This is a genomic window from Algoriphagus sp. 4150, from assembly GCF_031457395.1.
In the GTDB taxonomy this organism is placed as follows: domain Bacteria; phylum Bacteroidota; class Bacteroidia; order Cytophagales; family Cyclobacteriaceae; genus Algoriphagus.
In genome coordinates, this window is record NZ_JAVDWS010000017.1 from 1 (window position 1) to 57,671 (window position 57,671).

Sequence of the window (57,671 nt, forward strand, 5' to 3'; positions counted from 1 at the left end):
TGAAGAAGATCGAAGATTTAAAGTCTAAAACAGCCGAGAAACTGATCAAGGATTTTATCAACAAGGAGGCTGTTCTTCAGACCGATGACAGCACCACTTATGCTAAGTTTGAAGATTTCGTGGATGTCCATGTAACCGAATTGTCCTCTACAAAAGAGGGAAAGTTCAACCTGAAATGGGCCCATACTGCAATCAGCAACCTAAAAAGCGATCTTAGAAAGTACAGAATGATCTCGGAAAGGAAGCTCCAAAACTATATTGACGAGTTTTGCTACAAGCTCAACCGTAGATATTTTGGGGAAAGACTCTTTGACCGACTGATAATTGCGGGAATTCAACCCTACTGGCAAAGTAGCGGATAATCATAAAAAACTATTCGCCTTAGTTTCCATTCCCGTTCTTTTTTCCTGTGGTTCCAATACAACGGATACTTCGGAGAACTTAGACTTCTCTTTCTCCTATACCATCGATACGGTGGAGATACACCCCGGTGATCATCTGATTTATATTTCCGGATACATGAACACTGCAACGATTTCTCCTGACAAGAACGTATTGTATAACCTCAATCCAACTATACCGGAACTGGAAATCATCGATTTGGAAGCTTTAGCATTTCGTGAAGCACTGCCCTTGGAAAAGGAAGGACCGGAAGGAATTGGGATGTATGTTTCGGATTTTGCCGTTTCGGAAAAGGGAGACTTCATTTTCCTTGGCTACCAATCCTTCGTAAAGGCCAGTTCTGATCTGGACCATTACAAAAGCTTTAAGTTTCAGTCTGAAAACCTGAAAGGGGATACCTTAATAGGCAAAGAGGGAATTGATTTTGGTGCCATTTCATCCAGAGACGGAAACTACCTTTTTGCCACCTACTCCGATCAGGAGGTTGGCGGAGCGACTAAGGGACTGGCTATTGTGGATTTACAAACAATGGAACTGACAAAAATCGCCATTCGGGATTTGGAAACACTGAAAGAATTTAACATCAATCAGTATGATGATAAAGGAAACCCGCGCATGAGCACGATAGAAAGGGTCTGGCTTCTGGAAGTAGATGATAAAATCTACCTCACCAATACCGCCAGAAACGAAGCTTTCATCTATGACCTAGAATCAGGTGCTTTGAAAAAGAAGGGGTTTCACGCCGTCCTGACCTCCGATGCTAAAAAAGGCCAATACGCCAAAAATACCACTAGCGCTGAGGAAATGAAGGATGCCTGGGCAGAGAAAAACAAAGAAGTCGAATTTAATAAACTGCTTTTCGACGAAACAAATGGAAAATTCTGGAGAGTCAGTCAGGAATTGGATAGGATGATTGCCGATTCGGTGGTGACCAAAAAGGTTCTGACCATTTTTGACTCGGATCTGAATCAACTCCATGAGCAGGAACTGGACTTCGAGGTAGCGCAGAGCTTGGCCTTTTTCAAAGAAGGCATACTCTATTCCTTTGTCAATCTGGAAGACGAACTGGGTTTCATCCGCATCAAACCAAGCTATGAATAATACTAAACTTTTATTTCCATTTATTCTGGCAATCTCAGCCAGCTGTGCTTCGAAAGAAGGTGGAGAAAATACAGAAGCTGGCTTTATTGATTTCTCTTACGAGATAGACACCGTGATGGTGGATGCGGGAGATCATTTCTTTTTCCTCAACTGGGGTTTGAGTTTATCAGATGTCTCCCCGGATCGGAAATATCTTTACAACCTTAATCCCGACAGCTATTTACTGGAGATAGTGGACTTGGACGGACTCAAATTAAAAAAGACAGTTCAGTTAGAAAAAGAAGGTCCTGATGGAGTTGGGGCTCCTTATTATCGAAAAATTCAGGTATTGGAGAATGGTAACATCTGTTTGTTTGGTCAATTTAAAGTCAACATCGTCTCAGAAGAGGGAAAACTTGTCAATACCATTGACTTTGATCAAATCAAAATTCCAAATTACGATCAAAAAGAGGAAGAGAAAATTGGATGGAACAGTGTACTTTCTGATGAAGGCAAGCTATTCGCAAGTACTCTTGCCAACGTTGATTATAACAAGCCAGCAAAGGGAATTGTAGTGATTGATTTAGCTACAGACTCTATTAATTACATTCCTATGAACTTATTTCATGAGCTTAAGCAATTTGAAATCATTCATCAAGTGGGCAATGCACCTGGCATTTATTCCGGAGAATCAACCTATTTGAGGTTCATTGATGATAATCTGATTATCTCCTCCTCGGCTTATAACGAAGTGTATGATTATGATACCAGTACTGACAGTCTTTCTCACTTCAGTTTTAAAGCAACCCTTACCGAAAACGAAAAAATCCGAAATTTCCCTAATCAGGTGAGCTCAAATAAAGAATGGGCTGATGCTGAGAAAGCAAAAAACGAACAAGTTTCTTTCCAAGCGTTTTTCAAAATACCTGAACAAAATATCTTCTGGAGAGTAAGTACCGACAAAGACCGTATGATTGCGGATTCTGTTGTTCTCAAGCAGGTGGTTACTTTTTTTGATGATGATTATAAGATGCTCAAAGAGCAAGAACTAGAAAATTTTCATAGCTCCAAAAAGCCTTTCTTCAAAGATGGGATGCTGTATAGCTTTATCAATCTAGAGGATGAAATGGCTTTTATCAGACTAAAACCAACAATCACTTATGAATAAATACCTAGCACTTCTTCTAGCTACAGCTATTTTCACTTCCTGTGATAAGTCTTCTGATAAGGTTGAGCAAGCTACATTCTCCATTTCTATAGATACAGTACAAGTCGATTCTAAGGGAGAAATTCTCTTTTTAAACTACTTTTTGGGTATTTCCACTTTGGATCCGTCACAGAAATTTCTCTATAACATGAATATGAGGGAAAACATTCTGGAGAAAATCAACCTAGAAACGTTAAGCCTGGATACATTGATCCAACTCGAAAGGGAAGGGCCAAATGGAATAGGCTCCCCTTCCCCATTCAAAATAATCGCTCTTGAAAATGGAGGTTTTGTGTTTTTCAATGACTATACGCTCCGGTACATGGATGCTAATAGGGAAGTAACTAAGCAAGTCACACTGGCAAGAGAGCCATATATTATAGACCTTCTTCCTTCCGGCAAAAACATAAGTATACAATCCGGTATTTCGAAAGATGGTAGATTCCTGGCGGGGCTTTATGAAAGCTCAGAAATGTTGGAAAAACATGAGGGGATCGTATGGATTGATCTTGAAAAAGAAACAGGGAAATTAATCCCGACACAAGCACTGGATTTCATCACGGAAGGCAATTTATTCTTAGAACTAGACGGGCAAATAAGAGGTGGATTTACCAATGTAGTATTTTTTGAGCCCAACCAGAATAAAATCCTTTTTTCCCCAAGTTCCAGAAACACGCTTATGATCTATGATTTGGCTACAGACTCGCTGATCACCAAAAAATATGACAGCAAATTAACTAGCAATGAGCAAAAACAGGGGAAAACAAAAATTATCACCGACCTCAATGAATTTCACAAGTTGAGAGCGGAAAACATGAAAGACGTCACATTTGGTCCATGGGAATTAGATATTAAATCCGGCTATCGTTGGAGGTTTTCGAAAGAACTGGACAGGGCGATCGGAGAAGATAGTCTGGTCTTCAAAACCGTGTTGACAGCGATAGACCCGAACTTTGAACCACTTGGAGAAGTACAACTCCCGGCAGAATTTGAATTCCCTAATAGTTTCCGAATTCACGATGGGATGATTTATGTCTTTCTGAATATCGACGACGAACTGGCTTTTGTCCGGCTCAAACCCAAGTTTACAAGAGAGTGATTCATTTATCCGCTATGAATCCTCTTAATAAATTGGCTTTCCGGGATTTTGACCCTAATTTTTAGCACATGAAGCTATACTGTATTCTAGGTCTTTTGCTACTACTTGTCTCCTGCGGGCAAAAAACCGTAGAAGTACAGCTTCCTATTGCCAATGTTACTCCAGACTTCAATTACATTTTGGATACTGTGCATATAGATGCGGGAGAAGATAACATCTATCTGGACATGGAGCTTAGCATGTCGGATTATTCCGTAAACGAAGGACTTCTATACAATCTGACTCCCGAAACAGGAAGAGTAGAAGTGATCAATATGGAAAGTCTAAGACTCGACACCGTGATCTACTACCCAATGAGGGGACCAAATAGTGTGAAAAAATATTTCCCCTTCGGGATAAAGAAATCCCTGCTGGGGGATACTTTTTTCAAAGAATACCGGGTGATCCATAAGGTCAATTCCTCCGGAGAGAAAGTAGATTCTTATGAACTTATCAATAGAGGCCTTTCAGGCGACCGCCTCCCCTTCGATACAGAAATAGATGGGCTTGGGGAAATCTCCCATGATGGCTCATACTTGGCAAGCTTCTATGGCAACTTCAAGATCGGCGGTAGTGTGTTGGGAATAGCGAAAGTAAATCTACAGGACAAATCCCTGAAGCTTGTTCCCATTGACTTTTGGGATCAGTTGAAGAAATATACTGTCTCAATAGATTATGACGTGGGTAAAAGAAACAGTTCTCCGGAAATGAGATTCTTGCTATTGAATGGTCCCGACGTAATTCTATCTACCTCAGCGAGCAATGAATTGTGGTATTACGATCATGAAAGCGGGGCGGTGATCCACAAAGAATACCATAGTAGACTCACTGCAAATCAGAAATCCGGCAACTACCGAAAAGACATAACCGACCACCGCCTGTATATGTACTGGGTCAAGCGCAAAAATGACGAGGTGGTTTTCGGCCCACTCATCAAGGATCACAAGGCCCAGCGATTCTATCGGTACAGCAGGGAGCTGGACGGTAGTGATCCACAAAAAAGCAAGTACACTTTTGTCTTGACCGTATTTGACGAGAAGCTAGAACAGGTTCATGAACAGAAACTTAGTACTAGTATTCCGATCTTAGGCAAGTATTTCGAACGAAAGACTTTTGTCCACAATGGTTCTATCTTCTCTTATTTACAAAAAGACGATGAGCTGGCTTTTATCCGGCTAAAGCCGGATCTGGAAAGTGACTAAAAGAATATTTTTCCACTAAGGCCAATGCATTTGCCTTCAAAAGGCGTCTAATTTTTATTTACCAAAAAAGATTCAGGACAAAATCCAAGCTTTTTTACAATTCCCTAAACCTTCCTCTCATCAGACTGTTTTCAGAATAATGGCATTCGTGGGCCACATTTGGAAGTGTATCTTCCTTTTATCTATGCTTAGCTTCAGAAAAATGAAAATCAATCTTTCTACACGCGTCAATCAAGACTATACATCCGTCAAAAACGGCTTTGATGAGACACTTTTTACTAAGCTAAGTCCCCCATTTCCACCAGTGAAATTACTACGGTTTGACGGATCTGAAATCGGAGACCTAGTTTCGCTGGAGTTGAATTTCTTACTTTTCAAGCAACAATGGACCGGTAAAATCACGGAGAATAAAATGACAGCAAATGAATATTACTTTATAGATGTCGGCATCGTTCTCCCCTTTTTCCTAAAAAAATGGAGGCATACACATCGGATTATAAATCAGGGAAATCATTCGGAAATCAGAGATGAGGTGGAGTTTTCAGGGCCGTTTGGACTGGCAACTTTGTTGTTATATCCCTTGATTTACCTGCAGTTTTTGTATCGCAAACCTATCTACAAGAAGATTTTTTCTTAAATCTCCTCCAAATTTTCGCAGTTTTCTATTTCACAATCCCCATACAGCACAAGCGAATGACTTTTGATGGATGATCTAAAAACCTTGCCTATTTCTTCCTTGATCTCATTGATTTTGGGATCAGAAAATTCCCTGATTTTTCGGCATTGGTTACACACATGGTGATCATGGTGCTTGTAAGTCAGCGCTTGCTCGTAGAGTGCCACCTTATCTTTGAACTGGTGTTTTACTGCCAAGCCGCTCTCCACCAATAAGTCGAGCGTATTGTAAATGGTAGCGCGGCTGATGGTGTACCCCTTGTTTCTCATGCTCAGGAATAATCCTTCCACGTCCATATGCTCATCTTCCGGAAGAGAATAAAGCTCGTCTATTACTGAAAATCTTTCAGGGGTTTTTCTGCTTCCTTGCTTTGTAAGGAAATTTTCGAAGATTTTTTTTGCTTTTTCAATGAGGGCCTTGTCTGCCATGCTTTAGTACTAATTTGAATTAAAGATGAGTCATAATCCATTTTTTGGCAAGCCTGAGTCCATAATCCCTGTAATTTGGTTTCAATCTAATTAAAACTTATTGCAAAAACGCCTAGTATAGACCGTCATAGGCGTTAGTTTTTAATTAAACATCCTTCTAAATCTCAAAAAACAAAGTAACTTATTTGTGACATATGGGTTACATAATTTTATGGATAAACGCTTACTTCTATTCCTTGCATATTTTTTTGCCACGCATATTCTGTGCATGGCTCAGGTGCCCGGATTCTTTATGAAAGAAGAAAAGCGTAAAGTCACTATTCCTTTCTATTCTTCAAATAGCCTGATCCTCCTGCCTGTTTCGATCAATGGCAATACACCGATAAATTTTCTGGTAGATACGGGAGTTCGCTCCAACATTTTGTTCAGCAAAATACTTGGAGATGCATTGGGACTGGAATATACGCGAAGAATAAAGCTGGTAGGTGCGGATGGAGCTGATGATCTGATGGCCTCAATCTCTCCAATCAACCATTTTGATTTAGGCCCCATAGAGGGCACATTCCAAAGCCTGTTGGTGTTGGAGCAGGAGTTTCTAGAGCTGGAGTCAGTAATCGGAGTTCCCATTTACGGGATTTTAGGCTATGAATTCTTCAAATACAATCCGGTAAAAATCAATTATGACAAGGGGAACATGGTTTTTTATAAGGCTGGTGCCCTGAAGTGGAGACCGTTTCTCTACAGGAAACTAGACATGACCATCTACGACAATAAACCCTATATAAATGCCACTGTGAAACAAAAGGACGGTACATTTATCTATCCCAAGCTACTAATCGATACTGGGGCAAACCATGGCCTACTACTTAATCGTGAGACAACGGAAAAAATCACCATGCCGCCACTTTTTATAGAATCAGCGTTGGGTCAAAGTCTGGGCGGAGTCTTATACGGATACATAGGCCGGGTCGATTATATGAAATTTGCAGATTTCAAACTGGATGAAGTGCTTACCTCCTACCCGGAGGAGACGGCTTTCAGTTATGTTATCAAGGATTCCGGACGCTTTGGGAGCTTAGGATCAGAAGTACTGGGAAGAACCCAGCTTATTTTTGATTACCCAAGAAATCGACTTTGGGTGCGAAAGGCCCAAAATTTCTATGCCCCTTTTGAATATGACATGAGTGGAATTTCCTTGAAAAAGATTCCCAACGATGATAATAGAATCTATGTATCCGATCTACGCCAAGGATCAGTGGCTCAGCGCGCAGGGATACAAATTTACGATGAACTCTTATCCATAAACGAGGTACCCACGTTCATTTGGGAACTTTCAGAACTCAACAAACTGCTAAAATCCGAACCCGGAAAGGAAATCCAACTGGAGATCCGCAGATACGAAGGAGATGATCTCACCAAATGGACAGACCATAAATTCACCTTTACGCTGAGGAAGCAGATTTAGCCGCATTTTGGCTTGTATTAAGATAAAAGCGGTAATTTTGAGTGAAGACAGGAAAATAATCCAACCTCCTATTCTTAAAATACGTGTGTATCCAAGTTATAAAACCGCTAAAAAACTAATTATAAACATATGAAATCGAGCATGTCGAGAGCGACACACACTGTGATGATTATAAGCCATGCGAGATTCCATGTGACCACTAAAAAACAATTATAAACACATGAAAAAGTTTCTTATTCCTATTTTGATTTTGGTGGTTGTGGGTGTTTTCATCTACACAAAGGCTGTAGGGACCTATAATACTTTTGTCCAAAAGGAAGAAGTGATCAATGGCCAATGGGCTGAGGTGGAAACACAATATCAACGTCGATCTGACTTGATTCCCAATCTGGTAAATACAGTGAAGGGCTATGCGGACTTTGAGCAAGAGACACTGACCGGTGTAATCGAAGCACGGGCAAAAGCTACTTCGGTAAATGTGGATGCATCGAATCTTACTCCTGAGAAACTGGCGGAATTCCAAGGAGCACAGGACCAATTGTCAGGTGCTTTAGGTAGGCTACTGGTTAGTGTGGAACGCTATCCCGAGCTAAAAGCCAATCAAAACTTCCTTGAACTGCAAGCTCAGCTGGAGGGCACAGAAAACCGAATCGCTGTAGCCAGACGAAACTTCAATCAGTCCGTACAGGATTACAATTCAAATCTTCGGACTTTCCCTAACAACATCTTTGCGGGATGGTACGGATTTGAGCAGAAAGGCTATTTCGAGGCGTCCGCAGGATCCGAAAATGCACCTACTGTTCAGTTTTAACACAAATTCATCATGGCTGAGAAATTATTCTCAACGGCAGACCGGGAAGCTATTGTCAATGCTATCCGGACTGCCGAAGTTTCCACATCCGGAGAAATTCAAGTTCATATAGAAAGTCGCTGCAAAGGCGAGGTGCTAGATCGTGCAGTGAAGGTGTTTGACACCCTCAAAATGCATCAAACCCAAGACCGGAATGGCGTATTGTTCTACCTCGCTGTAGTTGATAAGCGCTTTGCAATTTTAGGTGACAAAGGCATCAATGAGGTAGTTCCGGATGATTTCTGGGAAAAAATAAAAGAACACATGACCGGCTTATTCAAGCAGGGTCAATTTACACAAGGTCTGATCGACGGCATTCACATGGCCGGCGAGCAACTTGGAGCGCATTTCCCCTATCAGGGGGATTCAGACATAAACGAGCTTCCTGATGAGATTTCTTTTGGATCATAAGATCCGTCCCCTTTTATTCATTTTACTGCTTTTCACGCTAGGACTTCAAGCCCAGGACTTCCCTCCTGTACCCAATCCGCCAAAACTGGTAAATGATTTCACCAACACACTTTCATCGGCTGAAGTGGCACAATTGGAAAGCAAATTAGTTGCCTATAATGATAGCACCTCCACCCAGATAGCCATCGTAATGATGCGCTCAGTCGGTCAATACGATATATCTGATTATGCTTTTCGACTGGGACAATCTTGGGGAATCGGCGGAGGAGAGAATAACAATGGAATCTTGATTCTGGCTGCAATGGACGATCGCAAAGTCTTTATTGCGACCGGCTACGGCATGGAAGGAGCGGTTCCTGATGCATTGGCAAAGCGTATTGTGGAAAACCTGATTCTTCCCAATTTCAGAAAAGAGGCATATTATCAAGGTCTAAATGAGGCCACGGATATGATTTTCAAACTCGCATCCGGAGAATACAAAGCTGAGGATATAGAGTCTACCGGCAATAGTGGAGGGGCAATCTTAATGATCTTATTCTTCATCTTTATCTTCGTGATTCTTCCTCTTTTGAAAAATAAAAATGACAACAATAACCACATGGGAGGCAAAGGCGGAGGAGTAGATCTTTGGACCACCATCATGCTGGCCAGTATGTTGGGAGGTAGAGGCGGACGTGGCGGTGGCTTCAGCGGAGGCGGCTTCGGCGGTGGAGGTTTTGGAGGAGGTAGTGGCGGAGGGGGCTTCGGAGGTTTCGGAGGAGGCAGCTTCGGAGGTGGTGGAGCCGGTGGAAGCTGGTAAATAAGCCGGATGACCGAAGACCCAACTCAGACAGGCAGAACTAGTGCTATGTTAAATGTGAAAAGTACCGGACAGGTTTTGGTAAACACAACTATAGTAGCCTTAGGAAAATCTAAGACTTTCGTGAGTCACGAGAAAACGGGTAATAAAAGCCATTAGTGCTGACACTATCGGCGGCCGTGGAGCTTGACTTTTGAAGCTAAGACACGAACGACGGTTTAAAAATTTAAAAACGCTTTGATTAGCGTTTTTTTTTGCGCAAAAAATACCAGAGCTTCATTAATTGAAGCTGATTTGAGAGAAAATAGTCAGACTCAACAAACAAATACGTATAAAAGTAAGTATTTATACGTAATTTTTTATAGTTTTAGCCAAGATTCCATACCAAGATGATTTCAGTATCTGAAGCTTTAGATTTAATTAAAACTCATACGCAACAGCTGCCAACCGGTAAAATGCCCCTTAGGGATGCCCACGGTTGCTTTTTGGCGGAAGAAGTTTTCGCGCCGATCAGCTTGCCTTCTTTTCGTCAATCCGCTATGGATGGTTATGCATTTCGACATGGTGAAATCCACAATCTGAAAGTCATAGGGGAATGCAAAGCAGGGGATGCATTAGAGTTTGAGCTTGATGATAATCAAGCTGTGCGGATCTTTACCGGCGCACGTGTGCCCGATCAGGCAGATACTGTGGTCATACAGGAGCATGTGGAAGTGAATGGAAGTAAAATAGCTATTCTTAATCTACCGGAAAAACACACAAATGTGCGGGAAATCGGCGAACAAGTACAGGCCGGTGATCCCGTGTTGCCGGCCGGGACAAAGATCAATGAATCCATAATTGGCTTTTTGGCCGGTTTTGGGATCACTGAGGTTTTAGTCTTTAACAAACCCAAAATTACGCTTATCGTAACCGGAAATGAACTTCAGGAGGCTGGCAGTCCCCTGAAGCCCGGATGCATATACGAAAGCAATGCACTCATGCTGGAGTCTGCGCTGAAGTCAAGAGGATATGACTCAGTGCGGATTCTAAAGGTGCAAGATGAGTTGGAAGCGACCATAAAAACCGTCGCCGGCGGTCTTGAAAGTGACCTCTTGCTACTCTCTGGAGGTATCTCGGTCGGTGATTACGACTTTGTCAATGAGGCCTTGAAAGCAAATGCTGTGCAGGAGATTTTCTACAAAGTGAATCAAAAACCAGGCAAGCCGCTATGGTTTGGCAAAAGAGATAAGACACTCGTTTTTGCTTTGCCTGGAAATCCTGCATCTACTCTTACCTGTTTTCTGATTTACGCCCTTTCAGCACTAAAAATCATGTCGGGAAACACCGATTTCAATCTGAACTTCCAGTCTGCCACATTGAAACATCAAACATTCAATAAGTTCGGGAAGACTGTTTTCCTATTGGGAAAGGAGCATAATGGTGAAATTGAGATTTTCGATAAGCAAGCTTCCAGTATGTTGATTTCCTATGCCTTGGGAAATGCATTAGTGATGATTCCTGAGCATAAGGAACTACTAGAAGCCGGAGAATCAATCCGTTATTTACCTATAAACAGAAATTAGGATGATCGATTTTCATGATCCTGTTTTTATAGTTGTCTTTTCTGCAATTTTGGCGGTGGTCGCTTTTATGTATGCCAGTGTCGGGCACGGAGGCGCGAGTGGTTATCTGGCGATGATGGCGTTGACGGGAGTTCCCCTGCTTGTCATGAAGCCTACCGCGTTGATCTTAAATATTTTTGTGGCGGGAATTTCCTTTGTTTTTTTTCGTCAAGCCAAGCATTTCCGCCGGAAGCTTTTTTTCCCCTTTGCCATTACATCGATTCCGGCAGCCTTTGCAGGAGGTATGATCACCATCAATGCTACTCTGTACAAGCAGATTCTTGGGGTATTCCTGCTGGTCGCGATATTGAGAATCTTGGGAGTTTTTGGAAAGACAGATCCTGACCAAAGTAAGCCTGTCAATACTCCTTTAGCTTTACTGGTTGGATTAGCGATTGGTTTTTTCTCAGGAATGATCGGCATAGGAGGTGGCATAATCCTAAGTCCCGTGATATTATTACTCCGCTGGGGAAATATGAAGGAAGCCGCTGCAGTTTCCGCCCTTTTCATCTGGGTCAACTCAGTTTCCGGAGCCGTAGGGTTTCTACTTGGAGGAGGCGAAATTCCTATGGAAGCCAGTTATCTGATTCCTGCGGCTGTACTTGGCGGTACTTTTGGAGCGATTTACGGCAGTAAAAAGTTCTCAAATATCACATTGAAATACATTCTTTCCATCGTGCTATTCATTGCATTTATAAAATTGATGACCGTCTAGCCTATGGAAAATCCAAAAGAAATAGCGGCATATGTACTCTGTGGAGGAAAAAGTGTCCGCATGCAAGCAGAAAAAGGTTTGGTCCTCTACAAAGGCAAACCCTTTATCCGATGGATAATTGAGGCCATCATGCCGATTACCTCCACGATCATTTTGGTGACGAGCAATGGAGACTATAGCTTGGTGGGCTTGCCGATGATAGAAGATATTTATGCAGATAAGGGACCTGTGGGCGGAATTTATACAGCACTGAGTCACAGCACATCAGAGCGAAATCTAATCCTCAGCTGTGATGTGCCAAAGATTACTGCCGATCTGCTTCTTAGTCTGACTGAAGAATCGGAGAAGAAAAAAGCATCAGTCACCTTTCTCAGCGATGGTAAGAATGATTATCCACTAATCGGTGTTTATAAAAAAGAAACCTTGGAAACCCTCGCTGAAGCCATATCAGCAGATAAATTAAAACTCTGTCCACTGGTTAATCTGATGTCTCACCACAAACTCATCATCAATTCGCATCAGAAATCCCTTGTCCAGAATGTCAACAGCAAAGCCGAATTACTCTCTCTAAACCTATTGGACCAATAAAATCGAGCATGACTCAAAAGTCACACACTGGGATGATTATAGATCTTGCGAAGATTCTCCCGAATCAAGTTCGGGACAGGCTATCTGGCCATTGAAAAACAAATTATAAACACATGAAAACCATCACAGGAAAATCCCCGAAAGTCACTCTCCTAGGCGCCGGACCCGGCGATCCGGAGCTGCTTACTCTCAAAGCGGTGAAAGCACTATCCAATGCAGATGTAGTGCTTTATGATTCCCTTGTCAATGAGGAAATTCTGAAGCATGCCAATCGGGCATTACTGGTTTTTGTGGGCAAAAGAAAGGGAAATCATAGTCATACTCAGGATGAGATCAATGAATTGATCGTGGACTATGCAACAGAATTTGGGCATGTGGTACGTGTGAAAGGGGGAGATCCCTTTGTTTTTGGCAGGGGAAAAGAAGAAGAAATGTATGCCCTAGCACACGGAATAGATGTAGAAGTTATTCCCGGGATTTCTTCCAGCGTAGCGGTTCCCGCTTCAGTGGGAATCCCTGTGACAAGTCGCGGCGTAGCAGAAAGCTTCTGGGTGATCACCGGAACAACAAGCAAAAGGACTCTCTCAAAAGATCTGACTCTGGCAGCACAATCCTCCGCCACGGTGGTCGTACTGATGGGAATGGCCAAACTGAAGGAGATCACTGAAATTTATTCCTCTTTTGGAAAGCAGGATTTGCCGGTAGCCATTATCCAAAATGGCACCCAAACAGAGCAAAAAGAAGTGGTGGGAACCATTCAGAATATTCTTGAAATCAGTCAAAATCAAGGAATCGGGGCGCCTGCCGTCATTGTGATCGGCGAGGTGGTACATCTGGCCAGGTTGAGAAAACAACTCAAAGAAGACTGGGTTTTGGAGGACGAGTTTATTTTCCAAAACCTGAATACTTTGCCTTTCAGTAATTAATTCGAGCTATCTGTATTAAATTAAAGCTATGATTACCGTCAACTATTTTGGAAATATCGCAGAAGCGGCACAAAGTGACTCAGAAACACTGGAACACAATGCAATGAGTTTGGCAGAGTTGCTAGAACTGTTGGATTCGAAGTATGACATTGGACAATTCTCTTTCCAAGTCGCAGTCAATCGTAAGATCGTCTCCAGACAACAAGCTTTGAATCTTTCAGATTCTGACGAGATCGCTTTGCTTCCACCATTTGCAGGAGGTTGATATGGAACGATATCAGCGACAAACCATCCTTCCGGGAATCGGAACCTCAGGCCAGCAAAAGCTACTTTTAAGTAGCGTGCTCGTCATAGGTGCGGGCGGTTTGGGCTGTGCTGTTTTGCCTTACTTGGTTTCTGCAGGAGTAGGAAAAATCGGAATTGTGGATGGAGACCGGGTAGAAGAAAGTAACCTTCATCGGCAAATTTTATATCATGAGAACTCTATAGGGAAACTGAAAGTAGAAGCAGCCAAGCAAGTGCTTCAGCGAATGAATTCGACTACGGAGATTGAAATAATGCCTGAGTTTTTGACCCCAGAAAATGTGGACAACTTGATTAATTCGTATGAGTTGATCATCGATGCCACAGATAATCTGGAAGTCCGATACACGCTGGATGAAGTTTGTTCTAGATTGAAAAAACCTATGATCTATGGCTCTATCTTCAGATTTCAGGGGCAGGTTTCGGTTTTCAATTATAATGGAGGTCCATCGTATAGCCATCTTTTCCCAAAGGACGACAAGGTCATCTTGAACTGTGAAGAAGCCGGCGTGCTGGGAACGACAGTAGGAATCATCGGAATGCTTCAGGCAAATGAAGCACTCAAAATCATCCTGGGAATCGGAGAAGTACTTTCAGGAAAAATCCTCATCTATAATACACTCACGAACGACCAGCAGATTTTCCAATTGGCGGATCAATCCGTAGAACTCTCTTCCAACACAGTCATTGAAAAAGTGGATTTGATACATCCTGAGCTGGCTTTTGAGCAGAAAGGAATTCTTATAGATGTAAGAGAAGTAGGCGAAAAACCGGAGATTCCTTCCGGGTTTTGCCGTAAAATCCCACTTTCTGAACTGGAAAGTAGGTTGGGAGAATTGGACAAAGATGGTGACATCACGCTATTTTGCCAAGCTGGGGGAAGAGCGATCAAAGCAGGGAAATTGATGCAAAAAGCGGGTTTCTCTAAAGTAAAGGCGATACAGGGAGGGGCAAGGGATATTTTGAAATTGATAAAAGATGAAATCGAGCCTGCCTGAGGCAGACAGGCATAACTAAAAAGCCACACACTGGGATGATTATAGACTTTGCGAAGATTCTCCCGAAACGAATTAGGGACAGGCTATGTGACCATTGAAAGACAAATTATAAACACATGAAAAAAGTATTTATTGAAGGAGCAATTTCTTCCGAATTTATAGCTGATTCTATAGCGAAGCATCAAAGCAAGCATAGCATCGGAGCACACAATATTTTCCTGGGTCAAGTGCGGGCGGACGAAGTGGGGGATCAGAAAGTAGTGGCGATTGAATACACTGCCTATGAGGAAATGGCCAATGAAAAACTGCATGAAATCCGTGAGTCAGCTTTCGAAAAATTTGATTTGACTTGCCTGCACATATACCACAGCTTGGGTACAGTGAAGGTTGGAGAGGTCTGCATTTTCGTCTTCGTCTCCTCCCCACGGAGGAAGCAGGTCTATGAAGCCACAGAATATTTAGTCAATCAAGTGAAAGAGCAAGTTCCGATTTTCGGCAAGGAAATTTTTGACAATGCCGATTATCAATGGAAAGTAAACAGCTAAAGAACATAAAATCCAATGGTAGATATCACACATAAAGTCACTACACTTCGCACAGCAAAAGCTCAGGCAATTGTCCTGGTAAGTTCTGCTGAAACCATCGCAGCTGTGGTGGAAAACCGTGTTCCAAAAGGAAATGTGTTTGAAATGGCGAAAGTTGCGGGGCTTTTTGCAGTGAAAAATACGCACATTACCATCCCTGATTGTCACCCTCTCCCGGTGGAGTACACTGCGGTGGAATATGAGGTGGATGGACTGGAGATCAGGATTTATATTACAGTGAAGACGGTGTATAAGACCGGCGTGGAAGTGGAAGCCATGCATGGCGCATCGGTCATTGCCTTGACGATGTACGATATGCTCAAACCCATAGATAAGGGAATTACCATCCGTGAAATTGGTTTGGTACAGAAAACAGGGGGAAAATCCAGTTTTAAAGATAAAAACCCAACTCAAATTCAGGCAGCGGTGGTAGTTTGCTCGGACTCCATCTCCAAGGGGATTAAAGAAGACCGGGCAGGAAAAGCGATTGTGGATAAATTGAAATCACATGGAGTGGAAGTGAGTTCGTATGAGGTCATCCCCGATGAGCTGGAGCTCATCAGAGCCAGAACTTTTGAACTTACGGAGAAGCATCAATTGGTCATTTTCACAGGCGGGACAGGACTTTCCCAACGGGACGTCACTCCTGAGGCACTAGAGCCAATTTTGGAACGGAGAATTCCGGGCATAGAGGAAGCTATTCGGAGCTATGGACAGAAGATTATGCCGTTTGCCATGCTTTCACGCTCCGTGGCAGGCACCATAGGTGACAGCCTGGTGTTGGCCTTGCCGGGATCTACCAATGGAGCCAAGGAATCTATGGATGCGGTTTTTCCTCATTTACTGCATGTGTTTAGAATAATGAAAGGAGCCAATCATGAGCCCAGCTAATATTCATGAGTTAAAAGATAAATTTGGGAGAATCCACAATTACTTGCGGATCTCCCTGATAGAGAAGTGCAATTTGCGCTGCAAATACTGCATGCCTGCTGATGGAATTCCGCTAAGCCCCAAAGCTTCCCTGATGAGTGCGGAGGAGGTACTTGAGTTTGCAAGAATTTTTGTCGGACTGGGCGTGAATAAGATCCGCCTGACAGGCGGTGAACCTTTGCTTCGAAAGGATATTTACGAAATTCTCGAAGGACTCTCCGAGCTTCCCGTGGATTTGTCACTGACGACCAACGGATTGCTGATCGACAGGCATGTGGATAACTTTCAGAAATTGGGCATTAAAAACATCAATTTCAGTTTGGACACCCTGCGTGAAGAACGATTTTTTGAGATCACCAGAAGAACGGGTTTCCAAAAAACATTGGATAATTTCCGACTCTTACACGATCAGGGATTCAATCTGAAAATCAATGTCGTGTTGGTAAAAGGAATGAATGAGGACGAACTGGTTGATCTGGTAAATCTGACCAGAGATTTCGATGTATCTGTTCGGTTTATAGAATTTATGCCTTTTGACGGCAACAGCTGGGATCGCTCGAAGATGATTTCAGAGAAAGAGGTGCTAGATCAATTGGGTGCTCATTTTGGATCGGATCGAATAACTTCCCTTCCGAATGAGGAAAATTTCACCGCGCGTAAATTTAAGATCTCGGACTACCGGGGAGATTTTGGAATTATCAGTTCGGTTACCAACCCTTTCTGCGGAACCTGCAACCGGATCCGCTTGACTGCCAATGGCCGTATCAAAAACTGTCTTTTTTCCAATCAGGAAACCGACTTGCTTGCAGCTATGCGTGCCGGGGAAAATGTGGAAACCTTGATATTGGAATCCATTCTTAACAAAAAAGCTGTACGCGCCGGAATGGATAATATGGAAAAACTGTCGGACCCCGCACTTCATTCCGATAATCGAAGTATGATAGCGATTGGGGGGTGAGCGGTTGGATTGATAGTGAAAATGCTTTTATCTAAGCTGCTGTTTCACAAAATCAATATAGGCTTTCTTTTTGAAGTCAAACCAGTCTTGTCTATACTTAGAGGTATCGATCGTGTACTTGAAGTTCTGAAAGGGTTTCCGTTTTGAGAGTTGATCTAGTAGCTTCTCTCTAAAATTGGTATCAGTCATTGAATAGGCGAAATCCTCCATCACCTGAAATCCCTCTCTCGAATCCATCTTTTCGAATCGCACGTAATTGCCCCAATCCGACTCAAGTTTTTCGAAGAGATCTTCCCAAGGCTCCGGTTCGAAATACGGATTCTCCGGATCGGGGTGATATTCAATTGTTCCCGTTGGAGTATGAAAGAAGCATAGCATTCCGCAGTCAAGGAGTTCTGCGATTTCTTCGATATGGTGTTCTGTCAGCATCATTGATTACAACTATTAGTTTTCAAAAGCTTCCGGTGGTTCTCAGAGAATTTTACAGGAATAAAAGTTAAGACTCTTTAGTATGATTATCAATTTTCTTAACCATTTCCATTGAAAAAAGGGGATTGATTTTTGGTACTGTTGCAGACAATTGGACTGTAATTGTCGGAGTGACCGCTAGAAAACAATTATAATCAGATGAAAAGCCATTTGAAATCACCCGTCCGAATTCATAAAGCACTAACTTTGTGCCACCAACCTACTATTTAAACCACAAGCTATTGGATCGTCAGGACTTTCTTTCCATTTACCAATCAGACCCTATTTTTCAAACTATCGCACATGAGATTTCAAGTGGAGATAAGCTTACTCATCAGCTAAAAGGCTTATCGGGAAGTTTGGATATGGTTTTATTTTCGGCTCTTTTTGAATCAAAGGGAGGCTTTCATCTTATTGTAGCACAGGATAAAGAGGAAGCGGCCTATCTGAATTCAGATCTTCAGAATTTGCTGGGCAATGAAGCCCATATGGTTTTCCCATCCAGTTTTAAACGGGCATACCAGTACGAGGAAATTGACAATGCAAATGTCTTGATGCGCTCAGAGATTCTCAATCTAGTGCTGGAGGAAAAAGGCAAATCCCGGATCATCATCACCTATCCTGAGGCCATTTATGAGCGGGTGATCAACAAACGTTCACTAAAAGAGAATACGTTTTCGGCCAAGGTCGGTGAGCAAGTGGATATGGAGTTTGTCTCCGAAATCTTGGCCAGCTACGATTTTGAGCGAACAGATTTTGTCTATGAACCCGGGCAATTTGCCATCCGGGGAGGGATTTTGGATGTGTTTTCTTTTTCCAATGAGCATCCTTACCGGCTTGAGCTTTTTGGCAAAGAGATCGAGAGTATCAGGACTTTTGATCCCGAGACGCAACTTTCCATCGCCAGTGTGGATCAAATAGCCTTGATCCCAAACGTACAAACGAAGCTTCTCCAAGAAGTAAGGCAGTCATTTCTGGGTTTTCTTCCGGAGCAGACCATTGTCTGGATCAAAGATTACCAGCTGACTTTGGATGTGATGGATGAATGCTTTCACAAGGCTTCCCTTGCTTTCGACCAGATCGTCGAAAAAACCAATAACACTAAAACTGTCCTCGGCCCGGGGGATTTATTTGATAAAGGAGCTGACTTTGCGTCGGCATCCGCGAATTTTTCACGGGTAGAGTTTGGGAAGCAGTTTTATCTGAAAAATGCCAAGCAATCCACTTGGGAATCTCAGCCTCAGGCTTCATTCAACAAGAATTTTGACTTATTGGTCACCCAACTTTCGGAGAACGAAAAGAAGGGTTTTGTAAACATTCTGACAGCAGAGAATGCCAAGCAAATAGACCGGCTGCTGGGTATTTTCGGTGAATTGGACCCAACACTTCAGGTGCGAAGCATGCTTCTCGGATTGCGGGAAGGTTTTGAAGACAGGCAATCAAAAATTGCTTGCTTTACAGACCATCAGCTTTTTGAGCGTTTTCACCGCTATAAGACCCGGGATAAAGCCAGCAAATCAAAAGCCCTCACAATTAAGGAATTGAAAGCGTTGCATCCGGGAGATTACATCGTCCACGTGGATTACGGTGTAGGACGCTTTGCCGGCTTGGAAAAAGTGGATGTGGCCGGCAAAATGCAGGAGGCGGTACGACTGATCTTCAGAGACGATGATCTGCTCTATGTGAACATTCACTCCCTACATAAAATCTCCAAGTTTTCCGGGCAGGAAGGCACTGTTCCTTCCATGTCCAAATTGGGATCCCCTGATTGGGAAAACAAGAAATCAAGGGCTAAGAAGCAAGTCAAGGATATTGCGAAGGACTTGATCGCTCTATATGCGAAGAGAAGATCAGCACAGGGGTTTGCTTTCAATCCGGATTCCGTTCTTCAGATTGAATTGGAATCTTCCTTTATCTATGAGGACACACCGGATCAGGCCATTGCCACCCAAGACGTGAAAACGGACATGGAAAAGTCCTATCCTATGGACAGGCTAGTCTGTGGTGATGTGGGCTTTGGGAAAACTGAAGTAGCCATCCGCGCAGCTTTCAAAGCTGTAAATGACCGAAAGCAAGTGGCCGTTTTGGTACCCACGACTATTCTGGCTATGCAGCATTTCCAGACCTTCAGCGAGCGTCTGGAAAATTTCCCTGTGAAAATCGAGTACATCAATCGCTTTCGCACCGCAAAGGAGATTAAGGAAATCGTAGCGCAGGTAAAGACAGGGGAAATCGACATCCTCGTAGGCACCCATAAGATTGTAAATAAGGACATTGTCTTCAGGGATTTGGGGCTACTGGTAATCGATGAAGAGCAGAAATTCGGGGTGAAAGTAAAAGATCAACTGAAAAATCTGCGTGTAAATGTAGATGTGCTGACCTTGACCGCGACACCAATCCCGAGGACCTTGCACTTTTCCCTGATGGGAGCCAGAGATCTATCCGTGATCGCTACTCCCCCACCAAACCGGCAGCCCGTGACCACGGAGGTTCAAACTTTCCAAGAAGAGGTAATCAGAGATGCTGTTTCCTATGAATTAAGGAGAGGCGGACAGGTTTTCTTTGTGCACAACCGAGTAGGAGAAATTGATTCTATAGCCAATCTGATTATGAAACTCGTGCCTGATGCCAGGGTAGTAGGAGCTCATGGTCAGATGGATGGTAAAAAGCTGGAAAAAGTCATGGTGGATTTTATCCATCACGAATACGATGTATTGGTTTCTACCAACATCATTGAGTCCGGACTGGATATTCCGAATGCCAACACGATTATTATCAACCGTGCCCACATGTTTGGCATGAGTGATTTGCACCAGATGCGTGGACGTGTAGGCCGGAGCAATAAAAAAGCATTTTGCTACCTACTCACTCAGCCTATGTCAGGTCTGACGGCAGAAGCCAGAAAACGCATGCAGACACTGGAGGAGTTCTCGGATTTGGGTGACGGCTTCAAGGTGGCCATGAAAGATTTGGATATTCGGGGAGCAGGAAATTTATTGGGAGCCGAGCAAAGTGGATTTATCTCGGATTTGGGTTTTGAGATGTATCACAAAATCCTTGATGAAGCGGTGCAGGAATTGAAGGAAAATGAATTTGCCGCTTTGTTTGAAACAGACGTGACAGAAAAAGTCAAAGTACTTGTCCAAGACTGTACAATTGAGACTGATTTGGAACTTCTTATCCCGGAAGAATATGTCGCAAATATCAGCGAACGTTTAGGACTTTATTCCAAGCTGGATGCCATCAAGAATGAGGAGGAATTGACCAAATTCTCCGCCCAGCTTCTGGATAGATTCGGACCACTGCCGGACGCGGTAAAAGATTTGATGGAGACTGTGCGCTTGAGATGGAAAGCAGAAAAGCTTGGAATTGAGAAACTTGTACTGAAAGGAGGATTTATGAAGTGCCATTTACTGCCTTCTACCAGAGATGATTACTATGCTTCGGATATTTTCCAAAAAGTTATGCTATTTGCACAGATGAACAGTAAACTTTGCAAAATAAAAGAGTACAAGAATCGTTTGATTCTTACATTATCAAATGTTTCGACTATTTCAAAAGCCCAGATCAAACTTAATGAGATGAATGAAGCATGATTTTGAAATAATTTTAATGGCATAAAAATTGCAGATTTGCCTATCGATTTTGTTGGTTTTCTGAGATTTTGGCTATTTTTTGTCAAAATGAAAAAGAGGACTTCATCTTAAATCATTGGAAGTGCTTGACATTGCAATTATATTAGCACACTGAAAGAGACCTAAAACAATTAGAAATATGCGTCTGAGTAACAAATCATGGGGAATGTGGGTAGCAGCTCTGGCAATAGTGGGAAGCTCAATTCTAACCTCTTGTAATAAATCTCCGGGCTATGGCAGAAGAACAGCCAACAAGCCCGGTAAAAAAAGTGCTACAACAGGAGCATCATTTAGTTTTGACGAAAAAGATTCTACCCAATTTTTTGTAGCCAAAAATGCCGAGCAAATTCCCGGACCAAACTTGAAATTTATCCAAGGAGGTAGGGCCGTACTGGGTTCTCAAGAGCAGGATGTTATGGCCTTTCGTGATAATCAGGAAAGAACAGTCACTCTGGCTAACTTCTATTTAGATGAAACTGAGATCACCAATAATGATTACCGTGAATACTTGTTCGATATCAGAAAAAAAGTGAGCGCAGATTCCCTGCTTAAACTTGAACCAAAAGACAATGTATGGGCTGGAGGTGAGATGACATTCAATGACATGTACCAGTCCTATTATTTCAGATTTCCAGGTTTCAATTTCTACCCTGTGGCCGGAGTATCTTGGACTCAGGCAAATGCTTATGCGAAGTGGAGAACAGCATTCGTACAGGAATTTATTAGAGAAAAAAGAGGTATAGATTCTTCATTTACCAAAAGTCAACTCATAGAGCGGGGCGTTGCCTTAGCCGATTATAGACTACCTACGGAAGCTGAATGGGAATATGCTGCCAAGGCAATGATCGGCACGCAATACTTAGATGAGAATCAAGAGCATGGCCGAATCTATCCTTGGGATGGTAGAGGTCTTCGTAATCCGTACAATGTAAAGAAAAAAGGCAAGCAAGGTGATTTCCTTGCCAACTTCAAAAGAGGCAGAGGTGATTACGGCGGGATCGCAGGTAGCCAGCAGAATGATGGAAGCATCATTCCTACTAATGTGTATGATATGGCACCAAATGACTTCGGTTTGTATCATATGGCCGGTAATATGAACGAATGGGTACAGGATATTTATCGTCCACTGTCTTTTCAAGACTTTGACGACCTTAACCCCGTACGGAACAATGGTATAGGTGACGAAGAGGATACTTACCTCACTTCAATGCTTACTGATGAGCTTAGAGTGTATAAGGGAGGTTCGTGGAAAGATGTGGCATATTGGCTTGCTCCTGGTACCAGAAGGTTTATGCATCAAGATTCTGCTACCAACCATATTGGATTCAGATGTGCCATGATCTCTATCGGAGAAAAAGGCAAATAAGAAATACTTAATCTTTAGAAGGCCCCATCAATTTACTTTGATGGGGCTTTTTTTATTCTCTTTGCGGCGATTTTTAGAAAACCGAACCGGGTAATTTGTAAAATACAAAATGACCGCTCTTTTTTAACCATTTAATAATCAGTGAAATATCATTTATTTTTTGTATTTTAATAGAGCAATTAACCCCAAATAACATGGATACTATAACAAAAATCGAATCATGGGCGGATAGGCATCATCCCAAGTGGATAGACTTTCTCCGCATAGTATTAGGATTATTTATTCTGTACAAAGGCGTTCTCTTTATTTCAAACACAGACGCTTTAATGGATCTGATGAAAAATAAGGATCTACAGTTCTTCAACCTCGGCTTGGCACATTACGTCGCCTTTGCCCACTTGGTAGGAGGATTTCTTATTGCACTGGGACTCCTGACACGATTTGCTATCCTCTTCCAAATTCCTATTCTGTTGGTGGCGGTATTCTTTGTCAACATCAACTCAGGATTTCTTTCTGTAGCGAATAATCTGGAGTTCGAACTATCCCTGCTAGTGTTGATCTTACTAATTGTATTTCTCATCTATGGCTCGGGTAAATTCTCCTTGGACAATTACATGAAGGAACATCCCAGATGGTAGTTTAGTTAAACTACTCGCTTTAAGGCTGTCTCCCAGTTCGCAGGACAGCCTTTGTTTTACTCGGAGAGGTCTCTGAAAGATTAGTATAGGCAAATCCCAGAGGCTTTACTTAAAGTTACGATACAACCTCATCTTCAGTAGTCTAAACTTTTCCAAAAAGTCTAATTGCCCTACATACCAAAAAATGGAGGCTGCCTGCTCTCGCAGTGTCCCTATCGAACTATTAGGCTTATGACGTCATATCACAACCCCATCCACTTTACTTACCTATCATCACTCCTGCTCTAATAGGAACTTGTATATCGTTTTCTTTCGGAGGAATAGGACAAGCATAGCCACTAGCGTATGCACAATAAGGATTGTAGGCTTTGTTAAAATCAAGTTCTATGGTGTCCCCATCCGGAATTGTCAGTCCCATGTACCTTCCGCCTCCATAGGTTTCCTCGCCATTGGTCTGGTCCGTAAAGGGAAGAAATAGATAGTCCTTGTATTTATCCTGTTTCCTGAGTTGATGACTTTGATAGATATTCAGTCGGAATTCCTTTCCATCCAGTGTAAATGTAGCTATGCCATACACATCATAATTTGCGATGGAATTGGCAGTGGTTTTCATTTGAAAAAGACTTTGCGTTGGAAGCTTTTCGAATTTGGCAGTTACATGGTATTTCTCATCAATTGGAAAAAAGCTGTGCCCTCCGAAAGCATTCTGTTGCTTTGCAGACAATGGGGATTTATCCGGGTCTTTGTATTCTTCATTCAGCTCACGCTGGAATTCTAAAATAGTGGATTTGTAATCCTCTTGTGCAAGTAGTCTTGAAGAAAGCCCCATCAGAAGAAGTGCAAGTAGTAGAAACTGTTTCATAGCGAGCCAAAATTGATGGTTAAAATACGTCAGATTTTATCACAAAATATAAATTAGTCTTGGGAGAAAACAGAAATCTAAAAATAGTTTTATCCGGATTTTTTAAGGCAAAAGGATTCCACAATCCCGCCAAATGAAAAACTCAAGACGGGGATTGAATTTTTCATCACTATCGATTTAAGTATTGAGCGCAGGTTACTTGCCTATTTTCTCCGAAAAGCTATTTTACCGTTGATAAAAGAAATACCTGCGGAAGCTATTATGAGAATGAGATTTTGAGGATTTAGGAGCAAAAGATTTAATTTAAGGCTCCACTTTCCTTAGTCTTATGAAGAAAATCTACTTATTTCTGTTTTTGTGTCTAATCTCCAACTATGGTTTTTCGACGGAATTGGTACAAACCATTCAGACGTATCAAGCTGATTATGGAGCATTGAGAAGACTATATTCCAACTCACTTTCGGAAGAGTATTTCACCAGAATCCAAAAATTCAACCAAGAGTATCTAAGCAATTTGGACAAGGTGAATTACAACACGCTCTCTGAAGATGGAAAAATTGACTACGTGCTTTTTCGAAATTATCTTGAAAAAACACTTGCAGAACTGGAGATAGAAAAGGCCTCTTTTAGTGAAATCTCAGGAGTTTTGGCATTTGGGAAGCCTTTGGAAGAGTTTTATCAGGGAAGACGCAGGGCAAGGAAACCTGACTCCCAGGCGCTGGCAGCTACTTGGAACGAAGTGGCAAAGCAGGTAGACACTCAATTGAAGAACTTATCTTCTTCCCCCAAATACACCAGTTGGCAGAAAGCGGATCTTGCAGCAAGCGCGGTAGAATCTATGAACAAAGCAACTGAGGAAGCCTATAGCTATTACTTTGACTATGACCCTATGTTCTCCTGGTGGATGCCCGAACCTTGGAAAAAGCTGGATGAGCGTATGAAAGCTTATGCCAAAGCACTGCGTGAGCACTATACTAATTCAGTGAAAGACGATGGGAGCGAAATCATAGGAAGACCGATAGGGAGAGATGCACTGGAGAAGCAATTGGCGTATGAAATGATCGCCTATAGCCCTGAGGAATTGATCAAAGAAGCGGAAAAGCAATTTGCCTGGTGTGAGAAAGAAATGCTCAAAGCTTCCAATGAGTTGGGATTCGGAAATGATTGGAAAGCAGCTTTAGAGATGGTGAAAGAATCCTATCTACCGGCGGGAGAGTGGCCTGCAGAAGTGATCCGATTGGCTGAGGAAGCTACTGACTATGTAGAATCAAACGATCTGATCACTGTGCCGCTATTGGCAAAGGAATCCTGGCGGACAGTTATGATTTCCGCTGAGCGCCAACGGGTCAGCCCATTCTTCTTGGGCGGAGAATCCATACAGATTTCTTATCCTACATCCGAGATGGCCCATGAGGATAAAATGATGAGTATGCGGGGAAATAATCCGCATTTCTCAAGAGCGACAGTTCATCATGAACTGATCCCGGGGCATCATCTGCAGCAGTTTATGAACCAGCGGAACATGACGCATAGACGCATGTTTGGAACTCCGTTTTGGACAGAAGGCTGGGCGCTGTACTGGGAGTTTATCCTGTGGGACAAGGATTTTCCCCGGGATGCCAAGGACAGAGTAGGAATGCTTTTCTGGAGAATGCACCGCTGTGCACGGATCATTTTCTCTCTTAATTACCACTTGGAAAAGATGACTCCACAAGAGTGCATTGATCTATTGGTGGATAAAGTCGGTCATGAACGTGCAAATGCAGAAGCGGAAGTCCGTCGTTCTTTTGAAGGAACCTACGGCCCTCTTTATCAGATTGCGTACATGATTGGAGCGCTTGAATTCTATAAAATGCGTGATGAAGTGGTCAATTCCGGAAAGATGACCGAGAAAGAATACCACGATCTGATTATGAGCCAAAACGCCATGCCGGTGGAAATACTCAGAGCCAAAGTCACGGGTCAGGCGCTAAAAAAAGACCATAAGGCAAGCTGGAGATTTTTGGATTAAAGAAATCCAAACTATATCACGTTAATCTCTTTAGTATCTAACCATCAAAAAGGAGACTGAATTTTCAGACTCCTTTTTGATTTAAAACCCATTAATAGTATTACTTTTTGGCCTTTTCCTTCAGCTTGATAATGACTACGCCATTTTTGCCCTTTTCTCCAAATTTCTCCACAGCAGTTTTGTCTTTGAGTACTTGCATGCTTTCTATGTCATTTGGGTTAATGTGATTCAAGTCTGAAACTTCTTCCATCCCATCTTTAGTTTCGATATAAAAAACGGGATTTCCGGATTTACCTGTACCGGCTACCTGTACTGCTATTTTCGGAGAAGAAGATGAGGTTTGCGCCAGACCGGCAGGATAGCCGGTACTAAATTTTGTGCTTGAAAAGGATTTTGAAGGATTGGTAGAATTTTCTGCATAACCGCTGATACTTACTCCATTTACAGTTATAACTCTAGTTGCTTGCAAAATCTGCTGCTGTTCAGCATTCAGTTCATTTTTGATTGAAACCATCGTGCTGAGCTGCTGCTTTTTCAAGGAATTCTCCAAAGCCAGCACTTTGTCCATCTGCTTTTGTACTGCAATCTCATCGATTTTAGATTGATCCAAGAGGTCTTTTAGCTTGGCGGTGGCATCATCAAGATCCCATTTCATGGTGCTGAATTTACCTGCGTTTTCGCTATGGATTTTTTTGATTTTGGTAGCTTGAGCCTCCGTGAGTGCCAGCTCATTACGCATATCCATGACTTTGTCTGCGGAGTACAGGTTTCGCTGGAAAATATCTTGATCTGACGATTTTAGATTTTGTACATAAGCTTGTTGTCCTTGGGCAAAGCCCGCAAAGCAAAGTAGATAAATAAGAAATAATTGTTTCATAAGTTGAATGTTAATATGCTGTCAATAATGAAGCAGTAGGTGATTCCCAGGTATCCAAGAATGTACTTTCCTCTATAGTGAAATGCTGGTTGTGGTTTTCATCTTCCTGCAGCGTAATAATCACCACCTCCGGAGAGCCGCTTTTTACCGGGGCAGGTTTCTGAATAAACAGAAAGGCGAAAATCATGGATGCAGCTATGCCTGCGGGAATCCAAAAACTGAATTTCCTCGTTTTGACTTCCGGAAAAGCCGGGATCGCCAAGTGCTCATCCTGCTTTTTCATCCTTTCAAAAAACCGTTCTAGTTGTTCGTTATTTTCCATATTCTTCCCGGATTTGAACTTTCGTAATTAATTCCCTGAGTTTCTTTTTCCCGCGGTCATAATGTGTTCTCGCAGTCCCAAGACCGATTTGAAGGATTTCGGCGCTTTGTGCAATGGTCATCTGATGATAAAAGACCATCAGAATAACTTCCCGCTGCATTTCCGGAAGGCATTTGATTATCCCCTCATAATCTGTAGCATCTACTTCCTCCCGGATTTCCGCAGGATCATAGGCATCGGAAAGAGAAACCACTTTTCCGGCTTTTCTGTGTTCATCTATCGCAGTATATCTGATGATGGAAAAGAGCCATGTTTTCGCTTTGGATGCATCCTTTAGCTTCGCCTCTCCTTCCAAAATCTTCAAATACGCCTGCTGAAGCACATCCTTCGCCAGTTCATCCTCAAAAGAGCAGCATTGCCTAGCCCAAAGGTATGCATCCCGATGGTGGGCTTTTAAGATATGATCTAGCTGGCTGCGATTCATTTACATAGCTTAGTCGGGAAATGAATCTAATATATGACAGGGGAGTTGAAAAAGTTCTATAGTGGTAAGGTTGGAAAGTTGATCGCTTTAAATCTTTCCTACCTTACATCCTTTGAACTCTTTGATTCCCTAATTCTAAAAAGGTAAGCCAAAGTAAACTCCAGATTAGTCGAGCTCATGTCAAAAATGCGTTCTTGCCCTTCGGGATTGGTAAAATCATAAGAGAATCGCACTTCTCCAGCTAAGGTGCTTTTGCCAAAAAGTTTGGAAATTCCTGCTCCGGCAGTAAGGCCGTACATGATTTTACGGGGGGTATCATCAGAACCTCCATACGTGGGTATTTCTACCGGGGTGTAATCAGAAAATTCCCGTGTGATGTCTTTAGCCCGAAACATATAGCCTAGATGCGGGCCTAATTTGATCTGGAATCTTCCCGATCTTCCCAAGAAAAAGCTGGATAGGATCGGGACTTTTAGGTAGTCAAACTGCGTTTCATTTGTTCTGACCGGATTGGATTCTTCTTCGACCTGAGAAAAGCCAATTCTGAGAAATTGCAGGTTGACTTCGATTCCGGCATTTTTGGCATTGAAATGCTCAAAAACCAAGGCAAAAGTAGGAGCCCCTATTCCATCTACAGAGATGCCCCTGTTGCTTGGCGAAGGGCGATAAGAATAGCTAGAGGTCGCATAGCCACCACGGATCCCCACACTGGTCTGAGCCAATCCTGCAAAAGATACCAGAATAAAAATCCCCGTGATTAAAACTCTATTCATGCCCAAAAGTAACTATTAATCGATTTTGTCAATATTATTTACAGATTTATCTAAATTCTGAGAATTAGCAAAAGCATCAAACAAAGAGGTTGTCTCATTATCATGTTTTCTTGTCAGGCTGAGTAAGAAAAATTTAAGATTTACTAATGAATAATGACGGAAAGTGATGTAGAAATAAAGTTGGGTCACCCTGAGCGGAGTCGAAGGTTCCTCGACTCCGCTCGGACTGACACAACATTTGCATGCTTTTTTGAATTCCGTCATTGGTATCAGCTCGCCTTGGCGGGAAGTCGAAGCCTTTTAGAGGCTAATTAAGCCCATTTCGACTTCGCTCAATGTGACAATTATATGAGACAACCTCTTTAAATTACTTCTCAGGAAAACTCCGGAGTTAGGATTTCTTTTCCTTTTCATCAGATTTCAAATCGTCTCTGTCCTTTAGCTTCTTGTCCTCTACATTCTTATTGAGAAACTCGTTGATTTTATCAATAGAAAAGGAAGAGGAGATCTCGCCGAAGGAATTAATATCCATTTTGAACCCGCTCAGGTCTTCATGAACCTTTGGGTCTTCGTTTTTCTTTTTCTTCTTTGTCATAACTTCTCTTTTTAGCCGATCACTTCCAAAGTAGCTAACGCAAATCTGATGCGTTTGGACACTTCTTCGGTGCCTAAAATAGCAAAAATCTCCATCAAATCCGGTCCAGCACCCACGCCGGTGACGGCAAGCCGAACCGCCTGCATTACTTTTCCCAGCTTGATTTCTTTTGCTTCAGCGGTTTCACCCAGCATAGTTTTCGCTTTCTCTGCGTCATAGGTACCGGTATATCCCTCCAAAGTCTCTGCATAAGCGCTAAGGACTGTGACCGCATCCGCATTCCATCTTTTGCCTGCAATATCCAGATCAAATCCGGTGGGAGCTATTACCACGAATTTGCTTTGCTGCCATAGATCGGCAGGAAAAGTTACCCGCTCTTTAGTCAGAGAAACGATGGCTTCGGCAGTTTCTTGTGGGATAGTTATCCCTTCTGCGGAAGCATCTGCGATCACATAAGGAGCCAACTCAACAGTTGATTTTGCTCTTAGGTATTGTTCATTGTACCATTTTGCTTTCGCGATGTCAAACTTGGTTCCGGCTTTGCCTATTCTGGCCACTGAGAATGCTTCTATCAATTCATCCAGTGAGAAAATTTCCCGCTCATCTCCGGGATTCCAACCCAGGAATGCCAGAAAATTCAAGAATGCATCGGACAAATAGCCCTGCTCACGGAAACCTGCCGCGGTCTCACCATTTTCGGTATTTTCCCAATTCAGAGGGAACACAGGGAATCCCAATTTATCTCCATCACGCTTGGAAAGTTTGCCGTTACCGTCAGGCTTCAGAAGTAAAGGCAAGTGCGCAAACTCCGGCATCGTGTCTTCCCAGCCAAAGAATTTGTAGAGCAATACGTGCAAAGGTGCAGAAGGAAGCCATTCCTCCCCACGGATCACATGAGTAATATTCATCAGATGATCATCCACAATATTTGCCAAGTGATAGGTAGGCATACCGTCTGATTTCATCAGTACTTTATCATCCAGCGTGGAGGAATGAACCATCACCCATCCTCGGATCATATCATTCAGACGGACTTCTTCCTTGCGTGGGATTTTCACACGGATGACATAGGGTTCACCGGAGTCCAGCCTTGCCTTCACTTCTTCCTGAGAAAGTGTCAGTGAGTTTTTCATCTGGGTTCTGGTGATGCTGTTGTATTGGGGTTGTACTACCCGAGCGGCGGTTAAGCGCTCACGCATGGCCTCCAGTTCCTCGGAAGTATCAAAAGCATAATATGCGTGTCCGGCTTCCACCAAGTCAAGGGCGTATTGCATATAGCTTGGCTTGCGTTCGGACTGCCTGTAAGGGCCACAATCGCCGGGGTTCCATGGGCTTTCGTCCGGAGAAATACCCAGCCACTCCAAGGATTCCTTAATGTACTCCTCCGCACCCGGCACAAATCGGGTTTGATCCGTATCCTCAATTCTCAACAGGAATTTCCCACCCATTTTGCGGGCAAAAAGGTAATTGTAAAGCGCTGTACGTACACCGCCTATATGTAAAGGCCCCGTGGGTGACGGAGCGAATCTTACGCGAACTTCTCTACTCATGGATTTCTAGGTCAAAACCCCCATAATGAAGTTGGAGGCTTGTTTTGATTTTTCTGATCAGGCTGCAAAGATAGGGAAATGTAGTGGAAGGAGATAAGAACTTGATGAACTTCGAGTTTTTAAAGAAGAGTTAAAATTGATCCATGGAAGTAAAGTATTCATACTCCTTTCAAGTGACTATTTCTTCAATTCAATCTTGCATTTTTTGGCATTCGGCAAAGGAGAGGAATGATTTGTCTTTTGGGAGTAAATGATTTTTATCAAGTATGGCACTTTTTCCTACCACTGAGCATTATCTAGCTGGATAATCCGGTAGATTTCCCCTTATTTTATAGTATTAAAGTAAAGTTGACGCCAAGCCCTAAACGGCAACTCAAATTATGGAAAATAAATTAACAGGCTTTCTTACCCATTTGCTTGAAAGATCGGCTGATCGGAAAGGACTGGACTGGCTCAGTAAACAAGTCGAAAAGATAAGCACTGAAGCTACCTCTTCGAAGTTTTTTCTGGCTTTCAGCCAAGCATCCAGGTATTTCAAAAAAGAAAAACTCAACCTTTCGACTGATGACAAGATATTGGCAAATGACTTGGTTTCCGGTTTTCAGCCTCAGTTTTGGGATGAATTACAAGCTGCACGTACAGTATTGATGCTGAGTTACCCACAGGAAAAGGAGGCATGGTTTGCAGCGATGAATCAGCTTTTTGAAACTGCTGATATGAATGAGCATCAGGCGTTGTTTGCGGCGTTGCCCCTGATGCCTTTTCAGGAAGATTTGATTCCCAGGGCAATTGATGGCCTGAGAACGAATATTTCCTCAGTCTTCGATGCAATAGCCTTAAACAATCCCTTTCCGACCAACTATTTCCCTGAAGCCAACTGGAATCAAATGGTGCTGAAAGCCATTTTTATGCAGCGTCCCTTGTATAGAATTGAGGGGCTGGAAGAAAGAAGAAATCCTGCTTTGGCTGCCATAGCGCGTGATTTTGCGCATGAGCGTTGGGCAGCAGGAAGAGAGGTAATGCCTGAGATATGGCGATTGGTAGCTCCTTTTGTGGATGAAATGTACCTCGATGACTTAAGGAAGACCTTGGAAACCCAAGACGAACTGCAGATAAAAGCCGGACTATTGGCATTAAGAGAATCCGCCTATTTGCCAGCCAAAGAACTTTTGGAATCTTATCCCGATCATGTCGCCTCTCTTGATATGGAGGTACTTGCCTGGGAAAGCATCGGCTCAGAATTCCAGCTAACCCGGGTATAATCCCTAATTTTGCATTCACTTAACTTAAATTCAACTAACCATGTATATAGATCCACATATCCACGTCGTATCACGTACCACCGATGACTATGAAGCCATGCAAAAAGCAGGTATTGTAGCGGTGATTGAACCTGCATTTTGGCTGGGACAGCCACGCACAGAAGTTGGGAGTTTCAAAGATTATTTCAGCACGCTGGTTGGCTGGGAACGTTTTCGGGCCAGTCAGTTCGGTATTGTGCATTATTGTACGATGGGTTTGAACTCCAAAGAGGCTAATAACGAACCTTTGGCTGAGCAAGTGATGGAGTTACTTCCGCTGTATGTGGGCAAAGAAGGGGTGGTGGCTATCGGAGAAATCGGTTACGATGATCAGACGGAAGCTGAAGACAAGTTTTATAGACTACAGTTGGAGCTGGCCAAAGAAGTGGATCTTCCGGTACTTATCCACACGCCACATAGAGATAAAAGAAAAGGCACTATCCGTAGTATGGATGTGTCGGAAGAGCATGGTCTTGATCCGAAAATGGTGATCGTGGACCATAATAATGAAGAGACCGTAAAGGATGTGCTGGATCGCGGGTATTACGCGGGATTCACCATTTATCCCCACACCAAAATGGGCTCTGAGCGCATGGTGGAAATCGTAAAGCAGTATGGCCCTGAGCGAATAATCGTCAATTCCGCAGCGGATTGGGGGATTTCTGATCCTCTGGCGGTGCCAAAAACCGCTGACCTTATGCGTAAATCAGGCATTCCCGAGGAGCATATCAGACTGGTAACATATCAAAATGCCTTGACTGCCTTCGGTCAAAGTGGCCAAATGGATGAACAGGATTGGCTAAATGCAGCTCCTTTGGATCAGACAAAAAAAATGAGCGGCAACTCAGTACTTCGCGGCGGCCAAACACCAAGAGTAGAAGGTTCTTCTGATTTCGTAGAAAATTAATTATGGGTTCTTCCCGCATTTTCGCTTACCTCCAGCTCACCCGCCCCGCAAATGTAGTCACAGCCCTAGCAGATATATGGGCTGGATGTGCAGTCGCAGGAGTTTGGGCTTATATCGCCACAGACTGGGGTTCGAGTACCAATGAATATCTTGTCAATTTAGCATGTCTTTCATTGAGTACAATTGGATTGTATGCTGGAGGAGTTGCATTCAATGATGTCTTTGATGCAGAGTTGGACGCTGTAGAACGTCCAGAACGTCCCATTCCCAGCGGAAGAGCTTCTAAAACCGGAGCTGCCTGGATGTCATTTTTGCTTTTAGCCGTAGGCGTAGTGGCTGCAGCTCAGGTGAATTTGATCGCTGCGGGAATAGCTTTAACAGTAGCATGCCTAGCTGTGCTATATGATTACTGGGGAAAGCATCAGAATTTCATCGGCCCCATAAACATGGGACTTTGCCGTGCAGGCAACCTATTGCTGGGAGTAAGCATCGTACCTGAATCACTTTTCAGATTTTGGCCATTGGGATTTATTCCCTTGGTATTTGTAGCAGCGATCACCATGATCAGTCGCGGAGAAGTACATGGCAAAAACAGAAATGCGCTTTACGGTGGTTTACTAATGTATTTATTCGTAATCTGCGTAATTGGCAGTATGCCCGTCCTGCATAACACGGCGATTTGGGAAGTATTGCCATTTTTAGCATTGCTCGGTTATATGATTTTTCCTCCTTTGGTCAAAGCTATCCGTAGTCAAGATCCAAAACTTATAGGCAAATCCGTGAAAGCTGCCGTTATTTCCTTAATTATTGTCAATGCTTCTATTGCGGCAGCTTTCGCAGGATGGAAGATTGGAATAATTGTATTATTGTTGCTACCTATTTCCCTTTGGCTAGCCAAGAAATTCGCTGTTACCTGACACAAAGAACTAAAAAGGGCTCGGAATTGTATTTATTCCAGCAAACAGCTTAAGCCCATACCCTGTTGATTATGAATACGATTATTGAACAATCATTTGCCGTTCCCTTCAAATATCCAGTCTGTTTTTCAGAAGATATTTTCGCCCAAAACAATACCGTTTTTGTTGATCTCTTGGATAAAAGCAGGCATGCCAAGGTTCTTTTCGTCGTGGACAAGGGAGTCACCGATGCCCACCCAAAGTTGATTGCACAGCTGGAAGCTTATGCAGAAGCACATGCTGAATTCTTTTCAAATGCATGCGCGCCTATTGTGGTAGAAGGCGGAGAAGCTTCCAAAAATGATGAGACTATATACAAGAGGATCGTCGAAGCGACACATTTGTACGGAATTGACAGGCATTCATATATTGCTGTGATTGGCGGTGGGGCAGTCATTGATATGGTTGGGTTCGCTGCGGCAATTTCGCACCGTGGTATTCGCCTGATCCGGATTCCCACCACCGTACTTTCACAAAATGATTCTGCTGTAGGTGTAAAAAACTCTGTAAACCTATTCGGCAAAAAGAATTACCTGGGGACTTTTACTCCTCCATATGCAGTTTTGAATGATTTCAACTTCCTCATTACACTGGATGATAGGGATTGGAGATCGGGAATTTCCGAGGCAATCAAAGTCGCTTTGATCAAGGATTTAAGTTTCTTTACCTGGATCGAAGCTAATGCTTCAGCTCTGGCAAAGCGGGAAATGCAGCCAATGCAGGAATTGATCATCCGTTGTGCGCAGATGCACTTGGACCATATTTCCGGAAAAGATCCTTTTGAATTCGGTTCTTCCAGGCCCTTGGATTTTGGTCACTGGGCAGCCCATAAGTTGGAGCATCTGAGTGATTTCCGAATTCGTCACGGTGAGGCTGTGGCAATTGGAATTGCATTGGACTCTACTTATTCATTTCTCAAAGGATGGATTTCGGAAGCTGATCTATCGAGAATCATTTCTGTATTCAAGACCTTGGGCTTTGAACTATTCGCTCCTGAATTGGGGGGTGACAGCCTAATCAAAGGCCTTCAGGAATTTCAGGAGCATCTAGGCGGACAACTCACCATTATGCTTTTGACGGCCTTGGGTAAAGGAGAAGAAGTCCACGAGATGGATCATACGTTAATTAATCAATCTGTGGATTTACTCAAAAGTTTCAACCAAAAGGAAGATTTGGTTAACAGTTAATCAGGATATAACCAATTTCACTAATGGAAATCAGCGGTTTTCACCTCACATATTGCAGCAATATTCACCCTGGAGAAAGCTGGGAGCTGACCTTCGAAAATCTCAAGAAATATATTCCCGAAATACGGGAACGACTGAATGTAGAGAAGCCATTTGGAATAGGCTTAAGGCTTTCCCATGAGGCCAGCCTCCTATTGGAAAAGGACGAGCACCTAGCTGAATTTCAACGTTGGCTGAATTCTGAAAATGCGTATGTATTCACCTTGAATGGATTTCCATACGGAGATTTTCATCGTACTACCGTCAAAGATCAGGTACACTTTCCCGACTGGACCACTACCGATCGACGCGATTATACCATCAGGTCTTTTCATATCTTATCAAAACTTTTACCTGAGGGATTGGATGGAGGTATTTCCACCTCTCCTGTTTCCTATAGACATTGGTTCAAATCCGAAACCGAACTGAATGACGGAATGGAGATTGCAACCAAGCACTTGCTAGAAATAGTGGCTGAATTGGCTGAAATCAAAAAGCAAACCGGCAAGTCACTTCATCTGGATATTGAGCCGGAACCGGACGGCATTCTGGAAAATTCTGATGAGATGGTGTGGCTGTTTACCCATTGGTTGCTGCCTATGGGTAAACCTTGGCTGGCAGAGAGACTGGCTATTTCCGAAGATCAGGCAGAAAAGGCTATAAAAGAGCATATTCAAGTGTGTTACGACGTATGTCATTTTGCGATAGTTTACGAAAAGCCCGCCGATACTTTTGCCAAGTTCGAACAAGCTGGAATTAGAATAGGAAAAATTCAGATTTCTGCTGCTCTGAAAGTAATGATTCCTGCAGAGCCAGAAGTGAGAGATTTGGTTAAACTAAGCTTACTGCCATTTGAAGAGTCCACCTACCTACATCAAGTTGTTGGAAGGGGTAAAGACGGTCATTTAACTTCATTTTCTGATCTCCCGGATGCTCTCAAAGAGCTTAACTCTGCAGATGCCGAGGAGTGGAGAATTCATTTCCATGTCCCTGTTTTCATGGATAATTATGGGGTTCTGTCCTCCACCCAAGATCAAATTTCAATTGTACTCAATGAGATTTTAAAAAATCATTCGTTGACCAATCATCTGGAAGTGGAGACTTATACCTGGGAGGTCTTGCCTGAAAATATACGACTGAGTCTAGGAGAATCCATTTCAAGAGAATTGGCTTGGGTAACTGAAAAAATGAAGTTGGCCGGCAATTAATTTCCCCCGGCAAGCACCCTAAACTATAAATTAACCTCGAAGCTTACCAGCAGGTTATTTACACCAATTTGAAATGAAAAAAACAGTAGTTCTTGATATCGTAGCGCTTTCTCCCCGTGTAATCGGAGAGCATACTCCTTTTCTGAAAAAGTGGATTGAAAAAAAGAGACAAGCTGTCGTAGAACCCGTTTTGCCTGCTGTGACCTGCTCTGCCCAGTCAGTTTATTTGACAGGAAAAATGCCCAACGAAAACGGAATTGTGGGTAATGGCTGGTATTTTCAGGATGAGTGTGAAATCAAGTTTTGGCGTCAATCCAACAAATTGGTCCAGTCACCGAAAATCTGGGAAATTCTTAAGAAAGAGGATCCGACCTTCACTGTGGCGAACATGTTCTGGTGGTACAATATGTATTCCAGTGTAGATTATGCCGTGACTCCAAGGCCGCTTTACTTGGCCGATGGCAGGAAGGAGCCGGATTGCCATAGCCAACCCATGGAACTTCGTGATCGTCTTCAGAAGGAGTTGGGGCAGTTTCCACTTTTTTCTTTTTGGGGTCCCAATGCCAATATTGCATCCAGCAAATGGATCGCTGAAGCATCCAAGAAAGTAGATGAATGGCATAGTCCAACTCTTAATCTAATTTATATCCCCCACTTGGATTATTCTCTTCAGAAGTATGGAATTGATTTTGACAAAATCGGCAAGTATCTCAAAGAAGTCGATGAACTTGCCGAAGATTTGATCTCCTACTTCGAAAAGCAGGGAACTCAAGTAATTTTGCTCTCTGAATATGCAATCACATCGGTAAGTAAACCCATTCATCTAAACAGAATTTTCAGAAATCAAGGCTGGATACAGGTAAAGGATGAGCAGGGATTGGAGACATTGGATGCGGGGACTTCCAAGGCTTTCGCGGTGGCGGATCATCAGGTGGCGCATGTGCATGTCAATGATTTAAGCATTTTACCGCAGGTAAAGAAGATTCTGGAAGATACTCCGGGAGTTGAATTGGTGCTGGATACAGAAGGCAAAAAGAAGCACCACATAGACCATGAGCGCTCAGGTGATTTGGTCGTGATGGCGGATAAAGACTCATGGTTTACCTATTATTTCTGGCTGGATGATGCCAAGGCACCCGATTATGCCCGCTGCGTGGATATCCACAAAAAGCCGGGATACGACCCTGTGGAATTGGTTTTGAATCCGAATATCAAGATTCCCATGCTTACCGTTGGGTCAAAAGTCCTCAAGAAAAAGCTGGGGTTCCGATACTTGATGGACGTCATTCCGCTGGATGCTACTTTGGTGAAAGGCGCACACGGGAGATTAAGTGAGGATGATTTGGATAAGCCTTTGCTGGTAGCTGATGAAGCCCTTCTCGGCCAAAAGTCATTGCAACCGACAGCTGTTTTTGAGGTGATTTTGACTGCTGTACGTGGGAAGTGATTTAGAATAGTTTTAGCTTTTTCGGGTTTTGCCAGCAGTCAATTATAAGTAATACCAATTAATTCCAATGTTCGTTTATCCTAGAAGGGGAGAAAAGACAGGAATACTTTTCTTTCCATTTCAATGTTTATTTTTGTCAAAAACTGATTTATGAGGACTTACAGTGCACGATATTTTTCTTTTTTACTGATCATAGCCTTTGCCTGCGGCAAAAAGGAAGAAAACTGTGAGCTGTCGCAGGAAATATTGGCCCAAGATCTGACTGTGACAGTCACCCGCTTGGAACAGGATTTCTACAATGCGCAATCTGCTGAGGAATTCAATTATCTCTTGGAGAAACATCCCGAATTCACCAAAGAATATCTGCAGATGGATCTCTATCCAAATTCTGACAGCTTAGCTGAAGATCTACTGGTTATTCATCAAGACTCGGCTATGCATGTACTGTATGATTCAGTACAGCATATGTACGGTGATTTTTTAGAGGTAGAGAAAGAATTGGAAACGGCCTTCAAAGCCATTAAGTATTACTTTCCACAATTTCACGTACCAAAAATTTACACCTTTGTATCAGGCTTCAATTCTGATCTGATCGTCACGGACGAACTCATCGTTATCGGCTTGGATTATTTCCTGCCGCCCACGCATACTTTCCAGCCGGAGCTTCCCCGTTATATGGCAGAGCGATATGACAGGCCTTTCATTGTTCCGATGATCGTGATGGCGATTTCGGCCAGATTTAACGAAACCAACCCTCTGGATAACACCCTGCTGGCAGAGATGATTTATTATGGCAAATCATACCATTTCACCAAGGCTATTTTGCCCTGCACTTCTGATCAATACATCATAGGCTATACTCCCGAGGCGATTAAGGAAAGCTTTGACAATGAGGAATTGATCTGGTCGCACTTCGTGGAAAACGAATTACTCTACGAGACAAATCCTTTTGAAATCAGAAAATATATAGGCGAAGCTCCCTTCACCGATGCGATCAGCACCAAAGCCCCAGGCCGATTGGGAAGATGGTTGGGATGGAATATCGTGGATGATTATCAATTCAATCAAGATGTCCCTTTGGATGTGCTGATGGCTGAGCCGGATGCAGAGAAGATTTTCAGAGGATCAGGCTATAGGCCAAGGGGGGCAGGTTCATGAGAAGTTAAACCAGAAATAAAAAAAGCGGATTTCTACAGAAACCCACTTTATCACTAAACCCATCCTAACTTATTCCGGTATTATTACTTTATTTATTACATGGATTACGCCATTTGTTGCATGGATATTTAGCATGGGTGGCACCAAGCTACTTTCATTTATCATTAGTCCAGGAAGATCTACAGTTAAATTGCTTCCTTCCAATAGAGTAGGCAAACTTGCCTCATTTCTTAAATCCTGAGAGAAAGCTCTCGCCGGTACTACGTGATACATAAGCACATCAGTCAATAAATCCACATCGATTTCATCAACACCACTTACCCCAAGTGCAGTGTATAAATCTTCAAAAGCAGCATCTGTTGGCGCAAAAACTGTCAAATCATCATCCGAATCCCCACTCACGGCATCTACCAAACCAGCTCTCGTAAGTGCTGCCACTAATTGGGTGAATTCGGGAGTAGAGGAAGTTGAGTTTTCCACTGCAATTTCAGCTATACTCATGGTGGGAGCTGTAATTACATAATCCAATGTATGGATCACCCCATTACTTGCCATTTTGTCCACAGCTGTTACCATAGTGTTTCCATTGATCCAAACTCTACCATCAGGATCGATACTGATATAGAACTTATCGCCTGACAAGGAAGTGACAGCGCCTGCCTCCACATCTCCCGAGGCAATGTTCCCAGACACTACATGGTATCTTAAGGTATTGGATAAATCTGCACTGCCAATCAGTTCATCAGAAGTTAAGCTGTTGTCTGAAAGAAAATCACCAAATGCATCATTGGTAGGTGCAAAAACAGTAAAGGGGCCTGCTCCGCTTAGATCATCATCCAGTCCTGCTGCAATCACCGCCGTAGTAAGCGTGTTGAAGTTAATGTCGCCTCCTAGTACCTCTACGACATTAGCCTGTTCAGGCATAGGCTCGTCATCATCATTGTCACAGGATGTAAATGCAATCATGACCATCATTGCAAGTGAAAGCGAGAGATATCGCCATAGATTCATATTAAACTTTTTCATGTTAGTTGGTTTATGGTTAAGTTGGATAAATGAAACCTGCTAACACGCAAATGGTTTTGTATTCTAGTAGTTTTTTTGAAAAAGGACTGGATTTACGAAGGTTATAATCAACCTACTATGAGTAAAAAAAACGTCCTAAAGCGGGTTTAATCTAGAGGAATGAGTTAAAAACACATGAGAAATATGCTGAAAAAAATCTTCCGTAAATTTCCCTCACGCCATTAGATAAAATTTTTCATCCGAGGAACCGGGAGGATTGTAGGTTGGGTCTAATGTCCGAATCAAATGGAAAACTGCCTGCTCTTTAGTAAAATACTGTGCTGCCAGTTTTCTGGAGTTATGCCCCATTTTTATAAGTTCTGACGGGTCTCCCTCCAATTTTTCAAGCTGCAAAAAGGCAGATTCAATTTTCCCGGGTAAGCAACAGACACCCAATTGATGAGTTTTTACCAAATCATAAACCCATCCTTTATGATTGATCAAAATCGCCTTGCCAGCCGCCAGCGCATCAAAAAATTTATTCGGACTATTGGCTTTCAATACCGGCAAATGAGCAAAAGATATCCATGCAAAATCTGCCAAACTGAGCACTTCATTGACTTTTTCCTTGGAGCCAAATGGAATAAAATAAACCTGGGAAAGGGATTTTTCCTTAGCCATCTTTCTAAGTTGCTCTTTACTACTTCCATTCCCCATAATCAAAAACTGCCAATCTTTACCTTTATTTCTGGCAATTTCGGCAAGGTCAAGGAGTTCATCCACCGCATTTACCTGTCCCAAAGCCCCTGTGTAAGCGATGGTCACTCTATCCTTCAGTCCGTACTTTAGGAGCAGATTTCCGGTCTTTTCCATTGGGAAAAATCTATCCAAGTCCGAGAAATTTGGAATCAAATGAATCTGCTGTTGTGGAACCACTTTCCGCAGATGATCGGCAATTCCCGGAGACAGTGCAACCAGACTTAACGCTTGCTGATAAATCTTTTTCTCCAACGAAATCAAGCTTCGTTTCAATAGGGAATTCCTGATTGCGCCCACTTCAATGGGAGCTTGGGGCCAAAGATCCCGAACTTCAAAGACATAAGGAATAGCCAAGTTTTTCTTCGCCCAGAGCCCAAGCAATCCTGTGGTCAGCGGGGTGGAAGTGACATACAATAAATCCGGGCGAGGAAGTTTTCCGATAAGCCTTTTAGCTTGACGAACGTAGGCCAGAAAGGATAGCACACGCTTAAAAAAACCAAATTTCTGATCATAGTCCACCGGTAGGTAGTGAACCTTGATACCGTCTATCCATCGCTGATCATAGCCGGCCTGAGCACCTCCCGTGATCAGCTCCACCTCATATCCGGCATCCACCAGCCCCTTGGCGAGATGATAGGAGCGAACTGCCCCTCCTTCTGCCGGAGTTCTAAAATATTGGTGGATATAAATGATCCTCATAGCTTGTGCAATTTCACCCATTCTGCCAGAAGAAACAGATTGTAAAGTGTTAAAAAATGAAGTTTCACGCCAAGCTCAGGCTGAGCGGCAAGTGATCTCATCTTTATAGGAAATAGCTCCCCATGGCTTTTCTCGAATGCTTTGATAGAATTGAAAATACGCTTGGAAAACTCCCCATTCTCTGCAAACCATTCTTGCAGGGGAAGCCCAAATCCTATTTTCTTACGTTCAGCTATCCAAGCTAAATCCAGTTCGCTCAGAATTCTTTTGATCCAAGGCTTGTCTTTCAGCACTTTTTCATCCTTCACATTTTTCCATAAATCCAGCATCCCTGCATCCAAATAAGGAGATCTCCCTTCTATGCTATGCGCCATCAAAGCATTGTCCTGAATCTTCAAGACATCCTGTGCCAGATAAAATCTTCTGTCAAAATCGAGCATTTGAGTGTATTCAGGAAGATCTCTATCGAAAAGATACTGAAAGTTTTCGTCCATGTCATGAGGAATAGTATCCAATCCGGAGAAATTGAGAAAGGTTTTCTGAGGAGTCAAGTCTATAGCCGAAATGAATTTTTGATAGCTCCTTCCAAGTGGCAGTTTTCGAAGAATCCATTGAAATCTCAGTAGTATATCCTTGTTTTTTTGGTAAGCGTCAAAAGCCTTATGTCGCTGGTATCCTCCCCAAAGCTCATCTGCTCCTGCTCCTGAAACCAGAACTTTAACTGATTTTTTGGCTTCCTTCCCTATCATCCAAGTGAGAAAACCGGCAGAATCCCCAATGGGCTGATCCACAGACTTCAAATAATCCCCCCAATTTTCCCAAAAGACATCTTGGGTAATTTCTATTAGATGATGGCTTGATGGAAATTGTCTTGCAAAGCGGCCTGCCGCATTCCCATCTGAATACTTCTTTCGAAATTTCTCTTCTATCTGGATGGTAAATGAAGGTAACGGTATGCCGGTTTCTTTGTACCAAAGTGCATAAAGCAGAGAACTGTCAGCTCCTCCACTGAGCTGCATCCCTACCGGCACATCTGCATGAAATTGATTCAAAACAGCATCAGTAAGTAGCTCCCGGAAATTTCCACAAGTTGGCTCAGGACCGGAATGGGATTCAGTCGGAATATGATCACCTCGGAATGCCGTATGATTCAAACTCTCACTAAATCGTCCAGATTTCCATTCATGAATTCCTTCAAAAAAGGTGTTTCCAAAAAATGCTGTTCTGAGGTAGAAGTAAGATTCAAACTGTTTCCATTCAAGTCGGGAATTCTTTAGCGCCTGAATGCTGCGACACTCTGAAGAAATAACCAGATTTTCTGGACCTTGGGCATAATAGAGCGGTTTTTCACCTTTTTTATCCCGGGCTACCAACACAGATTTGTCTGTCAAGTCCACAAAGATCAAGGCAAACATCCCGTTCAGTTTCTCCAATCCTTTCGCTCCGAAAATTCTCAGTATATGCAATACTACTTCGGTGTCGGAATGTGTCACAAAAGTAATTCCCCTCTGAATGAGGAGATTTCGGATTTCCTGAAAATTATAAAGTTCTCCATTCCAGACCAGCAAAGAGTTTCCATCCGGTGACCAAAAAGGCTGATCTGCTTCAACTCCCGGTGAAACGATTTTTAGCCGATTAACTCCAATCCAAAGTCCCGGCCAAGGACTAAAACCGGCTTGCTGATCAGGTCCCCGATGTTGACTTTGCTGAAGCATTCTATTGACAGCCTCTTCATTTGCTCCTTCTCCCCAGATCAGATGGATCCCGCACATTAATTTCCCGTTTCGACTTTGGTGATTTCGCCCTGATTTTTCTCAAAATACCGACACAGATGAGTCAACGTGCACTCCTCGCATTTCGGCCTTCGCGCCAAGCAAACATACCTACCATGCAAAATCAACCAGTGATGCGCGATGTGCACATACTCCTTGGGAATATGGCGGATAAGCTGTTTCTCCACTTCCAAGGGAGTTTTGGCGCTTTGTGATACTAAGCCAAGTCGCTTCGAAACGCGAAAAACATGGGTATCCACTGCCATATTTGGCTGGTTCCAGACCACCGAAGTGATCACATTTGCAGTTTTTCTTCCCACTCCGGGAAGCTTGATCAATTCCGGAACAGTAGAAGGAACCTCACTCCCAAAGTCCTCCACAAGCATTTTTCCCAAGCCCAAAAGATGCTTGGTCTTATTATTTGGGTAAGAAACGGTTTTGATGTAGGGAAAAAGCTCGTCAAAATTCGATGCTGCCAAAAACTCCGGTGCTGGAAAATCCCGAAAAAGTGCGGGAGTAACCAGATTAATACGCTTATCAGTACATTGGGCTGAGAGCACGACTGCCACTAGCAGCTGAAAGGGATTTTCATACTGAAGTTCAGTCTCCGCAATAGGCATATTTTCGCGGAAATGGTTGATGATGGCTTCGTATCTTTCTTTTTTCAGCATTTTTTTGAGAGTTTTTAAGCACTGTGTTCACAGAGATTTGCACAGTGGGCACTGCATATTATCTTACTTTTTCAGAAAGTACATCTAATTTGAATTTTCATTCCCATTTGGGAAGATTCCAATCCTTATGTTGATTCTGACTGCTAAGCAAAATGCTAATTTAAAAGATGCCTGCACCAATCCCATTGTCCGAGAAAAAATAGATCGGATAATGTTTTATACGATTAGAAATTTCCCAAAAACAAGAATAGTGTACAGTAGAAGTTCAAATCTGGGGAAAATGAAGCTGAAATAATGATTACTGGGGGAATTGCTTTGCCAAGTGGTTTTTTGGTGAAGGCAGAAAGTTTAAATTCGGGAAATCACCGGCTATGAAAAAATTCTGTTTCCTGATTGCCCTTCTAATCTCCTTTGTTTTTAGCTCATTTGCCCAAGAAAGACCCAGGGAAAAAGGAATCGTATTCGGTGTTCTTCCTACGGGTGTGCTAAATGCAATTACCGATGTAAGCGGTGTGAAAGTAGGGCATCTCACCAAAATAGAAGGCGAAAATATCCGCACGGGAGTAACAGCTATTTTGCCCCATAATGGAAATATTTTTCAGCAAAAAGTTCCTGCAGCAATTTATGTGGGCAATGGATTTGGGAAGCTTGCAGGAACTACTCAGGTGCAGGAGCTTGGCAACATCGAGACACCGATTATTCTCACCAATACACTGAGTGTAGCCGCCGGAATCGAAGGAGTAGTTCGATATTCTTTGGCGCAAGAAGGAAATGAAAATGCACAATCGGTGAATGCTCTGGTCGGAGAGACAAATGATGGCTACCTGAATGATATCCGAGGAATGCATATTTCACCGGCTGAAGTAATTGGAGCCATAGAATCTGCCAAGACGGGAAAAGTCGCCGAAGGAAATGTGGGTGCAGGAACGGGCACGGTTTGTTTTGGCTGGAAAGGAGGAATAGGAACCTCATCCAGAAAGCTACCTGAGAGTTTGGGAGGCTTTACAGTCGGCGTGTTGGTTCAAACCAATTTCGGAGGAAATCTTCAGATCGATGGTGTGGCAGTGGGCGAGAAAATGGGCAAATACCCCTTTCGGGATGCGATGGAAAAATCCGATGGAAGCTGCATGATCGTAGTGGCTACGGATGCCCCTGTATTGGAAAGAAATCTCGAAAGAATGGCAAAGCGAGCCATGATGGGCTTGGCAAAAACAGGTGGAATCGCTTCTAATGGTTCCGGAGATTATGTGATTGCTTTCAGCACTGCAGAAGGACTTCGCATACCGCACTCTTCCGAAAACGGAGCACTGGAATCAGTAGAATATCTGAGAAATGATGATATGTCAGGTTTGTTCATGGCAGTGATAGAAGCTACGGAGGAGGCGATTATCAATTCTTTATTTGCTGCGCAAAGTATGGAAGGAAGCGAGGGGCATAGCGTATTGCAATTGCCTATCGACCAAGTGATGAACTTGATGAAACAAAACTAAACCAAAAGCTAAGTGGAAGTAAAAGATAAATGCTGTTGTACTGTAGAAGAGGAGGCAAACCATCAAGGTCATTCTAACGATGACGGACATGATCACTCTCCAGCGAAGAGTGAACCCATGTTGAAATTCTTTGCACCGGCTATTTTTTCATTTACAGTAATGATACTGGGTCTGGGTTTGGATCATATTTTCCCTCAGGATTGGTTTGGAGGTTACCTAAGATTAGGCTGGTATCTCGTGGCATATATTCCCGTTGGGCTACCTGTACTCAAAGAGGCCTTGAAGAGCATAACCAAGGGCGATGTGTTTTCAGAATTTTTTCTGATGGGAATCGCGACATTGGGAGCCTTTGCCATAGGAGAATATCCAGAGGGAGTTGCGGTGATGCTTTTTTACTCTGTGGGGGAAGTCTTTCAGGGAATGGCAGTCCGTAAAGCAAAAACCAACATCAAAACTTTACTGGACCAGCGACCTGATGAAGTGACGGTTTTGGAAGGTAATACCACCAAGACTATCAAAGCTGAGAAAGCCCAAATCGGAGATATCATCCAACTGAAGCCCGGCGAAAAACTTGGTCTGGACGGGGAATTGCTCTCAGAAAAAGCTTCTTTTAATACTGCCGCGTTGACCGGGGAGAGCAAGCCTGATTCTAAGAAAAAAGGCGCTGTAGTACTGGCAGGAATGGTGAATCTGAATACTGTATCCCAAGTCCAAGTAACGGCGGCCTACACAGACAGTAAACTTTCAAGGATTTTGGAATTGGTGCAGAACGCCACAGCTCAAAAAGCACCGACGGAGCTCTTCATCAGAAAATTCGCCAAAATATATACCCCAATAGTGGTTTACCTCGCAATAGGAATTTGCTTTCTTCCCTATCTTTTTGTCCATGATTATGAGTTCAGCGATTGGCTTTATCGCGCATTGGTTTTCTTGGTTATCTCCTGCCCCTGCGGGCTCGTGATCAGTATTCCCCTTGGGTATTTTGGTGGAATTGGAGCTGCGAGCAAAAATGGAATATTGTTCAAAGGGAGCAATTTCTTGGATAGTCTGGCAGAGATCAAAGAAGTGGTGATGGACAAAACGGGAACGATGACCGAAGGCATTTTCAAGGTACAGGAAGTTCATCTTCGACCTGAATTTGAGGGCACAAAAATTCTTGATTTTGTCAATTCTCTGGAAAGCAAAAGCTCGCATCCAATAGCCGGCGCGGTTAAAGATCATGTGGGAGAGATTGATTTTGATATTGTCCCCGAGAATATAGAGGAAATTGCCGGACACGGGTTGAGGGCACAGGTGGAAGGAAAAGAATTGCTTGTCGGAAATTTCAAGCTGATGGATAGGTTTTCGATTCCCTATTCCATCGATCCAACGGGTGTTGCTTACACGCTGGTGGCGATAGCATACGATGGGAAATTCGCCGGCTATTTGACCATAGCAGACAGCATAAAAAGTGATGCCCTGCGGACAATTGATCGCTTGAAATCCATGGGAATAGGAATCACAATGCTCAGTGGAGACAAAAGTAATGTGGTCAAATTTGTGGCAGACCAATTGGGGATTCCCCATTCATTTGGTGATTTGCTGCCGGAGGATAAAGTAGAAAAAGTCAAGGAAATCAAAGCTCAAAAAGGAACTGTTGCTTTTGTAGGGGACGGGGTGAACGATGCACCAGTTGTGGCAATCTCTGATGTGGGGATAGCAATGGGAGGCTTGGGAAGCGACGCTACGATAGAAACTGCCGATGTGGTGATTCAGGATGACAGGCCTATTAAGATCCCAATGGCGATTTCTATCGGTAAAAGCACCAAGCAAATCGTCTGGCAGAACATAGGCTTTGCTTTTGGTATAAAAGTCCTGGTTCTGATACTTGGAGCACTGGGATTGGCAAGTATGTGGGCGGCGGTTTTTGCGGATGTGGGAGTAGCTTTATTGGCAATCCTGAATGCAATACGGATTCAAAAGATGCGGTTTGAATAATCTTAAATTAGAGAGTTCTTCCAAAGGAATAATACCATATGTTAAATTTAACTAGTATGAAGAAAGTAAACCTTAACGAGAAATTTGACCTGATAAAGGAGCTTTGGTCTCCGAAAATAATCGGAGAACTCAACGGACAGGATGTGAAACTAGCCAAAGTAAAGGGTGAGTTTGTTTGGCATAATCACACCAATGAAGACGAACTCTTTTTGATAGTAAAAGGATCTCTTAAAATTGATTTGGAAGGGGAGTCCATCACGCTGGACGAAGGGGAAATGCTCGTAATTCCACGGGGTGTAGAACATAGACCTGTGGCAGAAGAAGAAGCCTGGATTCTACTTTTCGAGCCTCAGAGCACAAAGCATACGGGGGAGGTGAAATCCGAATTGACTGTGGATAAATTTGAAAAAATTTAATCCCAATTTCTTGGTCTGAAAATTAAGACTAAAAAGCATCTACCCAGAGAATGTTTTTCCTATTTGAATACCAAAGAATCTGTGGACAGAAGTTAAGGTTTCCCAAACCTTACAAACCTACCCAAACCCAAAAAACATGAAAGCCTTATATTTCATAGCCCTTTTGCTCGCCAGCTCTCCTTTGATAGCACAAAACAGCCTGGAGAAAGAACGCATCATTGTACTCACGGATATAGAAAATGAGCCCGATGACGCCATGTCTCTGGTGAGATTTTTGACCTATTCCAATCAATGGGATGTGGAAGGTCTGGTCGCTACGACCTCTATCCATCAACAAAATAAAATCGCTTCTTGGAGGATTATGGAGATCCTCACGGCATATGGAAAAGTAAGGGATAATCTTGAAATACATGAACAAGGCTACCCTACTGCCGAGCAGTTGAGAGCAGTGGTGAAGGAAGGAATCCCTAAGTACGGAATGGAAGCTGTCGGTGAAGGTATGGATTCCGAGGGATCGGAATTGATCATCAATACGGTGGATAAAGAGGATCAAAGGCCTGTTTGGGTGCTGGTCTGGGGAGGGCCCAATTGTCTGGCACAGGCACTTTGGAAGGTGAAAGAAACCCGTAATTCGGCCGAAGTGGCAAAGTTTGTATCCAAACTGAGAGTTTATACTATATCTGATCAGGATGACAGTGGACCATGGCTAAGAAAAACTTTTCCCGAACTTTTCTATATCGCCAGTCCGGGAATCCATGATTTTGGAGGGTACCATTTTGCGACTTGGTCGGGGATCAGTGGTGATAAATTCCACGGGCGATTTGCCGGAGGAAATTTCGAAATTGTGGACAATCCCTGGCTAGATACGCATATCCGCAGCAAAGGTCCTCTGGGCAAAGAATACCCGCACATGGAATTTCTGATGGAGGGAGATTCTCCCAGCTTTATGCATTTGATCCATACCGGCTTGGAAAGCCCTGAGAATCCACATTATGGCAATTGGGGTGGAAGATATGAGTTTTATCTGCCCAGAACCCAGAGGTGGTTTTCCGAACCGGAAACCCGTCCCCTGTGGACCGATGCGATGGATGAGGCGCTAGGCTTTGACGGTAATTGGCATACAAGTAATAAGGCCACTATCTGGCGATGGAGAGAAGCTTTTCAAAATGATTTTGAGGCTAGAATGGACTGGACTATTAAACCTTATAAAGAGGCTAATCACCCTCCCAAACCTAAACTTAGTTCCCCTGATCGGATTACTGCCAAAATCGGTGAGCGTATTGACCTGAGTGCCGAAGGCAGCACAGATCCTGATGGAGACCAGCTTACGTATGAATGGTTTTATTATTCAGAGCCGGGAGCTTTCACCATAGCCAGCGGACGGACAGCCACACCATTGAAGATTGAAAATGCTGATAAACCGAAAGCCCATTTTATCATCCCCAAAGCCCAGCGACTGGGGGACATACATATCGTTCTGGCTGTCACCGACCGGGGAACACCTGCCCTCACCCGATACAAAAGGGTAATAGTGACTGTAGAGCCTTAGTTTAACATGGGAAAAAGTTGCTTGTCCCACTCCGGATCCGGACAGAGGATCAGTACACCGATGCCAAGTCATTGAATCCGTAAGTTCTCTCGAAGTTTATTTGAGCTCATAGTTGCCGCTGGCCCATTGAATGGTGGGTTCAATCCATTCTTTCAGGGGTTGGAATAAAAAGCCATGTCCCAACCCTGTATTTAGTTCAACTTCTTTAAAGTGGTTGATTATACAGGTTGAACTTTCTTTTCTTCCCACTGCTGAGACTCCAAATGGGTCGGTTTTTTCGAAGATGGTGAGTATTCTTCCACAGTAATTAATCTCCGGAATATTCTCCAAATCACTGTTACTAAAACTTGCCACAAAGACAAAATTTAACTCCGGATTATTAGCTAATGTCGAAACATATTGAGCGATATAACCTCCTTTTGATGTTCCGACTATTGTTAATTTTTCCGGCTCAGTTCCAATCGAAATTAAGCTGTCGATTTGACTAACAATTGTTACCGCATATTCCCTGGCATTTACATTCCCGTTTCTTTTTTCACTGATGACTTTAAAGCCACTTTTTTCAAATTCCGCTAAAATTTCATTGTATTCGGCCCGTCCAAACTCAGGGTGTGATTCATTCAGCCCATGTTCTTCCAAAAATCTATTGTGAAGAAAGAAAATAACTCGCTCATCGTCTTGTTTCCCGCATGAGAATAGAAATATGGTACTTAAAAAAAAGGAGATGAGTACGGCTTTCTTCATTAGCGTAAGGGTGGGATAGTATTTTGCCCGCAAAGCAAGTGATTTTTGGTAAATGATTAATTACTGATCCTATTTTTTTGTCAGCAAGAGGCCAAGAGTTAGGAGGCCCATAAGCCTTAGCTGATGACAGGATCCTTAATTTCGAACTACAGGAGAAGCTCCCCATATTAGCTATTCTCTATCAATTTTTCCAGTTCATAGAAAATTTTTATTTGTAATCAGTCTAAATAAACTTGAATCAAGACCGATTTTTCATTTACTTCGCTATTATTTTTAATTAATCTAAATAAAATAATGCGGTTTCAAGATCATAATCATAGTGCCGCTGCCCCTTTATCACGGACAGAAGAGCTTCTAGTTGCACCGGATTATGGACGACTTTCTTCACTTTCCTCTTGCTCCATTTACCAAGAACTAACAAACAATTATCCAAAAGCCACTATTCGCTAACATATCACCCCTAACCCTATTAAAAAATGGAAAAAACTTACTCACAACAACAGTCAGCTTTCGAAAACATTTCAGCCTATTCCTCTTAATGTTTATCGGGAATCCATCCCTCCCAACTACACAGATACAATAAGAAACTGTAAAGATCCAACGGGAAATTCTCATGGAATCCAAATTACAAACCGAACGACAAAAGAAATGAAATCGAGCCTGCCTTCTGTCAGGCTGAGATTCCATAGCCTGCCCCGATTAATCGGGGTGGCCTAAAAAAAACAAATTATAAACACATGAAAAAGCTTGTTTTTATCTGCTTCCTGATTGTCCAGCTGACTCCTCTCATCCATGCCCAGCAAGCCCAAAAATCCGGCATCACCATCTCCGGAACTGTGCGGGAAGCCGGCAAAAAAACACCCATAGCCTATGCTACTGTTATACTTAGAGATAAGGCTGACGATCAAATGATAGATGGTACGACCACCGATGATGATGGGCACTTTGAGTTGCATTCCGAGCACGGGGATTTCTATGTCGAACTGAGCTTTATGGGATATCTCACTAAAAAAATCACTGATTTTGAGATCAACGGTTCGAAATTAAACTTAGGAGACATTCTTTTCGAAGAGGATAGCAAGACTTTGGATGAGGTGGTGATTCAGGGTGAAAGATCCCGCACAGAATTTCAGTTGGACAAACGGGTTTTCAATGTGGGGCAGGATATCAGCAGCACAGGTGCCAGTGCGTTGGATATACTCAACAACATCCCTTCTGTAAGTGTCAACATAGAAGGACAGATCAGTCTCAGGGGAAGTCAGGGCGTTCGCATCCTGATCAACGGAAAACCATCGGTTTTGGCAAGTGAGCAAGGGAATATCATGGGGACCATCACAGCCGACATGATCGAAAGAATAGAAGTCATCACCAATCCCTCCGCCAAATTCGAAGCGGAGGGTACTTCCGGAATCATCAATATAGTACTCAAAAGAGAAGGGGAAAAGAACCTGAACGGCTCCGTTACCCTCAATACGGGAATGCCCAACAACCATAGCTTGGGAATTAGCCTCAACAAGAGAACTGATAAACTTAACCTATTTACCCAAGTGGGAGTGGGCTACCGTACATTCCCCCGTCACAACGAGACACTCAGCAAGGACCTATCAAGCAACACCGAACTTCACACACTCAGCGACAGGGACTTTAATGAGGAGTTTTATAACCTGATACTCGGTACAGATTATCGGATCAACAACTCTACGGTCGTTAGCCTTTCAGGACAATTCGCCTATGAAAAAGAAACCACTGACTCCAAAAATGACTATACCCTGAAAAACCCGGAAGGTACAGTTGCTGATGCTTGGTCCAGAAAAGAAGATTCCTATGCCGACAATCCCAAATGGCAGGGGGAGTTTCAGGTCAAGAAGGATTTTGACGAGTCGGGAGATCACAGCCTATTGGCAAGTGCCACAGGAGCATTCTTCCGCAAAGATCAAGTCTCTGATTTTCAAAACAGAACTATCCTAGGAGACAGACCCGATGCTTTGCAAAAACTGAACACTGACTACAAAGAAGGGATCTATACGTTCAAACTGGATTATACCAGACCGTTTTCAGAGTATTATGAACTGGAAACGGGGACACAGTATGTCATCAACGGAGTGTCCAATGACTATGCTGTCTTTGACCGGCAAGAAGGAGAGTGGATTCCCGATCCAAATTTCACAAATGTATTTGTATTCGATCAGGATGTATTGGGACTGTATAGTACCGTGTCTAGGGAGAAAGATAAGTGGGGTGCAAAACTTGGATTAAGATTCGAATACACCGCATTGGATACGCGCCTCGAAGATACCGGGGAGAAAAACAGAAAACGTTATGGGGATTTCTTCCCTACGGCGCATACTTCCTACAAGTTTTCAGATAATTATTCACTACAGGCAGGCTATTCGGCTAGGATATTCAGACCGGGACTTTGGGAACTGAACCCTTTCTTTGCCTTACAGGACAATTTCAACATCTACACCGGGAATCCAAATCTCACTCCCGAGTATACTGATTCTTATGAAGTGACATCTATCTATCACTTGGACAAAGTATCATTCAATCTAGGCCTTTACCAGCGGATTACTACTGACGTAATAGAAGAAGTGGTGACTGTGGAGGACAATGTAAGTATCAGAAAACCTGATAATGTCGGACGTAGCCGCACGACCGGTGCGGAGTTCAACAGCAAATATACCCCATGGGACTGGGCGACGATTGATGTGGATGTGAATTACAATGCATTCTCCAGAAAAGGCTCCTACAATGAGCAGTCCTTCGGCTTCTCCGGAGACCGATGGACCTCCAGGGCTATGGCAAAGTTCAAACTCCCCGTAAACTTCGACTTCGAAGCCGCATGGAACTATGAATCTGCTTACGAAACCCTACAGCTAGACATCCTTGAAAATTACTACCTCGACCTTGGGCTGCGCAAAAAGCTCCTAAAAGGAAAAGCTGTAATGAATCTCAGTGTGAGGGATGTATTTGCCTCCAGAAAGTACAGGTCCGTTTCCTCCGGACAAGGGCTTGAGTTCAATCGGTTAGGCATGTCTGGCCGATTTTTCACTTTCGGCATCAGCTATGGTATTGGCAAAGGGGATGCAATGGAATTCTCCGGACAAAAGCGATTCTAGCCTTACCTCTCAACTTTAATTTCTTGCCTGTCGCTTAGGATTGTCAACTCCTTCTATATCCTAGCTACGTGACTGTGACAAAGCGAGCAACAGTGGACTGATTATATAAGAATCCGGATACAAAAACCCAAAAGCCAATATTCCAGAATTAAACATTTCTAACCCAAGCAAAATGAAGAACTATTTATACAATCTTATGATAAGAGATAAAAAGTCGCTGGCTAAATGCTTATTGATCTTGATCACTTTCTCCAGCTTTTCAACCGCCCAAGCCCAGCAAAATTCAGCCACCATACAGGGAAAAATCCTGAATCAGGGAGGCCAGCCCCTCCCCTTTGCCAATGTACATCTCAAGAATCAGAACAAGGGTGCACTGACTGATGAAGAAGGTCTTTTCTCCATTGACCAAGTGTCTGCGGGGAAATATTTGTTGGTTATTTCCCATTTGGGCTATACGACCAAGGAAATACAGATCAAACTGGAAAATGGCCAAGCACTAAGCGTTCCGGCTGTACGCCTTCCGGAAAACGGCAGTGACTTGCAGGAATTTACCGTAACAGACTCCAAGGTCAACCCATTGGCTGACAAAAGAACGGACTATGTAGCCCGCATGCCATTGGAGAATCTGGAGAATCCGCAGGTATATAATGTGGTAACCAAAGAACTGATACAGGAGCAGGTGATAACGAATGTGGGAGAAACCCTCCGCAATGCCCCGGGGGTCGTTCCGGTAGTGTATCCTTCCGGTGGATTCGGTACTACATTCAGGGGATTCAACATCGGGATCAATGCCCGTAACGGAATGGAGACCACAACTGGCCGTTCCAGTGTAGATATCGCTAATGTGGAGCGGATAGAAATATTAAAAGGCCCTTCCGGAACCCTTTTCGGAGGGAATGTTTCCTCCTTTGGTGGAGTGGTCAATTTGGTAACCAAGAAGCCTGCCGAAGCAAACAAGACTGAGGTTTCCTATACAACAGGAAGCTATAACCTCCACCGGATTACTGCAGACATCAATAAGCCATTAAACAAGGATAACACCGTCTTGTTTAGGCTAAATGCAGCTGTGCATAAAGAAAAAAGCTTTTTGGATTATGGATTTTACAACGCTTATTTAATCTCCCCCAGCTTGCTTTACAAAGCTTCAGATCGTCTGACTTTTACTCTGGATGCTGAACTCCTTAATGTCAATAGTACAAGAAATTTGTATAGCAGATATGCTCCCGGATCAGGGATCACCAGTCCCAAAGACTTAAAGGTGGATTACAGAAAGGCGTTTTTTCATCATGATGCAGATGCGGAAACCTCCTCCACAAAAATATTCGCAGAGGCTAAATACCGCCTTTCCGAAAACTGGACCTCTTCGACCTTACTCTCCTTTGTAGGTGAAGATGTGGATCATAGTTATCAGTATTATGCCACCTGGCTATCCCCTACTAGGGCCGCCAGAAGTGCAGGAAACTGGCATTCTATTTACAACAACTATACGAATATACAGGAGAACATCAACGGAGAGTTCACTACGGGAAATATCAAACATAAAGTGCTTATTGGCGCCAGCTACAGACTCTTCCAGAGTAGAAGCGAATCCGGAACTACAGGTAATTTAGATACGGTAGATGTCACCAAGGATTTCCTTCCTTTGAGAAGGCAAAATATAGAGCCGCACATTGTATCCGGTCAATGGCCCGGCTGGAACACGGTCAATACCCATACATTGAGCGGCTATGCCACAGATGTCATTGCCTGGACGGATAGATTGTCCACGATGCTCAGTCTACGGGTGGATTATTTCGACAGAAAAGAGCAGGGAGGAGCGGAAGGTTTTCAGCAGACAGCTCTTTCCCCAAAGCTGGGTGTAGTTTATCAAGTGGTAAAGGATCAGGTCTCTGTGTTTGGAAACTATATGAACGGATTCCAAAACCAAGCTCCAAGGATGCAGCCTGATGGTTCACAACTGGTTTTGGATCCGGTCTATGCGGTACAGTCAGAGGGAGGTATAAAAACGGAAGCCTTTGACAAAAGATTGAGTGCCACGTTTAGCTATTATCATATCTCCATCGATAATGCGATCCGCATGAATACCGACGGCTTCGCTGTCCAAGACGGAGAACAAGTCAGTAAGGGGTTTGACATAGAATTAATCGCCAATCCAATACCCGGACTGAACGTGATGGCAGGTTACGCTTACAATGACAACAGGATCGTAAAAACCTCAGACGAATCCATAGAAGGCAACAAAGCCACTGATGCACCTGAAAATATGGTAAACTTTTGGGCTTCTTATACCCTACAACACAAACTGAAGGGTCTGGGATTTGGATTTGGAGGAAATTATGTAGGCAAAAGCTATATGTTCAGCGATAATATTTTCAGCATTCCGGCATATACGGTCTTAAATACGAGTGCATTTTACGACCAAGCAAAATGGAGGGCAAGTGTAAAACTGAACAATCTGACCAATGAGAAATATTGGACCATTTGGGGAGTTGCTCAGGCACCGACCAATTTCGCGGCTAACCTTACACTAAGGTTTTGATATAAATGGGCTCCCCGATCAAAGGGGTCTGGGAGCCCATTATTCATAGAAGGCTAATTAAAAGACTGGGGCATACCTACGATGGGCAAAATGGAAATTTAAATAAGTGTACAAACGTTGTGTCAGGCTGACCCCTGCTTTGTCCCTAAATTCCTTAGCATTATTATTCTTTTGTAAATCTTAACTTTTTCTTACTCAGCCTCACTATTATTTCTAAACTGTGCCCCTTACAATCTTCAGTTTCAGCGGTTCAAACAGAGTTTCAGAAAAAAAGGCTGCCCTTTCGGACAGCCATTTGAGTTTATTCTACCGTTACTGATTTCGCCAAATTCCTTGGCTGATCCACATTACAGCCCCGCATCACAGCAATGTGGTAAGAGAGCAATTGTAAAGGAACTACAGCGACCAATGGAGCAAAAGCTTCATGAGTTTCAGGAATTTCGATCACGTGATCGGCAATCGCCTTCACCTGCGTGTCCCCTTCGGTGACCACAGCAATCACCTTACCTTTTCTGGCTTTTACTTCCTGAATATTGCTAACAACTTTCTCGTAAGAGCTGTCTCTGGTGGCTATAAAGAAAACAGGCATTTCCTCATCTATCAAGGCAATAGGACCATGCTTCATCTCAGCAGCGGGATATCCCTCTGCATGGATATAAGAAATCTCTTTAAGTTTCAAAGCTCCTTCCAGTGCCACCGGGAAATTATATCCTCTACCTAAGTAGAGGGCATTACTTACATCTTTGTACTCCTCGGCGATATATTTTATTAAATCATTGGATTTCAATGCCTTTTCTACTTTGCCGGGAATTGCCTCCAGCTCATGAAGTAGCTGTATATATTTGCTCTCCGGCAGTGTACCTCTTTGGTAGCCCAGCTTCAGGGCCATCATAGCCAATACGGAAATCTGGGCAGTAAATGCTTTGGTCGATGCGACTCCGATCTCAGGGCCGGCGTGGGTATAGGATCCTGCATGGGTAGCTCTTGGGATGGATGAGCCCACCACGTTACACACTCCAAAAATCGTCGCCCCTTTTGATTTTGCAAGCTCGATAGCTGCCAACGTATCGGCTGTCTCTCCTGATTGTGAGATGGCGATAATAAAGTCCTTTTCGCCGACTACGGGATTTCTATACCTGAATTCAGAGGCATATTCCACTTCTACAGGCACTCTTGCAAACTCTTCGAAAAGATACTCTGCTACCAATCCTGCGTGCCAAGAGGTACCACAAGCGGTAATAATAATCCGTTCTGCATTTTGGAATTTATTCATGTAATCACGAAGTCCTCCAAGAACCAGACGACCCGATTTCGCATCAAGACGCCCTCTCAGGCAATCGGCAATTGATTTGGGCTGCTCAAAAATTTCCTTCATCATGAAATGCTCGTAGCCACCCTTCTCGATAGCTTCCAGCTCCATTTCCAGTTGATTGATATAAGGATTGGTTTCTACGTTCTCAATGGTTTTGATCTGAAGACGGTTATTTCTGATAACTGCTATTTCAAAATCATCCAAATAAACCACCTTGTTGGTGTATTCGATTATTGGAGTGGCATCAGAAGCAAGGAAAAACTCGTCCTCTCCAACTCCAATCACCAATGGAGACCCCTTTCTTGCAGCAATCAGTGTATCGGGTTCTTCTTTGTTGATCAGAACAATAGCATATGCACCGACCACTTTGTGAAGAGCCAATCTTAGGGCTTCTTCCAGAGTACAATGATTATTAAGCTGGATATCTTCTATAAATTTGATAAATACCTCTGTGTCGGTATCTGATTGAAATGTATAGCCCTTTTGCATCAAGTCCTGCTTAAGCACTTCGTAGTTTTCTATGATTCCGTTATGGATCATTGCTATTTTCTCGGAGGAAGAATAATGCGGA

General features: G+C 43.1%; 51 protein-coding genes (1 of these 51 running past the window's edge). 36 read left to right on the top strand and 15 right to left on the bottom strand.

Features of this window, described 5'->3' with window-relative positions; all coding sequences use genetic code 11:
- From J2X69_RS18500 to J2X69_RS18525, 6 genes are all read left to right on the top strand, one after another.
- Nucleotides 1–362, top strand: a 362-nt coding sequence (locus tag J2X69_RS18500; RefSeq protein ID WP_310106675.1) for an IS1595 family transposase, incomplete at its 5' end; no start/stop codon positions are given.
- Nucleotides 325–1,503 carry a DUF4221 family protein gene (locus tag J2X69_RS18505; RefSeq protein WP_310106678.1) on the top strand — a complete coding sequence of 393 codons (1,179 nt, stop codon included), beginning with the start codon at nt 325–327 and terminating at the stop codon, nt 1,501–1,503. The genes J2X69_RS18500 and J2X69_RS18505, both read left to right, overlap by 38 nt.
- Complete coding sequence (locus J2X69_RS18510; RefSeq protein ID WP_310106681.1) at nt 1,496–2,650, top strand: DUF4221 family protein; 1,155 nt, start codon at nt 1,496–1,498, stop codon at nt 2,648–2,650. Before J2X69_RS18505 ends, J2X69_RS18510 begins: the two co-directional genes overlap by 8 nt.
- The gene (locus tag J2X69_RS18515; protein WP_310106684.1) at nt 2,643–3,788 is read left to right on the top strand and encodes a DUF4221 family protein; all 1,146 of its coding nucleotides are present in this window, start codon (nt 2,643–2,645) and stop codon (nt 3,786–3,788) included. The genes J2X69_RS18510 and J2X69_RS18515 overlap by 8 nt, the downstream gene beginning before the upstream one ends.
- Before the next feature lie 68 nt (nt 3,789–3,856).
- Nucleotides 3,857–5,029, top strand: coding sequence for a DUF4221 family protein (locus J2X69_RS18520; protein ID WP_310106687.1), 1,173 nt, complete (start codon nt 3,857–3,859; stop codon nt 5,027–5,029).
- Nucleotides 5,030–5,231: 202 nt separating this feature from the next.
- Nucleotides 5,232–5,666, top strand: coding sequence for a hypothetical protein (locus J2X69_RS18525; RefSeq protein ID WP_310106690.1), 435 nt, complete (start codon nt 5,232–5,234; stop codon nt 5,664–5,666).
- Here the strand turns inward: J2X69_RS18525 and J2X69_RS18530 are convergent.
- A complete protein-coding gene (locus J2X69_RS18530) occupies nt 5,663–6,133 on the bottom strand; it encodes a transcriptional repressor (RefSeq protein ID WP_310106693.1) in 471 nt (156 codons plus the stop codon). The two genes, J2X69_RS18525 and J2X69_RS18530, sit on opposite strands and share 4 nt — an antisense overlap.
- Nucleotides 6,134–6,344: 211 nt before the next feature.
- Here J2X69_RS18530 and J2X69_RS18535 point away from each other — a divergent pair, with 211 nt between their 5' ends.
- The 13 genes from J2X69_RS18535 to moaA all read left to right on the top strand — a co-directional run bounded on the left by J2X69_RS18535 (nt 6,345) and on the right by moaA (nt 17,264).
- Entirely contained in the window at nt 6,345–7,598 is a 1,254-nt protein-coding gene (locus J2X69_RS18535) for an aspartyl protease family protein (protein ID WP_310106695.1), read from the top strand.
- A 220-nt stretch (nt 7,599–7,818) separates the two neighbouring features.
- On the top strand, nt 7,819–8,409 hold the full coding sequence (locus tag J2X69_RS18540) for a LemA family protein (RefSeq protein WP_192347246.1): 591 nt from the start codon (nt 7,819–7,821) through the stop codon (nt 8,407–8,409).
- Nucleotides 8,410–8,421: 12 nt separating this feature from the next.
- Nucleotides 8,422–8,859, top strand: a complete 438-nt coding sequence (locus J2X69_RS18545; RefSeq protein WP_310106698.1) for a TPM domain-containing protein — start codon at nt 8,422–8,424, stop codon at nt 8,857–8,859.
- Nucleotides 8,837–9,658 carry a TPM domain-containing protein gene (locus J2X69_RS18550; RefSeq protein WP_310106700.1) on the top strand — a complete coding sequence of 274 codons (822 nt, stop codon included), beginning with the start codon at nt 8,837–8,839 and terminating at the stop codon, nt 9,656–9,658. The genes J2X69_RS18545 and J2X69_RS18550 overlap by 23 nt, the downstream gene beginning before the upstream one ends.
- A gap of 389 nt (nt 9,659–10,047) precedes the next feature.
- The gene (glp, locus tag J2X69_RS18555) at nt 10,048–11,223 is read left to right on the top strand and encodes a gephyrin-like molybdotransferase Glp (protein WP_310106702.1); all 1,176 of its coding nucleotides are present in this window, start codon (nt 10,048–10,050) and stop codon (nt 11,221–11,223) included.
- Nucleotide 11,224: 1 nt separating this feature from the next.
- Nucleotides 11,225–11,977 (top strand): sulfite exporter TauE/SafE family protein, encoded by a 753-nt coding sequence (locus J2X69_RS18560; protein WP_310106704.1) that lies wholly within the window; start codon nt 11,225–11,227, stop codon nt 11,975–11,977.
- 3 nt (nt 11,978–11,980) lie between these two features.
- Nucleotides 11,981–12,565: a molybdenum cofactor guanylyltransferase gene (locus tag J2X69_RS18565; RefSeq protein WP_310106707.1), complete on the top strand. Its 585-nt coding sequence runs from the start codon at nt 11,981–11,983 to the stop codon at nt 12,563–12,565.
- A 113-nt stretch (nt 12,566–12,678) separates the two neighbouring features.
- Complete coding sequence (gene cobA / locus J2X69_RS18570; protein WP_310106709.1) at nt 12,679–13,491, top strand: uroporphyrinogen-III C-methyltransferase; 813 nt, start codon at nt 12,679–12,681, stop codon at nt 13,489–13,491.
- A 28-nt stretch (nt 13,492–13,519) separates the two neighbouring features.
- Nucleotides 13,520–13,756: a MoaD/ThiS family protein gene (locus J2X69_RS18575; RefSeq protein WP_310106711.1), complete on the top strand. Its 237-nt coding sequence runs from the start codon at nt 13,520–13,522 to the stop codon at nt 13,754–13,756.
- A 1-nt stretch (nt 13,757) separates the two neighbouring features.
- Nucleotides 13,758–14,792, top strand: coding sequence for a HesA/MoeB/ThiF family protein (locus J2X69_RS18580; RefSeq protein ID WP_310106713.1), 1,035 nt, complete (start codon nt 13,758–13,760; stop codon nt 14,790–14,792).
- Nucleotides 14,793–14,908: 116 nt separating this feature from the next.
- Nucleotides 14,909–15,337, top strand: a complete 429-nt coding sequence (locus tag J2X69_RS18585) for a molybdenum cofactor biosynthesis protein MoaE (RefSeq protein ID WP_310106716.1) — start codon at nt 14,909–14,911, stop codon at nt 15,335–15,337.
- A gap of 15 nt (nt 15,338–15,352) precedes the next feature.
- Nucleotides 15,353–16,267, top strand: a complete 915-nt coding sequence (moaCB, locus tag J2X69_RS18590) for a bifunctional molybdenum cofactor biosynthesis protein MoaC/MoaB (protein WP_310106718.1) — start codon at nt 15,353–15,355, stop codon at nt 16,265–16,267.
- Nucleotides 16,254–17,264 (top strand): GTP 3',8-cyclase MoaA, encoded by a 1,011-nt coding sequence (gene moaA, locus J2X69_RS18595; protein ID WP_310106719.1) that lies wholly within the window; start codon nt 16,254–16,256, stop codon nt 17,262–17,264. The genes moaCB and moaA overlap by 14 nt, the downstream gene beginning before the upstream one ends.
- A 27-nt stretch (nt 17,265–17,291) precedes the next feature.
- Here the strand turns inward: moaA and J2X69_RS18600 are convergent, their stop codons facing one another.
- A complete protein-coding gene (locus J2X69_RS18600) occupies nt 17,292–17,696 on the bottom strand; it encodes a UPF0158 family protein (RefSeq protein WP_310106721.1) in 405 nt (134 codons plus the stop codon).
- Nucleotides 17,697–17,974: 278 nt separating this feature from the next.
- Between J2X69_RS18600 and mfd the strand changes: the two genes are divergently transcribed.
- The 3 genes from mfd (at nt 17,975) to J2X69_RS18615 (ending at nt 23,371) form a co-directional block, all read left to right on the top strand.
- Nucleotides 17,975–21,328: a transcription-repair coupling factor gene (mfd, locus tag J2X69_RS18605; RefSeq protein WP_310106914.1), complete on the top strand. Its 3,354-nt coding sequence runs from the start codon at nt 17,975–17,977 to the stop codon at nt 21,326–21,328.
- Nucleotides 21,329–21,506: 178 nt separating this feature from the next.
- Nucleotides 21,507–22,733, top strand: a complete 1,227-nt coding sequence (gene gldJ / locus J2X69_RS18610) for a gliding motility lipoprotein GldJ (RefSeq protein ID WP_310106723.1) — start codon at nt 21,507–21,509, stop codon at nt 22,731–22,733.
- A 194-nt stretch (nt 22,734–22,927) separates the two neighbouring features.
- A complete protein-coding gene (locus J2X69_RS18615; protein ID WP_310106725.1) occupies nt 22,928–23,371 on the top strand; it encodes a DoxX family protein in 444 nt (147 codons plus the stop codon).
- A 259-nt stretch (nt 23,372–23,630) separates the two neighbouring features.
- Here the strand turns inward: J2X69_RS18615 and J2X69_RS18620 are convergent, their stop codons facing one another.
- Nucleotides 23,631–24,233 carry a DUF1684 domain-containing protein gene (locus tag J2X69_RS18620; RefSeq protein ID WP_310106727.1) on the bottom strand — a complete coding sequence of 201 codons (603 nt, stop codon included), beginning with the start codon at nt 24,231–24,233 and terminating at the stop codon, nt 23,631–23,633.
- 328 nt (nt 24,234–24,561) lie between these two features.
- On the opposite strand from J2X69_RS18620, the gene J2X69_RS18625 reads away from it, so the two are divergent.
- Nucleotides 24,562–26,244 (top strand): DUF885 family protein, encoded by a 1,683-nt coding sequence (locus tag J2X69_RS18625; protein WP_310106729.1) that lies wholly within the window; start codon nt 24,562–24,564, stop codon nt 26,242–26,244.
- Nucleotides 26,245–26,344: 100 nt separating this feature from the next.
- On the opposite strand, the gene J2X69_RS18630 is transcribed toward J2X69_RS18625, so the two are convergent.
- The 6 genes from J2X69_RS18630 to gltX form a co-directional block, all read right to left on the bottom strand.
- The gene (locus J2X69_RS18630) at nt 26,345–27,121 is read right to left on the bottom strand and encodes a periplasmic heavy metal sensor (RefSeq protein ID WP_310106732.1); all 777 of its coding nucleotides are present in this window, start codon (nt 27,119–27,121) and stop codon (nt 26,345–26,347) included.
- 10 nt (nt 27,122–27,131) lie between these two features.
- Nucleotides 27,132–27,443, bottom strand: a complete 312-nt coding sequence (locus tag J2X69_RS18635) for a hypothetical protein (RefSeq protein ID WP_310106735.1) — start codon at nt 27,441–27,443, stop codon at nt 27,132–27,134.
- Nucleotides 27,433–27,927, bottom strand: coding sequence for an RNA polymerase sigma factor (locus tag J2X69_RS18640; protein ID WP_310106737.1), 495 nt, complete (start codon nt 27,925–27,927; stop codon nt 27,433–27,435). The genes J2X69_RS18635 and J2X69_RS18640 overlap by 11 nt, the downstream gene beginning before the upstream one ends.
- A gap of 98 nt (nt 27,928–28,025) precedes the next feature.
- Nucleotides 28,026–28,700, bottom strand: a complete 675-nt coding sequence (locus tag J2X69_RS18645) for an outer membrane beta-barrel protein (protein ID WP_310106741.1) — start codon at nt 28,698–28,700, stop codon at nt 28,026–28,028.
- Nucleotides 28,701–29,091: 391 nt separating this feature from the next.
- Complete coding sequence (locus tag J2X69_RS18650) at nt 29,092–29,295, bottom strand: hypothetical protein (RefSeq protein WP_310106744.1); 204 nt, start codon at nt 29,293–29,295, stop codon at nt 29,092–29,094.
- 11 nt (nt 29,296–29,306) lie between these two features.
- Nucleotides 29,307–30,845 carry a glutamate--tRNA ligase gene (gene gltX, locus J2X69_RS18655; RefSeq protein ID WP_310106746.1) on the bottom strand — a complete coding sequence of 513 codons (1,539 nt, stop codon included), beginning with the start codon at nt 30,843–30,845 and terminating at the stop codon, nt 29,307–29,309.
- Nucleotides 30,846–31,225: 380 nt separating this feature from the next.
- On the opposite strand from gltX, the gene J2X69_RS18660 reads away from it, so the two are divergent.
- From J2X69_RS18660 to gldB, 7 genes are all read left to right on the top strand, one after another.
- Complete coding sequence (locus J2X69_RS18660; protein WP_310106747.1) at nt 31,226–32,107, top strand: EboA domain-containing protein; 882 nt, start codon at nt 31,226–31,228, stop codon at nt 32,105–32,107.
- Nucleotides 32,108–32,147: 40 nt separating this feature from the next.
- Nucleotides 32,148–33,053 carry a TatD family hydrolase gene (locus J2X69_RS18665; protein WP_310106749.1) on the top strand — a complete coding sequence of 302 codons (906 nt, stop codon included), beginning with the start codon at nt 32,148–32,150 and terminating at the stop codon, nt 33,051–33,053.
- Between the two features lie 2 nt (nt 33,054–33,055).
- The gene (eboC, locus tag J2X69_RS18670; protein WP_310106752.1) at nt 33,056–33,970 is read left to right on the top strand and encodes a UbiA-like protein EboC; all 915 of its coding nucleotides are present in this window, start codon (nt 33,056–33,058) and stop codon (nt 33,968–33,970) included.
- A gap of 71 nt (nt 33,971–34,041) precedes the next feature.
- Nucleotides 34,042–35,196 (top strand): 3-dehydroquinate synthase, encoded by a 1,155-nt coding sequence (locus J2X69_RS18675; RefSeq protein WP_310106754.1) that lies wholly within the window; start codon nt 34,042–34,044, stop codon nt 35,194–35,196.
- Between the two features lie 23 nt (nt 35,197–35,219).
- A complete protein-coding gene (eboE, locus tag J2X69_RS18680; protein ID WP_310106756.1) occupies nt 35,220–36,443 on the top strand; it encodes a metabolite traffic protein EboE in 1,224 nt (407 codons plus the stop codon).
- 73 nt (nt 36,444–36,516) lie between these two features.
- The gene (locus J2X69_RS18685) at nt 36,517–37,890 is read left to right on the top strand and encodes an alkaline phosphatase family protein (RefSeq protein ID WP_310106758.1); all 1,374 of its coding nucleotides are present in this window, start codon (nt 36,517–36,519) and stop codon (nt 37,888–37,890) included.
- Between the two features lie 150 nt (nt 37,891–38,040).
- On the top strand, nt 38,041–39,048 hold the full coding sequence (gldB, locus tag J2X69_RS18690) for a gliding motility lipoprotein GldB (RefSeq protein ID WP_310106762.1): 1,008 nt from the start codon (nt 38,041–38,043) through the stop codon (nt 39,046–39,048).
- A 69-nt stretch (nt 39,049–39,117) separates the two neighbouring features.
- On the opposite strand, the gene J2X69_RS18695 is transcribed toward gldB, so the two are convergent.
- The 4 genes from J2X69_RS18695 to nth all read right to left on the bottom strand — a co-directional run bounded on the left by J2X69_RS18695 (nt 39,118) and on the right by nth (nt 43,954).
- Nucleotides 39,118–40,074: a fasciclin domain-containing protein gene (locus tag J2X69_RS18695; protein ID WP_310106765.1), complete on the bottom strand. Its 957-nt coding sequence runs from the start codon at nt 40,072–40,074 to the stop codon at nt 39,118–39,120.
- A 213-nt stretch (nt 40,075–40,287) separates the two neighbouring features.
- Entirely contained in the window at nt 40,288–41,511 is a 1,224-nt protein-coding gene (locus tag J2X69_RS18700) for a glycosyltransferase family 4 protein (protein ID WP_310106769.1), read from the bottom strand.
- Nucleotides 41,508–43,283: an asparagine synthase (glutamine-hydrolyzing) gene (gene asnB, locus J2X69_RS18705; RefSeq protein ID WP_310106772.1), complete on the bottom strand. Its 1,776-nt coding sequence runs from the start codon at nt 43,281–43,283 to the stop codon at nt 41,508–41,510. Before asnB ends, J2X69_RS18700 begins: the two co-directional genes overlap by 4 nt.
- A complete protein-coding gene (gene nth, locus J2X69_RS18710; protein WP_310106775.1) occupies nt 43,283–43,954 on the bottom strand; it encodes an endonuclease III in 672 nt (223 codons plus the stop codon). The genes asnB and nth overlap by 1 nt, the downstream gene beginning before the upstream one ends.
- A gap of 371 nt (nt 43,955–44,325) precedes the next feature.
- Here nth and J2X69_RS18715 point away from each other — a divergent pair, with 371 nt between their 5' ends.
- The 4 genes from J2X69_RS18715 to J2X69_RS18730 all read left to right on the top strand — a co-directional run bounded on the left by J2X69_RS18715 (nt 44,326) and on the right by J2X69_RS18730 (nt 49,386).
- A complete protein-coding gene (locus tag J2X69_RS18715; protein ID WP_310106780.1) occupies nt 44,326–45,444 on the top strand; it encodes a P1 family peptidase in 1,119 nt (372 codons plus the stop codon).
- A 117-nt stretch (nt 45,445–45,561) separates the two neighbouring features.
- Nucleotides 45,562–47,421, top strand: coding sequence for a heavy metal translocating P-type ATPase (locus tag J2X69_RS18720; protein WP_310106915.1), 1,860 nt, complete (start codon nt 45,562–45,564; stop codon nt 47,419–47,421).
- Nucleotides 47,422–47,477: 56 nt separating this feature from the next.
- The gene (locus tag J2X69_RS18725) at nt 47,478–47,837 is read left to right on the top strand and encodes a cupin domain-containing protein (RefSeq protein WP_310106782.1); all 360 of its coding nucleotides are present in this window, start codon (nt 47,478–47,480) and stop codon (nt 47,835–47,837) included.
- A gap of 136 nt (nt 47,838–47,973) precedes the next feature.
- Entirely contained in the window at nt 47,974–49,386 is a 1,413-nt protein-coding gene (locus J2X69_RS18730) for a nucleoside hydrolase-like domain-containing protein (RefSeq protein WP_310106785.1), read from the top strand.
- Nucleotides 49,387–49,482: 96 nt separating this feature from the next.
- Here J2X69_RS18730 and J2X69_RS18735 read toward each other — a convergent pair whose 3' ends face one another.
- Nucleotides 49,483–50,130: an alpha/beta hydrolase gene (locus tag J2X69_RS18735; RefSeq protein WP_310106789.1), complete on the bottom strand. Its 648-nt coding sequence runs from the start codon at nt 50,128–50,130 to the stop codon at nt 49,483–49,485.
- Nucleotides 50,131–50,867: 737 nt separating this feature from the next.
- Here J2X69_RS18735 and J2X69_RS18740 point away from each other — a divergent pair.
- Nucleotides 50,868–53,249 carry a TonB-dependent receptor domain-containing protein gene (locus tag J2X69_RS18740; RefSeq protein ID WP_310106793.1) on the top strand — a complete coding sequence of 794 codons (2,382 nt, stop codon included), beginning with the start codon at nt 50,868–50,870 and terminating at the stop codon, nt 53,247–53,249.
- A 172-nt stretch (nt 53,250–53,421) separates the two neighbouring features.
- Nucleotides 53,422–55,788, top strand: a complete 2,367-nt coding sequence (locus J2X69_RS18745; RefSeq protein WP_310106795.1) for a TonB-dependent receptor — start codon at nt 53,422–53,424, stop codon at nt 55,786–55,788.
- A gap of 301 nt (nt 55,789–56,089) precedes the next feature.
- Here J2X69_RS18745 and glmS read toward each other — a convergent pair whose 3' ends face one another.
- Nucleotides 56,090–57,671, bottom strand: the 3' portion of a protein-coding gene (gene glmS, locus J2X69_RS18750) for a glutamine--fructose-6-phosphate transaminase (isomerizing) (RefSeq protein ID WP_310106798.1). Its footprint extends 260 nt past the window's final position; only the last 1,582 of its 1,842 coding nucleotides appear in the window; its start codon lies beyond the right edge, outside the window; the stop codon is at nt 56,090–56,092.

What these genes read in the sequence shown, in the direction of transcription:
- J2X69_RS18725 (WP_310106782.1), top strand. Translation starts at nt 47,478, where the DNA reads ATGAAGAAAGTAAACCTTAACGAGAAATTTGACCTGATAAAGGAGCTT.
- J2X69_RS18530 (WP_310106693.1), bottom strand. Translation starts at nt 6,133, where the DNA reads ATGGCAGACAAGGCCCTCATTGAAAAAGCAAAAAAAATCTTCGAAAAT.
- J2X69_RS18645 (WP_310106741.1), bottom strand. Translation starts at nt 28,700, where the DNA reads ATGAATAGAGTTTTAATCACGGGGATTTTTATTCTGGTATCTTTTGCA.
- J2X69_RS18685 (WP_310106758.1), top strand. Translation starts at nt 36,517, where the DNA reads ATGAAAAAAACAGTAGTTCTTGATATCGTAGCGCTTTCTCCCCGTGTA.
- J2X69_RS18565 (WP_310106707.1), top strand. Translation starts at nt 11,981, where the DNA reads ATGGAAAATCCAAAAGAAATAGCGGCATATGTACTCTGTGGAGGAAAA.
- J2X69_RS18540 (WP_192347246.1), top strand. Translation starts at nt 7,819, where the DNA reads ATGAAAAAGTTTCTTATTCCTATTTTGATTTTGGTGGTTGTGGGTGTT.
- J2X69_RS18560 (WP_310106704.1), top strand. Translation starts at nt 11,225, where the DNA reads ATGATCGATTTTCATGATCCTGTTTTTATAGTTGTCTTTTCTGCAATT.
- J2X69_RS18615 (WP_310106725.1), top strand. Translation starts at nt 22,928, where the DNA reads ATGGATACTATAACAAAAATCGAATCATGGGCGGATAGGCATCATCCC.
- J2X69_RS18650 (WP_310106744.1), bottom strand. Translation starts at nt 29,295, where the DNA reads ATGACAAAGAAGAAAAAGAAAAACGAAGACCCAAAGGTTCATGAAGAC.
- glp (WP_310106702.1), top strand. Translation starts at nt 10,048, where the DNA reads ATGATTTCAGTATCTGAAGCTTTAGATTTAATTAAAACTCATACGCAA.
- J2X69_RS18720 (WP_310106915.1), top strand. Translation starts at nt 45,562, where the DNA reads ATGTTGAAATTCTTTGCACCGGCTATTTTTTCATTTACAGTAATGATA.
- J2X69_RS18620 (WP_310106727.1), bottom strand. Translation starts at nt 24,233, where the DNA reads ATGAAACAGTTTCTACTACTTGCACTTCTTCTGATGGGGCTTTCTTCA.
- J2X69_RS18510 (WP_310106681.1), top strand. Translation starts at nt 1,496, where the DNA reads ATGAATAATACTAAACTTTTATTTCCATTTATTCTGGCAATCTCAGCC.
- J2X69_RS18635 (WP_310106735.1), bottom strand. Translation starts at nt 27,443, where the DNA reads ATGGAAAATAACGAACAACTAGAACGGTTTTTTGAAAGGATGAAAAAG.
- gltX (WP_310106746.1), bottom strand. Translation starts at nt 30,845, where the DNA reads ATGAGTAGAGAAGTTCGCGTAAGATTCGCTCCGTCACCCACGGGGCCT.
- J2X69_RS18600 (WP_310106721.1), bottom strand. Translation starts at nt 17,696, where the DNA reads ATGATGCTGACAGAACACCATATCGAAGAAATCGCAGAACTCCTTGAC.
- J2X69_RS18730 (WP_310106785.1), top strand. Translation starts at nt 47,974, where the DNA reads ATGAAAGCCTTATATTTCATAGCCCTTTTGCTCGCCAGCTCTCCTTTG.
- J2X69_RS18525 (WP_310106690.1), top strand. Translation starts at nt 5,232, where the DNA reads ATGAAAATCAATCTTTCTACACGCGTCAATCAAGACTATACATCCGTC.
- moaA (WP_310106719.1), top strand. Translation starts at nt 16,254, where the DNA reads ATGAGCCCAGCTAATATTCATGAGTTAAAAGATAAATTTGGGAGAATC.
- asnB (WP_310106772.1), bottom strand. Translation starts at nt 43,283, where the DNA reads ATGTGCGGGATCCATCTGATCTGGGGAGAAGGAGCAAATGAAGAGGCT.
- J2X69_RS18585 (WP_310106716.1), top strand. Translation starts at nt 14,909, where the DNA reads ATGAAAAAAGTATTTATTGAAGGAGCAATTTCTTCCGAATTTATAGCT.
- J2X69_RS18665 (WP_310106749.1), top strand. Translation starts at nt 32,148, where the DNA reads ATGTATATAGATCCACATATCCACGTCGTATCACGTACCACCGATGAC.
- J2X69_RS18580 (WP_310106713.1), top strand. Translation starts at nt 13,758, where the DNA reads ATGGAACGATATCAGCGACAAACCATCCTTCCGGGAATCGGAACCTCA.
- J2X69_RS18695 (WP_310106765.1), bottom strand. Translation starts at nt 40,074, where the DNA reads ATGAAAAAGTTTAATATGAATCTATGGCGATATCTCTCGCTTTCACTT.
- J2X69_RS18520 (WP_310106687.1), top strand. Translation starts at nt 3,857, where the DNA reads ATGAAGCTATACTGTATTCTAGGTCTTTTGCTACTACTTGTCTCCTGC.
- J2X69_RS18545 (WP_310106698.1), top strand. Translation starts at nt 8,422, where the DNA reads ATGGCTGAGAAATTATTCTCAACGGCAGACCGGGAAGCTATTGTCAAT.
- gldB (WP_310106762.1), top strand. Translation starts at nt 38,041, where the DNA reads ATGAGGACTTACAGTGCACGATATTTTTCTTTTTTACTGATCATAGCC.
- J2X69_RS18535 (WP_310106695.1), top strand. Translation starts at nt 6,345, where the DNA reads ATGGATAAACGCTTACTTCTATTCCTTGCATATTTTTTTGCCACGCAT.
- J2X69_RS18735 (WP_310106789.1), bottom strand. Translation starts at nt 50,130, where the DNA reads ATGAAGAAAGCCGTACTCATCTCCTTTTTTTTAAGTACCATATTTCTA.
- cobA (WP_310106709.1), top strand. Translation starts at nt 12,679, where the DNA reads ATGAAAACCATCACAGGAAAATCCCCGAAAGTCACTCTCCTAGGCGCC.
- J2X69_RS18675 (WP_310106754.1), top strand. Translation starts at nt 34,042, where the DNA reads ATGAATACGATTATTGAACAATCATTTGCCGTTCCCTTCAAATATCCA.
- moaCB (WP_310106718.1), top strand. Translation starts at nt 15,353, where the DNA reads ATGGTAGATATCACACATAAAGTCACTACACTTCGCACAGCAAAAGCT.
- eboE (WP_310106756.1), top strand. Translation starts at nt 35,220, where the DNA reads ATGGAAATCAGCGGTTTTCACCTCACATATTGCAGCAATATTCACCCT.
- J2X69_RS18625 (WP_310106729.1), top strand. Translation starts at nt 24,562, where the DNA reads ATGAAGAAAATCTACTTATTTCTGTTTTTGTGTCTAATCTCCAACTAT.
- J2X69_RS18515 (WP_310106684.1), top strand. Translation starts at nt 2,643, where the DNA reads ATGAATAAATACCTAGCACTTCTTCTAGCTACAGCTATTTTCACTTCC.
- nth (WP_310106775.1), bottom strand. Translation starts at nt 43,954, where the DNA reads ATGCTGAAAAAAGAAAGATACGAAGCCATCATCAACCATTTCCGCGAA.
- gldJ (WP_310106723.1), top strand. Translation starts at nt 21,507, where the DNA reads ATGCGTCTGAGTAACAAATCATGGGGAATGTGGGTAGCAGCTCTGGCA.
- J2X69_RS18550 (WP_310106700.1), top strand. Translation starts at nt 8,837, where the DNA reads ATGAGATTTCTTTTGGATCATAAGATCCGTCCCCTTTTATTCATTTTA.
- J2X69_RS18575 (WP_310106711.1), top strand. Translation starts at nt 13,520, where the DNA reads ATGATTACCGTCAACTATTTTGGAAATATCGCAGAAGCGGCACAAAGT.
- J2X69_RS18715 (WP_310106780.1), top strand. Translation starts at nt 44,326, where the DNA reads ATGAAAAAATTCTGTTTCCTGATTGCCCTTCTAATCTCCTTTGTTTTT.
- J2X69_RS18640 (WP_310106737.1), bottom strand. Translation starts at nt 27,927, where the DNA reads ATGAATCGCAGCCAGCTAGATCATATCTTAAAAGCCCACCATCGGGAT.
- eboC (WP_310106752.1), top strand. Translation starts at nt 33,056, where the DNA reads ATGGGTTCTTCCCGCATTTTCGCTTACCTCCAGCTCACCCGCCCCGCA.
- J2X69_RS18630 (WP_310106732.1), bottom strand. Translation starts at nt 27,121, where the DNA reads ATGAAACAATTATTTCTTATTTATCTACTTTGCTTTGCGGGCTTTGCC.
- J2X69_RS18660 (WP_310106747.1), top strand. Translation starts at nt 31,226, where the DNA reads ATGGAAAATAAATTAACAGGCTTTCTTACCCATTTGCTTGAAAGATCG.
- J2X69_RS18745 (WP_310106795.1), top strand. Translation starts at nt 53,422, where the DNA reads ATGAAGAACTATTTATACAATCTTATGATAAGAGATAAAAAGTCGCTG.
- J2X69_RS18740 (WP_310106793.1), top strand. Translation starts at nt 50,868, where the DNA reads ATGAAAAAGCTTGTTTTTATCTGCTTCCTGATTGTCCAGCTGACTCCT.
- J2X69_RS18700 (WP_310106769.1), bottom strand. Translation starts at nt 41,511, where the DNA reads ATGAGGATCATTTATATCCACCAATATTTTAGAACTCCGGCAGAAGGA.